This window comes from Flavobacterium piscinae (genome assembly GCF_004122145.1).
GTDB classification, from domain to species: domain Bacteria; phylum Bacteroidota; class Bacteroidia; order Flavobacteriales; family Flavobacteriaceae; genus Flavobacterium; species Flavobacterium piscinae.
This window is the reverse complement of the sequence record NZ_SBKQ01000004.1, coordinates 1-57,671: the sequence shown is the minus strand read 5'-3', so window position 1 is coordinate 57,671 and position 57,671 is coordinate 1. Positions and strand designations below refer to the sequence as shown.

Genomic DNA, 57,671 nt, shown 5'->3' with positions numbered 1-57,671 from the left:
GCAGGAATGGATAGGAGCTATGCATAACCATACCTCAGGAACCCAAGGAGGCATAAAGATGTTCTCTTCTGGGGATTTATTGTGGCTTTTTAGAAAAACTGAGATAAGAAACTCTTATCAACCGCCTAGTGTTTCATCTCAGGGTATATCTGAAATGTTTCTTGGCCTAGTAAATGAAAATGAAGTATATTGCCTTAAAATAAAAGACTGGACTAAGTTTTATACACTACATAATCCTAAGGTTTTAAAAGAATTTGACGAAAAATTAGTAAACCGCTACAGAAAAGTTGGCATCAATGTTTCTCAATCCCAACTTCAAAAGGAATTTCTAAATCTTTTAAATGAATTTGATTTAGGCGTTGGTTTGTATAAACAAGAAACGAATGGAAACTGGAGTGAAATTAATTTAGACCCAAGAAATCCAAATAACATTCCTGTACAGACTCCATGTAATTAAAAAATAAAAACTCATGAAAAAAATAATATTAGGAATAATACTTTTATTCAACTTTAGCTTAGTCGCTCAAAACCCGATTTTAGATATTCATACAGCTGATTTTGCAAATATAGAGAATGCATATTATAAAGACATTGACAATTTTTACAATCAGTTTGTCGGTACATGGATTTATACAGACTCTGTTAAAATCATACGATTTAAATTTGTTAAAAAAGAAATGTTTTACAGACAGTCTATAAAAAGTTGTTATGTAGATTATTTAGTGGGAGAAATGCAGTATGTAGAAAACGGTGTAGAAAAAATCAATTCATTAATAAATTTAAATATTAATCATTCTGAAATTTATAATTATAATTTATATAGTTATGGTAAGACCAATAAAGATTGGTATCCAAAGTGCCTTGAGTGTCCAGATACTATTGAACGTTTGCCAATGAGCTATAATGAACCAACAAATGATGATGCGGGTTTAGAAGCTGCTTTTGTCATGCATAGAGCTGATGAAAACGGGGTTGAAAAAATTAAAATACAGTATATTGAAACTATTGGAGCTTACGGTATAAAACCGGACGGCTCACCTTCTATTACAACAAATTTCACAATTCCTTATGGAGATTATATATTGATAAAGGAAAATTAGAAAAAAAATTAAGCGATTGATTAAAAACGTAATCAGTCGCTTTAATTTTCTCTTTATTAATAATCCTTTTTATCGGTTATTCTATTCACTACCGAATTTGATTTGATTTATAAATTGAACAAAAAACGAATGGCGAGTGTCACCGATCAGCCTCCTTCTTTTGGTAATGCGAATGAGGTTTTGTTGGCGTTTTTGAATAAATGAAATTATCGAAATAATAAAGGTGCAAATTCTGAGAGATAATCTCGCCAGTTTGACCAAGTGTGGCCCCCTTCCGATTCTTTGTAGGTATAGTTGAAATTCATTGAATTAAATAGATTTCTAAAATCGGTGGCTTCTTTGTATAAGAAATCTGTTTTGCCAATCGCTTTCCAATATAATTGATAATTATTCTCTTTTTGAGTTTTGAGCTTTTTTTCGATGTTTACATACATTTCACTATCCGCTTCTTTCGGTTGAAAAAGAGCCGCCGAAAACACGCCCATATAATCAAATGTTTTTGGATAATTAGCAGAAATAATGATGGTATGGAATCCGCCCATTGATAATCCTGCAATGGCTCTTGATGATTTTTCTTTTTTTACACGGTATTCCGATTCAATAAATTGAATCACATCCCCAAAAGCTTTTTCGGTGTTTCCCGAAAACATATCCGGTTGAATAAAGTCCGGCGTATAAAAACCTTCTTTGGATTCTCCTGGAGCTGCGGATTGACCTGCATTTCCGTTTGGCATGACCACAAGCATTGGTTTTGCTTTTCCTTGGGCAATTAGGTTGTCTAAGATTTGAGCAGTTCTTCCAAGGGTGATCCAAGCTTCTTCATCGCCACCTGCTCCGTGTAATAGGTAAAGAACAGGATAATTTTCTTTGCTTTTTTCATATCCTGGTGGAGTGTAAACCGTTAATCTTCGGTTCTTTTTTAAAGTAGGTGATTCATACCATCGTTTTGAAACAGTTCCGTGTGGCACATCATTCACTTTATATAATTCGGCTTTTCCACCGGGAACAATAAAAATATTGACAACAGTTGCCACATCTCTACTAAAATGAACGTTGTTTGGGTCGTTAACAGCCAAACCATCTGCTATAAATTTATAACTGTATAATTCAGGTTGTAGTGTAGAAGTCGTATAAGTCCAAATTCCTTTTTCATTTTTCTTCATTTCGGTTTTTCCTTCAATCAAACCTAGTTGACTAAGAAAATCTCCGACTAAAAATACTTTCTTTGCGTTCGGTGCTTCAAAACGAAATGTAACGGTGTTGTCGCCGTGAATTTCGGGCGAAATAATTTTTTTCTCACCCGAAAAATCTACATTTTCCTGAGCATAAATGATGGAAAAGCAAAGAGAGAGAAGAAGCGAATACGTGGACTTTTTCATTTTTATAATTTTAATCTAAAACCATCTCAGGAATTTCTCCTTCCACAATCAATGTTCCTTCGGTGGCTTTTATGATTTCTTCAACTGAAACACCTGGAGCTCGTTCAAGAAGTTTAAAACCTTTTGAAGTAACATCCATCACCGCTAACTCGGTGACAATTTTTTTTACGCATCCCACACCGGTTAGCGGAAGGGTACAATTTTTTAAGACTTTCGATTCGCCGGCTTTGTTCACGTGCATCATGGCAACGATGATATTTTCGGCCGAAGCCACTAAATCCATTGCTCCGCCCATTCCTTTGACCATTTTTCCGGGGATTTTCCAATTGGCAATATCGCCGTTTTCGGAAACTTCCATCGCTCCTAAAATGGTTAAATCTACTTTTTTGCTTCGAATCATTCCAAAACTGAAAGCGGAGTCAAAAAAGGAAGCTCCGGGCAACGTGGTAATGGTTTGTTTTCCTGCGTTGATGATATCCGCATCTTCTTCGCCTTCAAACGGAAATGGCCCCATACCCAGCACGCCGTTTTCGCTTTGAAATTCTACCGAAATATCCGTTCGAACAAAATTAGCAACCAATGTCGGGATTCCGATTCCTAAGTTTACATAGTAACCGTCTTTTACTTCTTTTGCAATGCGTTTTGCTATTTGATTTTTATCTAAAGCCATTTTTAATGTGTCAATGTGTTAATTAGTCGATGTGTCAATTAGGGAAATGTCAATGAATTGTCCCATTGCCACATTATTTCTGTCTAACTGTTCTTTGTTCGATTCTTTTTTCAAACTTTTCGCCTTGAAAAATTCGGTTCACCATAATTCCGGGAATGTGAATTTGATTGGGGTCTAATGTTCCGGCGGGGACTAATTCTTCTACTTCGGCAATGGTGATTTTTGCGGCTCCGGCCATGCAAGAATTGAAATTTCGAGCTGTTCCTTTAAAAATAAGGTTTCCGGCTTCGTCACCTTTCCAAGCTTTCACGATGGCAAAATCGGCTTTGTAAGCTTCTTCCATCACATACATTTTTCCGTTGAATTCACGGGTTTCTTTTCCTTCGGCTACTTCAGTTCCAAATCCGGCAGGGGTAAAAAAGGCGGGGATTCCATGTTGAGCGGCTCTGCATTTTTCGGCTAATGTTCCTTGCGGCGTGAGTTCAACATCTAATTCTCCCGACAACATTTGACGTTCGAATTCTGCATTTTCACCTACATAAGACGAAATCATTTTTTTGATTTGCTTTTTTTGCAATAATAAACCTAAACCGAAATCATCAACGCCGGCATTGTTAGAAATGCAGGTTAGGTTCGTTACGTTCATTTTAACTAATTCAGCAATACTGTTTTCTGGAATGCCACAAAGGCCAAAACCTCCGAGCATAATCGTCATATTATCGGTAATTCCGGTAAGAGCTTCTTGAACGGAATTTACTTTTCGTGTAATCATATTGTTTGTTTGTTTTTCGGATTTTAAAGGTATAAAAAAATGGGCTTTTTGCAAAGTCCATTCTCTTATAATTATTTTGATGTGAAATTCCTAAAAATTGAATTCATCCAAATCTTGGTCGAAGTCTAATGTGTCTTTTACCGTTTTCCAACAATCTACTTTAACGGTAATATTTTCCGGTCTTTCGAAAGGATCTTTGGAAACGTTCAGTTTATTGTCTTTGTAGCATTTGTCCATATAAATTCCCCAAATCGGTAAAGCCATTGTAGCTCCTTGTCCCATGGCTGTAGTATTGAATCTGGCAGAGCGGTCTTCACATCCTACCCAAACTCCCGTACATAAATTAGGGACAAATCCCATGAACCAACCATCCGAATTATTTTGAGTAGTTCCTGTTTTTCCGGCAATTGGGTTATCCAATTTGTAATCGTAACTTCTAAATCCGGCTCTACCGCCTCGAAGTCTTGTTCCGGTTCCGTCTTCGGTAACGCCTTCCATTAATTTTACAACCGCATAAGCAACGTCTTGACTGAGGACATCATGACTCTCCGGAATCGCTTCAAAAATCACATTCCCGTTTTTATCTTCAATTCGGGTAATCATTTGTGGTTTTATATAAATTCCTTTGTTAGCAAACGTACTAAAAGCCGCTACCATGTCTTGAACTGTAATTTCAACTGCTCCTAAACAAATGGAAACCTGCTCAGGAATTTCTGCAGAAACACCTAATTTATGAGTTAAATCTATGACTGCTTTGGGTCCGGTTCTGTCAATTAATTTGGCAGAAATGGTATTGATGGAATTAGCCAATGCTTTCTTTAAATTGATCATACCGCGGTATTTTCCATCCGAATTTCTTGGTGTCCAATCAGCACTAACGTTATGTCTTCCTCTCGGAATTGTAAAAGGAGCATCTATAATTGAATCACAGGGTGACATATTTAATTGTTCAATTGCCGTGGCATATACAAACGGTTTAAACGTAGACCCTACTTGTCTGGCACCTTGTCCGGCATGGTCGTATTGAAAATGTTTGTAGTTGATGCCGCCCACCCATGCTTTTACGTGTCCGGTTTGGGGTTCCATCGAAATCATTCCGCTTCTTAGAAAATGTTTGTAGTAGCGTATGGAATCCATTGGCGTCATGATGGTGTCGCGTTCGCCTTTCCAAGTAAAAACCCTCATTTCAGTCTTCACGTCAAACGATTTGATAATTTCCTCTTCGCTTTTATCTTGAGCTTTCATCAATCGCCAACGTTCAGAATTTTTCATGGCTCTTTTAAGCAAATTTTCTGTTTCATCATCAGTAATTCTGTAAAAAGGAGCATTCTTGTTTTTCTTCTGACTTTTAAAAAATTCAACCTGAAGGTTTTTTAAATGTTCATGCACTGCCTCTTCAGCGTGTTTTTGCATACGCGAATCAATAGTGGTGTATATTTTTAAACCATCGTTGTAAATATTGTATTCTGAGCCATCGGGTTTTTTATTCTCTTTCACCCATTTTTTCATGTAATCACGGAGGTACTCTCTAAAATAAGTAGCAATTCCCTCTAAGTGACTTTCGGGATTAAAATTTAAAACAATTGGTTTTTTTTCTAATTGTGCTTTTGCCTCCGGCTCTAAAAAGTTGTTACGAACCATTTGATTTAGCACCGTGTTTCTTCTTTTTAAAACCAATTCTTTTCTTTTTTCTCTAGTTGGATTATACAGCGAAGGGTTTTTTAGCATTCCAACTAATAGAGCACTTTCTTCGATAGTTAATTCTTTGGGTTCTTTTCCAAAGTATACTTTAGCCGCGGATTTTATGCCTACCGCAGTATTGACAAAATCAGCTCTGTTCAAGTATAAAGCAATAATTTCGTTCTTGGTATATTGCCGTTCTAACTTGGTGGCAATAATCCATTCTTTTACTTTTTGAACTAATCTGAAAAGAATAAATTTTGAACCCTCGCCATGAAATAGCAATTTCGCTAATTGTTGAGAAATAGTACTGGCACCACCATCTGCTCCAAGTTTTACAGCGGCACCGATTAATCGTCTTCCATCAATTCCGGAATGCTCATAAAATCGTTCGTCTTCTGTGGCAACCAAAGCATCAACAAGGTGTTTTGGCAATTCATCAAAGGTTACAGGCGAACGGTTTTCACGGTAAAATTTACCCAAAACCACACCATCTGAAGAAATGATTTCAGTAGCTAAATTTGAATCCGGATTTTCCAATTCGTCAAAACTAGGCATGGATCCAAACAATCCGAAATTGGCAAAAACAAAAAACAAGAAAACACCTGCTAATCCTATGAAAAATACTTTCCAGAATTTTTTTTGATAGTATGCGATGTCTTTTACGGACGAATTATTTTTCTTAGCCATATTATTCTGCTTTTTCAATTCGTAAACCTACGTCAGTGACTCCATCGAGTGCTTCAACCCCTTCAATTTTACCCGATTTTCTGACGGCTTGTTGAATATAAATTTGATATTTCCCTGATTTTGGAAACACAAAATTTTCTTTGTAATACAATTTATTTTCTTTGGTATCGGTCAAGCCTTTTCCCATTAGCGTTCCGTCTGGTTCAGCCATTTGATATTCTAACGTGTCGACTATAGTTTTTTTGTTAGGCTGTTCCATTTCAACAATCAGAAACAAATTATTGAATTCATAATTTTTGTTATTTCGTATGTTGATGTAAAGATTATGTTTAGCTACTGTATCTTTTTGTTCTACTGAAAAAGACACAATGCTGTCTTTGTGCCATGCTTTTCCAACTTTTTTATAGTCGTCAAAAAGTCTTTTTTTGTCACATGACGTTACAATTATCAATAAAAAAACTAAAAAAAGACTATTTCTTAGGGTCATTTTTAACAATTTTATTTGGTCTTCTTTTTTTGTTGTTATTCTTTTTGCGTTTGGGTTGATCAAAACGGGTTAAACTTTCTTGACCCATCGCGTTATTGAAATCTTGTTTTGGTTCAGCCACAATTTCTAAGGCAAAATCTTCCAGTGACGAAATTCTTTTCCGTTGTTTATTTTCTGCTACAATTTCTTTTACTTGATCAATGTGAATCACATGCCAATTGGCAATATTATCCGCATAAGCAAACCACATTAATCCTTTAAAAATATCTTGTTTTTGGCAATAAGCGATTCCTCTTTCCGTTTCGATTTTAGTGTCAAAATCAGGAAAATCCTTTAATGCATCCATATAAGTATCTAACTCATAGTTCAAACAACATTTGAGTTTTCCGCATTGTCCGGCTAGTTTTTGAGGATTCAACGACAACTGCTGATAACGGGCTGCGGTGGTATTCACACTTCTAAAATCAGTCAACCAAGTAGAACAGCACAATTCTCTTCCGCAGGAACCAATTCCGCCCAACCGGGCTGCTTCTTGACGAAAACCAACTTGCTTCATTTCAATTCTGGTTTTGAACGCTTGGGCATATTCTTTAATTAATTGACGAAAATCAACGCGGTCTTCTGCAGTGTAATAAAAAGTAGCTTTTGAACCATCTCCTTGGAATTCGATATCGGAAATTTTCATTTGCAATTGAAGTTGAATCGCAATTTCACGAGCCTTTACTTTCATGGGCTCTTCTTTCTTTTGTACATCAGCCCAAATATCGATATCTTTTTGTGAAGCTTTGCGGTATACTTTAGGGACATCAGCACTGGTTGGATTTACACCTTTTTTCTTCATTTGAACCCTTACGAGTTCTCCCACTAGGGTTACAATTCCCACATCGTGTCCGGGTGAAGCTTCGGTAGCTACAATATCACCAATGATTAATGTAAGTTTTTCTGTATTGCGAAAGAATTCTTTTCGTCCGTTTTTAAAACGTACTTCTACACAATCAAAAACTTCTTGACCACTGGGCAAACTCATGTTGGCTAACCAGTCAAAAACCGTCAATTTGTTGCAGCTATCGGTGCCGCAAGTCCCTTTATTTTGACATCCTTGAGGAGCACCACCGGTTTTGCTCCCTGTTGAACAATTTGTACAAGCCATAATTTTTATATATTGGTCATCTCTTAATTTATAACGAGACTACAGACATTAAACGTTAAGTTGGTAAAGATAGTATTTTTTTGATAGAAGTTGAAAGAGGATTTATCAGAAAAAAGGGTATCAAAAAAAGCCCATTTTAAAATTAAAATAGGCTTTCAAAAGTTAAATTCTTAAATCTTTATTTGATAATTTTAAACAATTTATCCGATAATCTAACTCTAAACGGAACAGCGAAAGTTAATTTATCTCCCGGCTTTGCCGTTTTGTTTTCTTTTCCGTTGACAAAAAATTTATCCAAAATCAATTCCTGATTACCTGTGGTTGGACCGGAAATTAAAATTTTATCACCCGATTTCACTTCTTGATTTTCAATCAAAAACAAACCAACACTGGCTTTGGTATAGTAGTGTTCTGCCTTTCCAATCAATACTTTTTTTTGTTTAATTCGTTCACGAATCGGTTTTGGTTTTTCAATATCATTTGCAACGGCCAATGACACATCACTCAATTCGCCGGAATGTTTGAATTTTAAAGCTTCTGATTTTCCTTTTTTGAAAATCATGTTTCCTTTTTGAATGCCTTTTCTCAACTTAATTTGTTCCGCTAAAGGCAAATGAATGATTTCCTGACATTCTGACGAACAACAATTGTCCATTTTTTCTTTGCATTCGTCACATTGGATAAATAACAGATGACAACCATCATTCACACAATTGGTGTGGTTGTCACAGGGTTTTCCACACTGGTGACATTGTGAAATAATATCTTTTGTAATTCGTTCGCCTAAACGATGATCGAAGACGAAGTTTTTACCAATAAACTTACTTTCAATACCTTCTTGTTCAATTTGACGGGCATATTCAATGATACCACCTTCTAATTGATAGACGTTTTTGAAACCTTTGTGCTTAAAATACGCACTGGCTTTTTCACATCGAATACCTCCGGTACAATACATTAAAAGATTTTTTTCTTCCTTGAGTTCTTTTAATTGTTCTTCAATAATAGGAAGCGATTCTCTAAACGTATCCACGTCCGGAGTAATGGCGCCTTTAAAATGGCCAATTTCACTTTCGTAATGATTTCTGAAATCAACCACAATGGTGTTTGGGTCTTCTAACAATTGATTGAATTCTCTCGCTTTTAAGTGGATTCCTTTGTTGGTAACATCAAATGTGGAATCGTCTAAACCATCGGCCACAATTTTATGACGTACTTTTATGGTTAATTTTAAGAAGGAATGATCATCTTGTTCGCGAGCAATATTCAATCGAATACCACGCATGAAATCATACACTTCCAACGTATCTTTGAATTGGTAAAAATAATCTGCCGGTAACGAGAGTTGGGCATTAATTCCTTCGTGAGCCACATAAATTCTTCCTAGGACATCCAACGGATTCCAAGCTAAGAACAAATCATCTCTAAATTTTTTTGGGTCTTCAATTTTGGCATAGGCGTAAAAAGACAACGTGAGTCGTTGTTTGCCGGCTTGATCAATCAGTTCGGCTCTTTCTTCTGCCCTCATCGTGTTATACAGTTGCATGCTATAAACGTTTTTGGGTTAATACAATAAGGTGAATTCTAAATGGAAGAATTCGCCACAAAAATAAACATTTTAGATTAAATATAAATAGTAGGGTTTTTATTTAATCAATTGTTTTAAAAGTAAAAACACTTTATATTTGTTGAACCTAACTAATTGAGTTTATGAACAGACGTAATTTTTTAAAGAATTCTGGAAAAGTGATCCTAGTCAGTTCGGCTTTAGTGATTACAGGAAATTTAGTTGCCTCTTGTTCGTCAGATAGTGATGATTCGTATGATGATGGTTATTATAACGATGGTTACTATGATGATGGATACTATGACGACGGTTATTACGATGATGGCTATTATGACGATGGTTATTACGACGACGGTTACTACGATGATGGTTATTATGATGATTAATCTTCTATAATTATTCATTGAAGAAAATACTTTTTTTACATGACACCGACACCTCATTAAAACGTGGTGCTGAATTAACTATAACCCAATTGGTCGCTCTTGGCAATCAATTGGGTTACTTTGTTGAGGTTGATTTACTGAAAAATTATGAATCAACAAAAAGTAAAATACAGCAATCCGATTTAATTGTTTTAAATAGCACTTCACGCTGTCGATTTGAAAAAGAATTGCTTCGGTATTTAGTTGATGAAAAAATTAACTACATCAAAATTGAATTTGACTACAATTTTTGCATTCGAAGAAATATATTATGTACAGTCGATAGAGGTATTCGAAATTGTTGCGACAACGAAAAATACCATTTATACCATCAAGTTTTTGGAAATGCTAAGTTGAATGCGTTTCAATCTCCCAAACATTTTGAAGACCACTTTGCTTTTTATGGCGAATCGGTTGCCAATAAAATTATCATGCCACCAACCGTTGAGGTTGATAAATTGCAAATTTCTAAAATTAAAAACGATAGTGTAATTCCTTTTTTTGGTGATTTGAGTTATTTAAAAGGAGGCGAAGCTTTTCTTGATTATGCCATAGAAAATCCTCAATTTACATTTCAGGTTTATGGTAAGAATGAAATAAGAAGAGAATTACCTTCCAATGTTTTTCTGAACGATTATATTTCAAATGAGGAAGTTCTAAAAATTCTTGGTCAATCAAAGTACTTTTTCTGCAAACCGCTTGCGAAGGAAGCATCCGGAAGATTGGCTGCAGAAGCCTTTTTATCTGGTTGTGAAATGATTACCAATGATCGAGTAGGCACTTGGTCGTTTGATTTTTATCCCAACGATAAAGAAAGAGCCAAACAGGAAATGAAAGAAACACCACAACTTTTTTGGGATAATGTGAACCGGATTTTAAATCAAAATGAAACCGAAAATGTTCCCGATTTGGGTCATGTTTTGGTGTATAAAAGCTATGGAGGCTTAGGCGATATTTTCTTTTGTTTGCCTAGTTTGGTCAATTTAAAAGAAGTCTCAACATCAGTTAGTTTTGCGGTTCATCCCAGGTTAGTTTCTTTCTTTACGAAGTATTTTAAAGAAATTAATATTGTGGATGAAGAAAAAATCAAAGAAAGAGAAGCTGAATTTGATATAATCATCGAATTAGGAAATTATCCTGCTTTTCGCGGTTATGATTTGCCGCACGCCATCCGATATTCAACCCATAAAAAAGTAAAACAACACGCTATTCAGCATCATATAGACGGATTGGCAAAGTTTCATAAAAATTATTCCAATCAATACAAAGGTTATCCGTATTTTGAGAGAAATACCGATTTTGAAAATCCCTATTATGTGGTTCATCCCGGGGCTGGTTTTTTACTGAAAATTTGGCCAACGGAAAATTATGCAAAATTGATAGAAGAACTCCATGATTTATTTCCAAAACTAAAATGTAAAATTATTTTAGGGAAAGAAGATCCAAATCCCGCTGATTTTTTCACCAAAGAAATGAATCATATTGAATACATAACAGGCGGTTTAGAGGATATTGGTAAAGCGATGGAACGTGCCTTTTTCCACATTGGTAATGATGCCGGAATTACTCATGTAGCCGGAGCATTCAACGTGCCAACAGTTGGAATTTACGGTCCAACCGGACCCGGTTCTTGGGGCAGTTTTGCTCAGTTTAATGAAATCATTTGGGGCAAAAAAGGCAATTGTGATTTGCGATGCAATTATGATGTTATTATTAATTGTCCGGATCGGGTTTGTTTGTCTTCCACAACCGTTCCAAAAGTGTTGAGTGCGTTGTATCAACTTTTGCAAAAAGCCTATGAAGATATTGCATTCGATTTAAAGGTGAATCCACTTTTAGAAATTGATTTTTCTGAAAAAGATTGTTTACTCAAAATCAATCAAAACGAATTGTTGATTGAATACCGCGATTTATCGATGAAAAATTCCGTAGAAGAAATTTTAAAAGGAAATTTTAAAGATGATTTTTCGGAGGAAGAGGAATCTCTTATTCATGTTTTTATTGAACAACAAGTGCTATTTTGTATTCCTGAATTGAAATAAAAAATCCTTTCAAATTTACATCTGAAAGGATTTAATTTTTATTAAACAGAGCTTAACAAAACTCGTTATAAGCATCTTTTAAATTTTCTGCAATCATTTCCGCCGGACGGCCTTCAATGTGGTGACGTTCTAACATGTGCACTAATTCACCATCTTTAAACAGAGCCATACTTGGCGACGAAGGTGGAAAAGGAAACATGTGTTGTCTCGCAGCATCAACCGCTTCTTTGTCAACACCGGCAAAAACTGTTACCAATTGGTCCGGTTTTTTAGAACCATCTAAACTCATTTTTGCTCCCGGTCTTGCATTTCGGGCAGCACATCCGCAAACAGAATTTACAACAACTAATGTAGTTCCGGGTTGTTTGATAGCATTTTCCACTGCTTCTGCACTATATAATTCTTGAAAACCTACTTCCGATAATTCGGCTCTCATGGGTTTTACCATTTCTTCTGGATACATACTAATTTAAGATTTATGATTGTTGATATTTGATTTTCAGACTGCAAAGTTACTAAGATTTCATTTTTATTCAATGATTTGAATCATAAAGATTTGTTATGATTCAATAAGTTTTTAAAGCAAATCCGATCCGATTTTTAATCCAACAAAAATGGTTCTTGGGCGAGAAGGTCCGTAAATGTAACTTGCATCACGATTCACCCCTGAATCAAAATCATTTTGGTATTGATTAAAAAGATTCTGAATACCGCCACTCAATTGAAGATGTAATTTTTCTTTTACTACAAATGTATAGGAAGATTTTATGTTTATTTCAAAAAAATCTGTTGTAGTTACCAGTCGATCTTCGGCAATAAACCCGGCAAAATGTTGAGCATACATTCTTCCGGTGTAAACTAATGAGAGATTGTTTTGAAAGGCTTTTTTGGGTGAAAAAGTGGCCATAATATTTCCATACACATTGGGTGAGCGAAAGAAATTTCGATTGGTATTGGTTATGTTTTCACTCCATTGAACTGCTTCATCATACAAGGCTTTTTGAAGGGTTGCTCCTGCTTGAAATTGCCATTTTTGTCCCGGAGCATATTTGGCTTCCAGGTTAATTCCGTAAACATTGGCACCACTTCCGTTACGTTTTTCCCAAATTGTTTCTGTCAGTTGTTCTAGTACAAACGGGTCGCTTAATCGGGTGTAAAAAGCTTCAAAGGTTAATCCGGTTTCCGAATTTGGCGAAATTTTGCTCCAATCCAACGAGGTTAAAAAAGAATGCGATGTTTCCGATTCTAATCCATCTGCCAGTTCAACTAAAGCTACTTCTCCGGCTGCAATTCGGGCATGAATATCTTCCGAAAAAACCTGTGGAGCTCTAAAACCTTTGGCATAACTGTTTCGCCATTGCAAATTTTCTTTGAAATTATAGAGAATATTTAGTCTCGGATTAAAAATCACAGCCTCATCGGCAGCGTTGTGAAAATCGGCTCGTAATCCACCCAAAACTTTCAATTTTTCATTGACTTTCCATTCTTGTTGAGCATAAATACCTAAAATGTCTAACGTTTGATTTACGAATGCATTATAACCCGGTTTTTCGTCTACCATTTTTTCTCTTTTGTATTCGGCACCCGTAGTTAAAGTAGCCGAACCTCCCAAAAAGGATTCTTGTTTTCGGTTGTATTGAGCTCCACCGATAAACGTTGTAACTTCAGTATTTCCGTAACCTCTGATGCTTTCTTCATAATCAATATTGCCCAATTCATCGGCTCGACCGCCATAAAAGTTATCGTTTTTAGATTGTTGTGTATTGATATAAACGGCATATTTATTCTTTTCATCTTCCGAATAATTTTCAAAGGTAAGTCCGCCACCAATCATTTTCGAAGTAATTTGTTCAGTGGTATGGGCTTCAAACGGTTGCAAGTCAAATCGATTTTCTCCACCACGTCTGAATTCGTTTATTGTATGAAAATCGGCAGTGATTTTGCTTCGTGCAAACGGCCGGTAGAATGTTTTGAATCCAAAAGTTTGGTTTTGCATAGTGGTAATTTCAGTAAAATTATCATTATTTGCATCAAAAGCACCACGGTCACGTAACATGGCAAAAAGTTGAATACCGTGATTTAAATCATCTGACAAGACCGTTCCATTTAAAGTTAAAGCTTTATCAGGCACTTTTCCATCAATTAAGCCCAAATGCGAATTGATTTCAAATGAATTTTCAATTGGATCTTTAGTAATGATGTTGATGGTTCCTGCAATCGCATTTGAACCATATAATGATGAACCCCCACCACGAACGACTTCAATGCGTTCTATCATATTTGTTGGAATTTGATCTAAACCATACACCCCATTTAGAGCCGAAAAAATCGGTCGGCTATCCATCAAAATCTGAGAATATGCTCCATCAAGTCCGTTCATTCTTACTTGTGTAAAACCACAATTCTGACAATTGGTTTCCATGCGTAATCCGGGTTGAAAACTCAATCCTTCGGATAAACTGATGGCTTGGGCTTTTTGTAACACTTCTGAATTGGTTACGGTTACAATCACAGGAGCTTCCGTTCTTTTTTGCAATCCGCGAGTGGCCGAAACAACAACTTGATTGAGTCCGAAAACACTTTCTTCCAAATTAAAATCCAAATGAATTTTTCCTCCGGAAGGAACATTAATATTTTTTTCTTGGTTTTTAAAACCGATGGCTTGCACGATGATGGTTTGTTTTCCTGAAGGAACTTCAATGGAAAAATTTCCATTTTCATCAGACGACGTTCCTGTAGTTGTATTTTTTAAAAGAATACTTGCAAATGGAACCGCTTGACCTTCAGATAAAATATGACCCACAACCGTTCCTTTTTCTTGAGCTTGTGAAAGTATTGTAAAAGATAAAACAAATAAGAGCAGAATTTTTTTCATACCAAAAAATAAATTTAGACAAAACTAAAAATTATTTTACTCATATCAAATTATCTTAGTATATTTGTTTTCAATTAATTGAATTTATGACCTATTCGGAAGAAAATTATATCAAAGTAATTTATCATTTATCGTTGGTTTCTCCTAAAGGAATTAATACTAATGCCATTGCAGGAATGATTGAAAGCAAAGCTTCTTCGGTGACGGATATGGTGAAGAAATTAGCCGAAAAAGAATTGGTTGATTACCAGAAATACCAAGGTGTTACGCTCACTCAAAAAGGATTACACGCCGCTAAAATGATTGTGCGGAAACATCGTTTGTGGGAAGTTTTTTTGGTAGAAAAATTAGATTTTACGTGGGATGAAGTACACGATTTAGCCGAAGAATTGGAGCACATTAAATCCGAGAAATTAATCAATCGATTGGATGAATTTTTAGGCTTCCCTAAAGAAGATCCGCACGGTGATCCGATTCCAGATCGATACGGTCAAATGATCAAAGTGGAAAAACAATTACTTTCTGAAGTGGGTTTGAACAAAAAAGTGATGTGTTTGGGTGTTAAAGATAGTTCCCCAAGTTTTTTGCAATATTTAGATAAACATCAAATTTCGTTAGGTTCTGAAATTGAAATTATCAATAAAGAAGCCTTTGATATGTCGCTAACTATTTTGATGAATGGAAAAGAGATTTTAATTTCGAATAAAATTGCCGGTAATTTATTTGTAAAAGTGATGTAATATGTTTGATAGTATTGTTGCCTATTTATCGAGTATAGATCCCATTTTAGCGGCTTTGTATGCCACGTTATTTACATGGTTCTTGACGGCTTTAGGGGCATCGGTCGTGTTCTTTTTTAAAACTATGAACCGTGCTGTTTTGGATGGAATGCTTGGTTTTACAGGAGGAGTGATGGTAGCAGCCAGTTACTGGAGTTTATTGGCTCCGGCCATCGAAATGTCGGAAGGAGAGGGTTTTATTAAAGTGATGCCGGCAGCAATCGGATTCATACTTGGAGCTTTTTTTCTTTTTGGTTTGGATAAGTTATTGCCTCATATTCACATCAATTTTAAAGAAACGGAAGGCGTAAAATCACCATGGCAAAAAACGACACTTTTAGTTTTAGCCATTACATTGCACAATATTCCGGAAGGATTGGCAGTGGGAGTTTTGTTTGGCGGTGTTGCTGCCGGAATTCCCGAAGCATCGATTGCCGGAGCAACCATTTTAGCGATTGGAATTGGAATTCAAAATTTCCCAGAGGGAATTGCTGTTTCGATGCCGTTGCGACGAATGGGCATGAGTAGAAAAAAGAGTTTTTTATACGGACAATCATCTGCGTTAGTTGAACCGATAGCCGGAGTTTTGGGAGCCGTTGCCGTGACTTTTTTTACCCCAATTTTACCTTATGCTCTTGCTTTTGCTGCCGGAGCAATGATTTTTGTGGTGGTTGAAGAAGTAATTCCGGAAACGCAACAAGACAAACATACCGATATTGCAACACTCGGATTTATTGGTGGATTTGTGGTGATGATGAGTTTAGACGTAGCCTTGGGTAGTTAATGACAACCACAATCATCGCCACCGCAATTTTTTTTCGATTTTTTCTTTATGAATAAAGGTTTAAAAAGAATAATTACGGCTACCACTACTAAAATATATACGATAATATTTTGAATCATAGTGTAAAAGTAAGAGGTTTTCAAACATCTGAAAACCTCTTATTTGTTAAATTTTTGCTCCTATTGAAATATAAAATGTTCTGCCTTCACCGGGAAGAATACCTGGTCCCGGATAACCACCTGCTCTTCTGGTAGCATATTCTTCGTTTAATAAGTTGTTAATTCCTACCCGAATATTATAATTTTTTAAGAATCTGTATTCGGTTGACAAATCAAACACACGATAATCATCTAAAAGGCCTGTAACACCGTTGGCTGAAGGAGTTGTTGTATTGTTTGCATCCGTAAAAATTTTACCGGTCATTCGATATTGTAAAGTGGAGGAGAAATTATTATTACTCCAAGAAAGCCCAAAATTGTGAATATATCTAGGGGCATTTTCCACTCGATTTCCCTCTAAATTTGTTTCTGTAATGGTAATGTCAGGTGCCGTACCGGAAGTGTTAAAAATCCTAAAATCAGTGTAGCGACTGTCGATAAAACTTACAGAGGCAAATAAATCTAAATTTCCATACGGTTTATCAATATTAAATAATTTGGTAAAGTTCAGATTGAAGAAACCTTCGATTCCTTTGTTTATTGTTTCCCCTAAATTAGTTCTGTAAATAAAAGTTCCTTGTGTTGGGTCATTATCAATAAATTGTCGAATTCCACCTATTCGGTTGTTGTAACTCAAGTAAAATAAGCTAAAATCAAAATTCAAAAAGTTTTTATACGTTCCTCTGAAACCTAAATCAGCATTAAAACCACTGGCATCTTTCAGATTTGGGTCAATTACATCGGTGACAGCAGGTGGAGTTAAATCAGAAAATAAAACGGGTCTATAAGCTTGCGTGATATTAGCATAAATGTTTGTAGAGGTGAATTTGTACTCCATTCCCAATCCAAATAAAGGTTGACTTCTTGAAATCGTTTTATCAGGAAATGCAATATCATTGCCGTTACTGATTCCAAATCTACCTTCGCCTGTGTTTTTGATGTATTCATAACGAACCCCAGGAGTAACACTAAATTTTTCTGAAACTTTAAACTGATTTTCAGCAAATACCGCTACGTTTTCTGTCGTAAAATTTAAATCGCGGGAAAACCTTCCATCAATTGACAAATCGAAATCAGTACCTGTTGTACCTTTTCCATCCTGAACACGTTGCGTATTTGCTCTATACAAACGGACACCGAAAGCAAGATTGTTGTTTATTTTTCCAAGTTTGTACTTGTAAATATTTCTGTTTTCCAAGCCGAAATTTTCATAAAAATCGCGATCTACTCTTCGGTTGGCATACTCATTTGTGGCAAGATTGATAACATCTTCAACATTTGGAGTTGCGGTGAATCCCACACTGTTTCTTTCCCCAATTAGTCCAAAAATTTTAGTATTGGAAGTAAAATTATCATTAATTTTAGTATCAAAATTTAGGGAAAACACATTCCAAGGTGTGGCAAACCAATTTCGCTCTCGTAACGATTGTCTGGGATTATCCTTAAATTGTTCATCTGTTAAACCACCCGCTTGTTGCATTTGATAATCCATGTTGGTGTATTCTGCTGATAACTTTGTGTTTTCTGTAAATCGATACTCCACAAAAGCATGTGTGTTTCTTACAGTATATTCACTGTTTTCTCGCCAACCATCAGCACTTCGGGAATGATTGTAAACGTAATAGGAAAACTTTTTGAAGTTACCCCCAATAGCGTTATAACTACTCATCATACCATAACTTCCAACAGTATTTTGTGTTTCAAATGAGAATTTCTTTTTGGTTTCTCTTTTTAAAACATAGTTCAGCATTCCGCCAAATTGTGGGCCAAATTGCAAGGAAGAACCACCGCGAACTAATTCTATTGTTTCAACAGCCTCCAAAGGTGGGTTGTAATAGGCTTCCGGATAACCAAAAACATCAGAAGAGATATCATATCCGTTTTGACGCGTATTCAACTCCCAACTTCTATTTGGACTTAAACCGCGAACACCCACATTAATTTGGATTCCCGAACCTTCGTTTTCCCAAATGGTAACTCCCGGAATTCTGGAAAAAATTTCTCTACTATTATTTGTAGTGAAATTTCCATTGATTTTGGATAAATGTAATACTTCATTTTTTTTCCCGGAAAAAAGTATATTGTTTTTGATTTCGGGCATTCTTTCCGGACTATTCTTTTTTGGTTCTAATATAACACCGTCTAATTTCAAAGTGTCGCTTACTTGTTCTTGTTGACTATAAATATTAATTATTACAAAGAAAGAGAAGAAAAATAGGATAAAATAGTTTTTCATTTTTATTTAGATTAATTCTACATTGCAAAAATAAAGCGTAAAATTTATTTAGACAAATTATAAATAATAATTTTTTCTACTATTTTTTAAGGTGCTGAAAATGAATTTATTTCAAAAATTGAAAGACAGTCAAAGCGACTAAATAAGCCAAACCACTCATAAAAAGCAATTGAATTATCGGCCATTTCCAAGAATTGGTTTCTTTTTTAACTATGGCTAAGGTACTCATACATTGCATGGCAAAGGCATAAAAAAGCAGGAGTGAAATGCCGGAGGCAAAAGTGTAAATTGGTTTTCCGGTAACGGAATTTACCTCATTTCTCATTTTTTCTTTGATGGTATTTTCTTCATCGGAATGACTACCCACACTGTAAATGGTTGCCATAGTGCCCACAAAAACTTCACGGGCGGCAAAAGAAGCAACAATTCCAATCCCTATTTTCCAATCATATCCCAGCGGTTGAATGACAGGTTCAATCGTTTTTCCGATGATTCCGATATAAGAGTTTTCCAATTTAAAAGAGGCGATTTTATCTTGTAATTCCTCTTCAGACAATGATTGATTTAGAGATTCAGTGGTAATAATCTCTTCTGCATTTGCAAAATTATCAGTTGGTCCATAGGAGGCCATAAACCATAAAATGATAGACAAAGAAACAATGATTTTACCGGCTCCAAACACAAAGGTTTTGGTTTTTTCAAGCACATTCAGCCCAACATTTTTATAATAAGGCATTTTATAATTTGGCATTTCGATGACAAAAAAACTTTTTGATTTGAGTTGAAGCATTTTATTTAATATGGTTGCTGAAACAATTGCCATCAAAAAGCCAAGTGTGTAAAGTAGCATCAATGTAAGACCTTGTAAATTTAAAAAGCCAAAAATTCGTTTGTCGGGTATGATTAAGGCAATTAAAATTGCATATACCGGAATTCTGGCGGCACAAGTAGTAAAAGGTGTTACTAAAATGGTAATTAAACGCTCTTTCCAATTTTCTATATTTCGAGTTGCCATGATAGCCGGAATGGCACAAGCGGTTCCTGAAATTAAGGGTACAACACTTTTTCCGCTAAGGCCAAATCTTCTCATTGTTTTGTCCATTAAAAACACGACTCTACTCATGTATCCACTTTCTTCCAACAAGGAAATGAAAAGGAATAAAATAGCTATTTGCGGAATAAAAATAACCACTCCACCAACACCTGGTATGATTCCTTGAGAAACCAAGTCGTTTAATTTTCCGGAGGGTAAATGTTCGTTAACCCATGTACTTAATGACGCAAACGATTCATCAATAAATTCCATAGGAATACTGGACCATTCAAAAACAGATTGAAAAATCAGAAATAGAATGGCAAAGAATATAACATAACCACCAATTTTATGAGTAAGAATGGAATCTAGTTTACTTCGTAAATCTTTTGCTTTTGCAACATCTACTTTTTTGGCTTCTTTTAGAAGATTATTTATAAATTGATATCGTTTTACAGTTTCTTTATGCTGCAATTTTTTTAATTCTTCATCTGATTTTGAAAAAGAATTATTTTGAAGCACATTTTTAGAAAGTTCTCCAAAATTAACATCTTGAGAAATAACCAACCAAAGTTTATAGTTTTGTTGATTTGGATAAATTCTTCGTAAATTATTAAAATAGTCCGAATCAATTTCTGAAGCATTCAAACAAGGCTCGGTAGATAACTGTTCATAATTAACAATTAAATCTTTTAACTCGTTTATTCCGGTAGATTTTCTCGAACTAATTAAAGCAATTTTGGTTTTTAAAGCAGTTTCCAATTTAGGAATATCTAAAGAAATTCCTTTTAATTCCATTTGGTCGGCCATATTAATGACCAAAATTGTTGGAATTTCTAAATCTTTAATTTGTGTGAAAAGAAGTAAGTTACGCTTTAAATTTTCAACTTCAGTTACCACAATTGCTACATCAGGGTAGTCTTTGTCTTTTTTATTTAACAGCAATTCGATAACCAGATTTTCGTCTAGTGAATTAGCATTTAAACTATACGTCCCCGGTAAATCAAGAATTGTTGCCTTTTTATTATGAGGTAAACTACAGGAGCCAACTTTACGCTCTACGGTTACTCCGGGATAATTTCCAACTTGTTGATTGAGTCCGGTTAATTGATTAAATAAGGAAGTTTTTCCGGTATTTGGATTTCCAATGAGTGCAACTTTTAGGGTTGTATTTTTCATTCAGTAATTTAGTTATGAATGATTTCAACTATAATTTCTTTTGCCATTTCTTTTCGAATAGCCAAATGTGTTCCGTTCATGTCAAGATATAAGGGATCTCCAAAAGGGGCGGCTTGCACTAATTCTACTAAATGACCTTCCATGCAACCCATTTCAATTAATTTTAAAGGGATGGTTTCTAAATTGAAAGCCACAATAATAGCCTTTTCTCCTTTTTTTAATAAATCAACAGTTGTTTGCAAAGTTTATTTAGAATAAATATAAATACAAAAGTAGCTTATTTTCATCAATAAAAATTGATAAAAGTCTGTTAAGAATTTAATTTTTTTCTTCTAGCAAAAAACGAATGTCTCCTATCAATCGTTTTATCTCTTCTTTTTTGGTTCCATCATAAAAACCGCGAACTCTCCTTTGTTTATCAACCAATATGAAATTTTCTGTATGAACCATGTCATACAATTCGCCCTCTGTTTCAGTTTTTACTGCCAAGTACGATTTCCGAGCAATGTAAAAAATGTCTTTTTTGTCACCGGTAACCAAATTCCATTTGGAATCCATCACACCTTTTTCAAGAGCATACTTTTTTAAAACAGGAACACTATCAATATGAGGCATAACGGTGTGCGATAAAAGCATCACCTCTGAAACATCTTTAAAGGTATTTTGAATTTCTACCATATTGTCTTGCATTATCGGACAAATTGTAGGACAAGTAGTAAAGAAAAAATCAGCTACATAAATTTTCCCTTCATAATTTTTTTGGGTTATCATTTCACCATTTTGATTAGTGAATTTAAAATCTGCAATGGTATGATATTTACTAATGTGTTGGACAGTACTGTCAACTAACTCAGGATTTACATCAGAAGGATTAAAAATGGGGAGTTTTTTCTTGGGGGTTAATAAATAAAAAGAAATGGATAAAAAAGTAGCAGAAAAAACCATAAATCCTAACAAGTGAAATTTATAGCGTTTGATAAAGGAAAGCATAACAATTATTTTTACAAAGGTAGAAAACTTATCGTCAAATCTTCTGCTTATACAACTGTTAATTAATAGTTATCAATTGAAAACGTTTTTCTATTTTTGATAAAATTTTAAAATTCATGAAAAAAGTTACGTTACTTTTATTTATTTTTCAATGTTCTTTTACTTTTGCTCAATTTAATCCAACCGCTCCATGGATGGATAATGTTCAAAAGAGTGATAGTAAAGAGGCTACCATAGATGAAATCAAATCGGCCTTTGATGCATATTGGCAAGATAAAAACCATAAAGCAAAAGGGAGTGGGTATAAACCCTTCATGCGTTGGGAGACCCACTGGCGAAATAAAGTAGATGAAAACGGTTATTTAATGACGCCTGCTCAAATGTGGGAAGCTTGGAATCAAAAAAGAGAAAGATCACTTAGCCGCAATGAAATACTAAACGACATCAGCAATTGGGAACCGCTTGGCCCTTTTAATCACATTAACACCGGTTCTTGGTCATCCGGACAAGGACGTGTAAATGTTGTAGTTGTTGACCCCAATAATCCAAATACAATATATATTGGTGCTCCGGCAGGAGGAATATGGAAATCAACAGATGCCGGACTAAATTGGACTCCTTTGTCTGATTATTTACCTCAAATTGGGGTGTCAGGAATTGCCATTGACCATACAAATTCAGATATAATTTATATTGCTACAGGTGATAAAGACGCTAGTGACACGTATTCCATTGGTGTTTTGAAATCAACAGACGGCGGATTTACTTGGAACACTACAGGATTAACTTTTAACAACACTTCAACGGTAGCGGCAGATATTTTTATGCATCCCGATGATCCTTTGACTTTATGGGTAGCAACAAGTGCAGGACTTTTTAAGACCTCAAATGGCGGAACAACTTGGACAAACAATCTTAATGGAAATGTAAAAGATTTGAAATTGAAACCCGGCAATCCAAATATTGTTTATGCCGTAACCAATAACCGATTTTACCGCTCTACCAATGGCGGGAATAGTTTTACAATGATTACTTCGGGAATGCCCACCAACTCGGGGCGTTTAATTATAGATGTAACCCCTGCCAATCCAGAATATGTATATGTGTTGAGTGCAAGAACAAATTGGAGTCATCAAGGACTTTATAAATCAACCAATTCCGGAATTAACTTTACGGTAACTGAAAATACAGTAGATATTTTTGAAGCTAATCAAGCTTGGTTCGATTTGGCTTTAGCTGTTTCTGATACAAATCCGGAGGAAGTTTATACTGGAGTTTTAAATATTTGGAAATCGTCAGATGGCGGGAATAATTTTACAAAAATAAACAACTGGTCAAACCCATTTCAAGCTACTTATACTCATGCAGATATTCATTTTTTGAGGTTTTATGACGGCGTACTTTACTGTGGTAGCGATGGAGGGGTGTATGTTTCTTCAAATAATGCTGCTTCGTTTACAGATTTAACTGCTACAGCTCAAATTGGTCAGTTTTACAGAATCTCTGTCTCAAAACAATCAAGTTCAAAAATAGCCGGTGGTCTGCAAGATAATGGAGGTTATGCTTTAAGCAACAATCAATGGAAAAACTTTTATGGAGCAGATGGAATGGAAACCGCAATCGATCCAAACAATAGCAACAAATACTATGGGTTTATTCAAAACGGAGGTGGATTGTATTTTACTAATAATGCAGGTGCATCTCTCTCAGGAAGTATAGGAGCACCTGAGGGTGAAGACGGGAATTGGATTACACCATTGGTTTTTAATTCTGTTGGGGAATTATATGCTGGATATTCCAGTTTATATAAGTTAGTTGGTAATAATTGGCAAAATGTTTCCATTAATACAAGTTTTGACGGAAATATTGAACGAATTGTAATTGATCCATCCAACGATGATATCCTATACATTGCAGATGGTCAAGATTTATACAAAAGCACAAACCGTGGAGAAACATTTGATTTTCTTTTTTCTTTTTCTTCCAATATTACTTCTATAGAGGTAAATGTGCACAATAATAATATGATATACATTACTTGTTCCGGAATTAACGGAGTAGTTTCTCGGTCAGTTAATGGTGGTTTGTCCTTTGCTAACTTTGCTCAAGGGTTACCTCCAATTGGAAGAAATGTAATTAAGCACCAATCCAATCATCCTTTAAATCCGGTTTATCTAGGAACAAGTTTGGGTGTTTATTATCGTGACGATTCCATGAACTCGTGGATTCCTTATGATACTAATTTACCGAATGTAACAGTAACTGATCTAGAAATCAACGTTTTGGACGGAAAAATTATTGCTTCAACATATGGAAGAGGTGTTTGGCAATCGCCAATTCCATCTCAATTGGCTGAAAATGAAATTGCTTTATTGAGCATAGAAAATCCGGCGGCATCAGTCATTAACTGTAACACGAATAGTTTGTCATTTTTAGTTAAAAATACGGGTTCAACCACAATTACTGATTTTACAGTAAATTATTCAATAAACGGAATAGATGCCGGTTATAATTGGAATGGAACCTTAGCTTCATTAGCTACAACGACAGTAGAAATTCCGAACATTACCTTAATTAGAGGAAATTCGATTATTCAAGCAACTATTGTAATGGAAAATGATACTTTTTCAAACAATAACGCCTTAAATATAGAAGTTTCGAATAATGATGGTGGTCAAGTTGGCGTAGTGAACACGTTCGAAACAGAAGAATCTACATTATTATCCAATCATGAAGGGTCAGAAAACAGTTGGCAACGCGGAATACCAACCGGAACATTATTAAACCAAGCCGCTTCCGGAGCAAATGTTTATGCAACGAATTTAGACGGGAATTACCTTGATTTTACTAAAGCCTACTTGTATTCACAATGTTATGATCTTACACCAATTACAAATCCAATCATGCGTTTCAAATTAGCTTTTGATATCGAAGAAAATTGGGATGTACTTTATGTAGAATATTCAACTGATTTTGGTCAAAATTGGGCTGTTTTAGGAACAGCAGATGATCCGAATTGGTATAACAGTAATCGAACTCCCGAAACTGCAAATGATTGCGAAATTTGTCCAGGTGCTCAGTGGACAGGAACAAATACTAACCTACTGGAATACAGTTATCCGTTAAATGCCTTTACAAATGAAAGTAATTTAATCTTTCGTTTTGTGTTTCATTCTGATTATACAGTTACCAATGAAGGTGCTGTTATCGATGATTTTGTAATTGACGGAACCTTATCAACACCGGATTTTGAAAATACGTCTGTAGCCGTTTATCCAAATCCTACAAAAGGTATTTTTACAGTATCGTATGGAAATAATAGCCCAAATCAGATAGATATATATGATGTTACCGGTAAGAATATTTTGTCCGTAAGGAATACTGACTTAACCGATAATCAAACAGAATTGAATTTGTCAAACGCTTCAAACGGCATTTATTTTGTCAAAATTTCAAATGAAAAGGGGCAAACCGTTAAACGAATAATAAAAAATTAAAAAAATGAATACTATAAAAAAGAATCTTTTGTTTATTGTGACCGCATCTGCTTTTACTGGCGGATTTGCTCAGGAAACTAAAAAAGAAGCCATCGGAATTAATTTGGAATACATGGATAAATCCGTAAAACCAAGTGACGATTTCTTCCGTTTTGTAAATGGCAAATGGTTAGACCAAAATGAAATACCGGCCGACAGAACCCGCTGGGGGAGCTTTGATGAATTGCGTAAAAAAACAGACGATGACATGAAAGTTATCCTCAATGAAGCATTGCAAAATCCGGCTTATACAAATGAAACTGATCAAGGAAAAGCATTAAACCTTTACCGCTCGATTATGGATACGGTTTCCCGAAATAAACTTGGCATCAAGCCATTGGAACCGTATTTGAAAAAGATAAATTCAGTTAAAAATATTTCCGATTTAAAGCAACTTTTAATCGAAATGGAAACCGAAGGCGGAATCGGATTTTTTGGTGTTGGTGTAGGCACGGATGCGAAAAATAGTAACCGAAACGTTGTGAATGTTGGGTTGGGAAGTCTTGGTCTGCCCGATAGAGATTATTATGTTTCCGATGAAAAAGACAGCAAAGAAAAAAGAGAAAAATACCATGCTCATATTGTCAAAATGATGAGTTATTTGGGAGAAAAGCCAGCTCAAGCAAAAGCCAGTGCAGATAAAATTTTAGCTCTTGAAATCGCCATGGCAACTCCTCGTTTAAATCGTGTGGAAAGAAGAGACCGAAGAAAAACATACAACCCAATGACAGTGGCTGAACTCCAAAAATTAACGCCAACGATTGATTGGACAGAATATTTAAAAGGTGTTGGTTTGCCTGTAGTGGATACTTTAATCGTGTCGCAACCGAACTACATGACAGCATTAGAAACTATTTTCAAAGAAAATAAAGTGGAAGATTGGAAAGCTTATATGCGTTGGACCTTATTAAACCGTTCAGCAGGGATGTTATCAACCGATATTGAAAATGCGAATTGGGAGTTTTTTGGAAAAACGCTTACCGGTGCAGTCAAACAAAGACCAATGGATGAGAGAGCTTTACAAACTGTAAACAGATCTTTTGGAGAAGCATTAGGGAAAATTTATGTAGAGAAAAAATTCCCACCAGAAGCCAAAGAAAAAGCAAGAAAAATGATTGACAATGTGTTTTTAGCCTTTGAAAACAGAATCAATAATTTACCTTGGATGGCACCTTCAACTAAAGCGAATGCCATTACAAAGTTGAAAAAATTTAACGTAAAAATCGGTTATCCTGATAAATGGAAGGACTATTCTAAAATAACCATTGTCAGTCCTAAAGAGGGTGGGACCTATTTTGAAAATTCAAAGCGAATTACCAAATGGCGTAACGATGAAAATTTTGCCAAATTAGGCAAACCGGTTGACAAAACCGAATGGGGAATGTCTCCTCAAACCGTAAACGCATATTATAGCCCGTCGTTTAATGAAATCGTTTTTCCGGCAGCAATCCTTCAACCGCCGTTTTATGATTACAGAGCAGATGAAGCCGTGAATTATGGCGGAATTGGAGCCGTGATTGGACATGAAATTTCGCATGGTTTCGATGATAGTGGTTCGCGTTACAATGCCGACGGAAATCTAGTCAATTGGTGGAGTGAGGAAGATTTAAAACAATTTACAGAATTGGGCGGTGCTTTGGCAGATCAATATTCGCAATTAGAGCCGTTACCCGGAATTTTTGTAGATGGAAAATTCACGTTAGGTGAAAATATTGGTGATTTAGGTGGAGTAAGTGCTGCGTTAGACGGATTGAAAATTCACTTAAAAGAAACCGGAAATCCGGGATTAATTGATGGTTTTACGCCGGAACAACGTTTCTTTATTTCATGGGCTACCATTTGGAGAAGCAAAGCCAGAGATGAAGCCATAAAAAATTTGGTTAAAACCGACACACACTCTCCGGGTCAATACCGAGCGTATGTTCCGCTTCAAAATGTAGATGCTTTTTATGAAGCGTTCAACATCAAACCGGGCGACGGAATGTATATTGCCGAAGACAAAAGAGTTCGAATTTGGTAAAAATGTAAAATAGTAATAATCAACACAATAATATTCAAAAAACAACGTTGTAACTCAACAATCATATGTCTTTAGGCATGTTAGAGTTAGTTAAATTTTGTTTTGGTGTTTTGAAAAAGGCGTTCCGGAAGTAGATTCGGGAACGCCTTTTGAATTTTTTTGAGTGGCTGAGATTAGGATTGTTTTTTTCTCAGCACCTCAGCACCTTTTTTAATAACTCATCTCCACAATTTGTCTCACTTTCTCCAACGTGATATTTTGTTTTTCGCCCATTGCTTTCCAACCGCGTTCTTCAAAACGATTCACAATAAAATCGGATGCTTTTTCATAATCAGTAGTGTAATTGGAAAGTTTAGTTTCCATTCCCATTTTATGTAAAAATTCAACCGTTTTTTCAATTGCTTGCGTGGCTTTTTCTTCTATAGAATTTCCTTCTACATTCCAAACGCGTTCCCCGTATTGAGCCAATTTTTCTTTCTTGGTTTCAAACATGGCTCGGTATAAATTCGGACCAATGATAGCCAATGTTCTGGCATGGTCAATTTCATACAATGCGGTTAATTCGTGCCCAATCATGTGGGTTGCCCAATCGCTTGGAACTCCTTTTTGAATTAATCCGTTTAACGCCATCGTAGCACACCACATAAAGTTGGAAGCCAATTTATAATCGGATGGATGTTGAACCACCTCCGGACCAATTTCAATCAAGGTTTGTAAAATACTTTCAGCAATTCGGTCTTGTAAAAGAGCATCGTGCGGATAGGTTAAGTATTGCTCCATGACGTGTGTGAAAGCATCGACTACACCATTTTCCAATTGTCTTTTTGGTAACGATGCGACCACAGTTGGGTCACAAATCGAAAATTTTGGAAATAATGCACTTCCGCCTAAGGTTAATTTTTCTTGTGAGGCTTCAATGGTTACAACCGCACCCGAGTTCATTTCGCTTCCGGTTGCCGGTAAGGTTAAAACCGTTCCAAACGGAATTACTTTGGAAATATCTTTAAATAAAACTCGTTTTTTTAAAATTTCAATTGCATCGCCTTCAAAATTAACGGCTCCTGAAATAAATTTCACCCCATCAATTACACTTCCGCCACCAACGGCTAAAATAAAATTAATTTTTTCGTTGCGAATGATTTCCACCGCTTTCATCAACGTTTCAAAACGTGGATTGGGTTCGATTCCTCCAAACTCTACCATTTCTACTGATGAAAGTGCGGCTTTCACTTGGTCGTAAACTCCATTTTTAAAAATACTTCCGCCCCCATACGCCAATAAAATTTTGCTGTTGGCAGGAATTAATTCGGATAATTTGGCTATTTGACCTTTCCCAAAAATGTAATTGGTTGGGTTGTATAATTCGAAGTTTGTCATTTTATATGGTTTAAAAGTTTATAAAGTTTAAGCGTTTAAAAGGGTTATGACCCAAACGCATGCAAAGTTACAAAACGATAAAAAGAACAAGTGGTAAAGGAGTGTTAAGAGAATTTAAATGCCGTCAAATTTAGGTTTTATGCGTTTTACTTTTTTACCATTTCTATAAAAAGTCAATCTTCTTTTTTTAATATTTAAATGAATGAAATCAATATTGTCGATAAGGTTAAATGAAATTTGAGGACCAATAAAACTTAAAATAATAGTTTGGTTTGTATTTTTCAATTCTAAGAAAGCTTCTCCTTCAAAATTGGTTGTAGTAACATTTGTAGTTTCTTTTTCATAAATAGAAGTACCGGGAAGTGGATTATTTTTAGATTCTTCAACTTTGAATTTGATTGTTTCTAATTTTTTTTCTTGTGAAAATGCTTTTATTGAAAGAAATAGAAAAAAAATAATAAAAATGGTTTCAATTATCTTTTTGATGTTTTTCATATAAAATCAATTAAAGATTTACTTCCTATAAAACAAATTATGATCTAAAAACGCCCACACATTTTCGGGTAAAAGGGCTCGTACATTTTTGCCGTGTTTAATGCTTTCGCGAATAAAAGTAGAGGATAATTCAATCACCGGAGCTCCTACACGATGAATTTTTGGATGATTAATAAATTGTTCATCCATCACACCGGAGTTCAATCTAGGATAAACATAAATGTCATGGTTTTCCAAAATTACTTCGTAGTTTTTCCATTTATGAAGCGAATTCAGATTGTCTTCGCCCATAATCAAAGCAAATTCATAGTTAGGATATTTTTCCTGAAGATGAGCTAAGGTATTGACGGTATAATTCGGCTGAGGTAATTTAAATTCAATATCCGAAGGTTTAATTTTTGGATAGTTTTTCGTGGCTAAATGAACCATTTCCAAGCGATGGTAATCGTCTAACAACGTATTTTTTTGTTTGTGTGGATTGTGCGGTGTAACCACCATCCAAATTTGATCTAAATCAGAATACTCTGCTATGTGATTGGCAATGATTAAATGCCCCACGTGAATAGGATTGAAGGTACCGAAATAGAGACCGATTTTCATTTTTAATCATTTTGATTTATAAATTGTTTCACCAATTCATACGCCTCTGCTTTCGCCACATCCAAATCATAATTTTTAATCACTTTATCAAATTGCGGTGCAGTGGCTAATTCAACCGATGCTTTTGCAATTCGCATGTTGATTTTATCATCCGATTCTGTAGAGCGTTTTTTTAAACGGATTTTCAATTCGTCAATGCTGGGTGGTTTTACAAAAACGGCTAATGTTTCTGTTTTAAATTTCGATTTTATTCGTAATCCGCCGGCCACATCAATGTCGAAAATCACATTTTTTCCTTTGGCCCAAATGCGTTCGACTTCACTTTTTAATGTGCCATAGAAATTATCGCGGTACACTTCTTCCCATTCTACAAATTCTTCGGCTTTAATGTGGTTTTTAAATTCTTTGAGCGAGATAAAATAATAATCTTTTCCGTGTACTTCTTCGCCTCTTGGTTCACGCGTAGTACAGGAAACCGAAAATTCCAAATTCAAGTCGGGTTGAGCCAATAAATGTCTGACAATGGTGGTTTTTCCAGAGCCTGAGGGAGCAGAGAAGACTAATAATTTTCCTTTATTCATATATTTTTTAGTGATTAGTGATTAGTAATTAGTGAATAGTAAGCATTAGCTATTCACTAATCACCATTCACTCTATAATACATTTAAAACCTGTTCCTTAATTTTCTCCAATTCATCTTTCATCATCACGACCAATTTTTGCATTTCAGAATGATTGGATTTGGAACCCATCGTATTAATTTCACGACCGATTTCTTGCGTAATAAAACCTAATTTTCGCCCATTCGCTTCTGTGCCGGCAATGGTTTCGATGAAATAATTGAGGTGATTTTCTAAACGAACGCGTTCTTCGGTGATGTCATATTTTTCAAGGTAGAAAATCAATTCTTGTTCAAAACGGTTTTCATCTACATTGGCTTCCAATTCATCTAAAGCGGTTCGAAGGCGATTTTTTACGGTTTCAATTCGTTCAGCGTCCATGCTCACCGCTTGATTCATGAAATTTCGAATATTTTCAATTCGCATGATGAATTCGTTTTCTAACGATTTTCCCTCATCGATGCGAAAAGAAGCGATGTTTTTCATGGCATCATCCACTACTTTCAGAATTTCATTCCATTCATTTTCATCAATTTCATCGCGTTCAGTTTTGAGAGCATCCGGCATACGAACGGCCATTTTCATCAATTCCGTTTCATCAGCATTTGGAATCACTGCTTTCATTTGATTGATATAGCCTTTTACAATCGGAACATTGATTTTAGAGGAAGTTTCTTCACCGGTAATTTCAATATATATGGAAAAATCAACTTTGCCTCGCTCTAATTTTTGGGAAATTACGTTGCGTAAACCTAATTCCATTTCACGATAAATAGAAGGCATTCGAACATTCAAATCCAATCCTTTACTGTTTAACGATTTTACTTCTACGGTTATTTTTTTGGTTGGAAGTTGCAAAGAAGCTTTTCCAAAACCGGTCATTGATTGTATCATGCTTGTATAAAAATGTGTTCAAAGATAACAAAAAGTGAACAGTCTCAGTCTCAGTTTTCAGATTTACTGCGACTGTAAAGTGCGACTGTAAACTACTTTTTTTTCTGCGTTACCAAATAAACTCCCGCGAATATCAAAATAGCCGAACCAATTTTCACCCAACTCAATTCGTCTTTTCCCAAACTGATAGCAAAAACAGTAGCAAACAATGGCTGAAGATAGATGAATACGGCCACGGTTGTTGGTTTTAATTCCCGCATGGAAACCAAATTCAATAAGTATGTTAAAAAGGTAGAAAAAACGACTACAAAACCAATTTTCCAGTAAATATCAGTAGGAACTAAATCCCAATTTACAGCATCAAATTCGCCCCAACCAAAAGGCAAAACCATTAAAAAACCAAAACTGTAAATCCATTTTACAAAGGTAAAGGCGTTGTATTTATCCATTAATTTTTTGACAATGATAAGATAAAAACCGTAAGATATTGCATTGATAAAGACTAATAAATTCCCTAACATTTCATTGGGTGCATTGATCATCGATTTGCCGTAAAGAATGAGTGAGATGGTACCGGCTAAGCCCAAAATGATACCAAATACTTTTCTTTTTAGCATTTTTTCCTTCATAATAATTGAAGAAAGAATCAGTACAATCATCGGAGTGGTAACCATCAAAACCGCTCCCATTATAGGAGAAGTATAGCTCAACCCTTTAAAAAACGTAAGCATATTCAAGGCAACACCGAAGAAGGCGGCGGCAATGATTCTAGGGAAATCATTTTTAGCAATTTTTTCTTTCGCACCAAAAAAGGAGACCATCCAAAAAAGTAATACCGAACCGCCAACACGAAGAACAATAAAGCCAAACGGTTCAATGAATTGTGGCATTACATCTTTGGCAATCGTAAAAGTAACTCCATAAATAATGGAAACCAAAGAGGCTGCCATTAATGCCCACTGTCTTTTACTCATTTGCTAAAAAATCAATGGCCGCTTGAACGGTTTTGGGACTATTCCCAACAAAAACAGCATTATCAATCACAATCACCGGACGATTTAAAAAGGTATAATGCTCTAAAATGTATCGTTTGAAATCTGATTCAGAAAGTTTTTCATCTTTCAAGCCCATTTCTTTATACAATTTAGCTCTTTTACTGAAAAGTGATTCATAATTTCCACTTAAATGATGAAGTTCTTCTAATTGTTTAACGGTTATAGGTTCTTCTTTAATATCTTGAAAGATAAAATCTTTTGTATTGGGAAGTGATTTGATGATTCTTTTGCACGTATCACACGTTTTGAGGTAGAAAATTTTACGCATCTCACATTTTTTTACAAAAGTAATTACTTTTTGAATAAGTATAAATCAATTAATTGAGATGTTGTTATGGTTTATTAAAAGGGAAGTCAACAATAATATTAATTTATATTTTGAGTAAATCAAAAATAGTAGTAATATTGCACTCTCTAAACCGGTCCTATAGCTCAGTTGGTTAGAGCACCTGACTCATAATCAGGTGGTCCTTGGTTCGAGCCCAAGTGGGACCACAAAAAGCCTTCCAATCGGAAGGTTTTTCTTTTTTGCAATGTATTAAAAAAATATTTTTTTCATTTCTTACAAACCAAAATGCAATATTTTACGTTAATATAATTTTGAAATCAAAGAAGTTATAAAAAAAAATGTACTTTTGCCGATGAATTTTGAATTTTAAAGAATAACTTTAAAAAAACAACAACTTAGTTTTTGTTTTATAGAGATTTTTACTTTATTTGTCAAAATATTTTGTTAAAGAAAAAATTTATTTACTTTTACACCCTATGAGAATTGTTCCAAATAAGTTTTTAACTGCCCTAACTGGTTGCTTCATAGGAATGGTTTCGTTAACTGCACATGCTTCAACATTGGTAGCTAATCCGAACCCTCCGCCACCTACACCACCTCCACCGGGATTACCGATAGATGGAGGAATTGTACTTTTATTGTTAATAGGTTTAGTATTTGCTTTTTATAAATTCAATTACAAACACCACATAAAAAAAACGCTGAAATAATTCAGCGTTTTTTTTTCTTCTTATTTTCTTAGCTCGTTTAACCTCGAAACATATTTCCCAATTACATCAAATTCTAAATTAACAATGCTTCCTTCTTTAATGGAGTGAAAGTTCGTGTGTTCAAATGTATAAGGTATAATTGCAACACTAAACTCATTTAAATTCGAATTAACAACTGTTAAACTAACACCATTTACAGTAATGGAGCCTTTTTCTATAGTGATATTATTCAAAGCGGCATCATATTTAAAAGTAAAATACCAACTTCCGCTTGCTTCTTTAACACTGATACAAGTACCAACCTGATCTACATGACCCTGAACTATATGACCATCAAGTCGGTCACCTAATTTCATCGCTCTTTCTAAATTAACTGTATCTCCTTCTTTCCAAGTTCCTAAGTTTGTTTTTTCAAGTGTTTCTTTTATGGCTGTAACAATATAATTGTCGTTTTCAATTGCAATAACGGTCAAGCAAACACCATTATGAGCAACACTTTGATCAATTTTTAATTCGGAAGTGATGTTAGAAGTGATTGTGAAATGAACATTCTCCTTTTCATTTTCAATCGATTTTATTCTTCCTAGAGTTTCTATGATACCGGTAAACATTTGTAGTTTTATTTTTGTAAATTTGCACTTCAAAATTAGCAATAAATTACGTTTTGTCATGGTAAAAAAAGCAGAAAATATTCTTGTGGGAATTTCAATAGGAGATTTAAACGGAATTGGAAGCGAAGTCGTTCTCAAAACATTTGAAGATTCCAGAATGTTAGAACTTTGCACACCGGTTATTTTTGCTAACGTAAAAATGTTGTCTTTTTTGAAAAAAAGTTTTGAATCGACCGCAACACTTCACGGAATTGATAAATTAGATCAAATTATTCCAGGTAAAATAAATGTTTTTAATCTTTGGAAAGAAAGTTTCAATTTAGAGTACGGGGTTGCCAATGACATTGTTGGCAGTTATGCCGTAAAGTCCTTTGTAGCAGCTACCAAAGCTTTAAAAGAAGGTCAAATAGATGTTTTAGTTACTGCACCAATTAATAAATATAACATCCAATCGGAAGATTTTAAATTTCCGGGTCATACCGATTATTTAAATCAAGAATTAGAAGGCGATGCATTAATGTTAATGGTAAATAATTCTCTCCGAATTGGATTATTAACCGATCATGTTCCCGTGACAGAAGTTTCAAAGCACCTGACGGAAAAGTTAATCAAACAAAAAATTGAGACAGTAAAGAAAACGCTAATTCAAGATTTTAAAATCGTGAAACCTAAAATAGCGGTCTTAGGATTAAATCCGCATTGTGGTGATAACGGTGTGATTGGAAAAGAAGACGATGAAATTATTCGTCCTACCATAAAAAAAATGTTTGATTCAGGTACATTTGTTTTCGGACCTTATGCGGCGGATAGCTTCTTTGGAAACAAATCACACGAAAAATTTGATGCCGTTATTGCTTGTTATCACGATCAAGGATTAATTCCATTTAAAACATTATCGTTTGGAAATGGAGTAAATTACACTGCCGGATTAAACAAAATCAGAACATCACCCGATCACGGAACTGCATTTGAAATTGCCGGAAAAAACCAAGCCGACTTTAATTCGTTTAGAGAAGCGGTTTATTTAGCAATTGACGTCTATAATTCCAGAATTGAGTACAAACAAATTACAGAAAAACCACTGAAAACAAAGGAAAAACAGTTTTAAACAAAAAAATGTTTATAACTGTCTTGCATTTGCGATAATTTTATATCTTTGCAAACCTAATTTTTGGGACAAATTGTTGTTGAGATGAAAGTATCTAATGAATATTTAATCCCGTTTATCGGATTAAAGCTTGGAAAACATCAATTTGACTATCAAATAGATAAAACGTTCTTTGATCGCTTCGAATATGATGAGTTTGAAAGTTGTAATGTAAAAGTAGATGTTGTTTTAGACAAAAAATCAACAATGCTTGAGTTACATTTTAAGCATAAAGGAACGGTTTGTGTTCCTTGTGATTTAAGCGGAGAGCTATTTGACTTACCTATTAAAGGAAAAATCAGTGTAGTTGTCCAGTTTGGGGATGCATTTAATAATGAAAATGAAGAATTGCTTATCCTTCCACATGGTGAACACCAAGTGGATGTGTCGCAATATATTTATGAAATGATTGTGCTTTCAGTTCCATTAAAAAGAGTTCATCCCGGTATAAAAGACGGAACATTGAAATCAGAAGCAATCGAAAAATTACAAGCACTGACAGTCAAAGCGAAAAAAGAAGAAATAAAAAGTGAAGAAACTGATCCTAGATGGGATCAATTAAAAAAACTATTAACGGATAAATAATATAGTAAAATGGCACATCCAAAGAGAAAAACCTCGAAAACCAGAAGAGACAAAAGAAGAACTCATTATAAAGCAACTGCAGCTCAAATTGCAACTTGCCCAATAACAGGTGAGGCACATTTATACCACAGAGCGTATTGGCATGAAGGTAAAATGTACTACCGTGGACAAGTAGTAATCGACAAGACCGAAGCTGTTGCTTAGTACTTTCTTATCGTATATAGATAAACTCTCACCTCGTGGGAGTTTTTTGTTATACCACTATTTTAACAAAATAAGCCATTTCAAAACAATCAAGTTTAGATTTTTTTTTGTAATTTCCACCTCTTTTAACCGTTACGGGAAAAGAAAAATAATCAAACCCTATGAGTAAAACAACAGCCGCCATAACCGCAGTGGGTGCTTATGTTCCTGACTTTGTCTTGTCAAATCAAGTGCTGGAAACATTAGTTGACACTAACGACGAGTGGATTACCACCCGAACGGGAATTAAAGAAAGAAGATTATTAAAAGAAGAAGGAAAAGGTACTTCTTTTTTAGCTATTCAAGCAGCACAAAATTTAATAGAAAAAAGCAAAATCAATCCGGAAGAGATAGATTTAGTTATTGTTGCAACAGCAACTCCTGATATGCCGGTAGCTTCTACTTCAGTATATGTGGCTACACAAATCGGAGCGGTTAATGCATTTGCCTACGATTTACAAGCAGCATGTTCAAGTTTTCTTTACGGAATGTCTACAGCTGCCGCATATATAGAATCCGGTAGGTATAAAAAAGTACTTTTGATTGGAGCAGATAAAATGTCCTCCATAATTGATTATACTGATAGAGCCACCTGCATTATCTTTGGAGATGGTGCAGGTGCGGTTCTTTTTGAACCAAACTATGAAGGACTTGGACTTCAAGATGAATTCTTACGCAGCGATGGTATTGGTCGTGAATACCTAAAAATTGATGCAGGAGGATCAATTCTTCCTCCATCAGAAGAAACAGTAAAAAACAGACAGCATTTTGTTTTTCAAGACGGTAAAACTGTGTTTAAATATGCCGTTTCCGGAATGGCTGATGTGAGTGAAAAAATCATGCAACGTAATCATCTTTCACATAACGATGTGGATTGGTTAGTTGCTCACCAAGCTAACAAAAGAATAATTGACGCTACTTCCAGTCGTATGGGCGTTGACGAGAGCAAAGTGTTGGTAAATATTGAAAAATATGGCAATACAACATCTGCCACATTACCTTTGCTTTTAAGCGACTTTGAGCAAAAGTTTAAAAAAGGTGACAATCTCATTTTTGCTGCATTTGGTGGCGGATTTACATGGGGATCTATCTATTTAAAATGGGCTTACGACAAAAAATAAAAAACTAAACTAAACTATCATGGACATTAGAGAAATTCAAAACCTAATTAAATTTGTAGCAAAATCTGGTGCTACGGAAGTAAAATTAGAAATGGATGATTTTAAAATCACCATCAAAACTACAGAAGCCGGAGCAGCAGAGGCATCTTATTTTCAACATTATCCGGCAGCTCAACCGATGCAACCTATGATGCAACAAGTAGCCGCACCAAGTACTCCGGCACCAGCCGCACCAAGTACTCCGGTAGCAGCACCAGCAGAAGATAATTCAAAATACATTACGATAAAATCGCCAATGATTGGAACATTATACAGAAAACCGGCTCCGGACAAAGCTCCTTTTGTAGAAGTGGGAGCTACCATTTCGAAAGGTGATCCGGTTTGTGTAATTGAGGCTATGAAGTTATTTAACGAAATTGAATCGGAAGTTTCAGGAAAAATCGTAAAAATTCTTGTTGATGATATGTCTCCGGTAGAATTTGATCAACCATTATTCTTAGTAGATCCATCTTAAAAAGTTAGAAGTTAGAAGTTGGGAGTCAGAAGTTTTTCTTTCTTCTTAATTGTCTAATTGACATCTTGTCTAATTATCTAATTTAAAAAATATGTTTAAAAAAATATTAGTTGCCAATCGTGGAGAAATTGCACTTCGTGTGATTAGAACTTGTAAAGAAATGGGCATTAAAACTGTTGCGGTATATTCTACTGCAGATGCTGAAAGTCTTCACGTAAAATTTGCCGACGAAGCAGTTTGTATCGGTCCGCCTCCCAGTAATTTGTCGTACTTAAAAATGTCTAATATTATTGCGGCGGCAGAAATTACCAATGCTGATGCCATTCATCCCGGTTACGGATTTTTGTCTGAAAATGCTAAGTTTTCTAAAATTTGCCAAGAACACGGAATTAAATTTATTGGGGCTTCGCCTGAAATGATTGATAAAATGGGAGACAAAGCAACGGCTAAAGCAACCATGAAAGCAGCTGGTGTACCATGTGTTCCCGGTTCTGACGGAATTTTAGAATCGTTTGAACAAGCCAAAAAAGTAGCAAAAGAAATTGGTTATCCTGTGATGATGAAAGCGACTGCAGGTGGTGGAGGAAAAGGAATGAGAGCCATTTGGAAAGAAAATGAATTGGAAAAAGCATGGGAAAGTGCCCGTCAGGAAGCAGCAGCAGCCTTTGGAAATGATGGCATGTACATGGAAAAACTGATTGAAGAACCTCGCCATATCGAAATTCAAGTAGTAGGGGACGCCTATGGAAAAGCTTGTCACTTGTCGGAAAGAGATTGCTCTGTGCAACGTCGTCATCAAAAATTAACAGAAGAAACACCTTCTCCATTTATGACGGATGAATTGCGTGAAAAAATGGGTGAAGCGGCCGTGAAAGCAGCCGAGTTTATCAAATATGAAGGAGCTGGTACAGTTGAGTTTTTGGTAGACAAACACCGAAACTTCTATTTCATGGAAATGAATACACGTATTCAAGTAGAACATCCTATTACTGAGCAAGTAATTGATTATGATTTAATTCGCGAACAAATTTTAGTGGCAGCCGGTGTGCCAATTTCCGGTAAAAATTATCTACCTCAATTGCATTCGATTGAATGTCGGATCAATGCGGAAGATCCTTATAATGATTTTAGACCTTCACCGGGAAAAATCACCGTGCTTCATGCACCGGGCGGACATGGTGTTCGTTTAGACACGCATGTTTATGCAGGTTATACCATTCCACCAAATTATGATTCGATGATTGCCAAGTTAATTACTACGGCCCAAACTAGAGAAGAAGCGATCAACAAAATGAAACGTGCATTGGATGAGTTTTATATCGAAGGAATTAAAACTACGATTCCGTTTCATCGTCAATTGATGGAAGAACCGGATTATGTAGCCGGAAATTATACTACAAAATTTATGGAAAGTTTTAAAATGAACGATCCGGAATAAATATAATTTATATTATAAGAAATGCCCCAAATAAAAAATTATTTGGGGCATTTTATTATTTCAAATACTAGTCACTTACGACCCACACATCTCACAATCATCCGGGCCGGCGTTTTTGGCCAATTCAATCATCGCTCGGTATTCTTCAGGAGTCATTTCAACGGGTTCGTTTAAAACGGCAATTGATTCCAGTTTTTGCACTACTGGTTTTGGTTTAACTTCAATAGGCTCTTCTTTTTTATCGTTGTTTAACGTAAATTTAATGGCATCAACCGCTGATTTTGTACGCAAATAATACATTCCTGTTTTTAGACCGGATTGCCAAGCGTAGAAATGCATGGAAGTTAATTTGGCATAGGTTGCTCCTTCCATAAATAAATTCAACGATTGCGATTGGTCAATGAAATAACCGCGTTGACGTGACATGTCGATGATGTCTTTCATGCTCATTTCCCATACAGTTTTATATAAATCTTTGATGTCTTGCGGGATAACTTCTATATTTTGAACAGAACCATTATGACGCATGATTTCCTGTTTCAAACTATCATTCCACAAGCCAAGTTTTACTAAATCTTCTAACAAATGTTTGTTTACGACGATAAACTCGCCAGAAAGCACTCTTCGTGTATAAATGTTTGATGTATACGGCTCAAAAGCCTCATTATTCCCTAAGATTTGCGAGGTAGAAGCGGTTGGCATTGGAGCAACTAACAAGGAGTTTCTCACACCGTGTTCTACTACTTCTTTTCGTAAACTTTCCCAATCCCAACGACCGGATAAATCACTGTCCTTTAATCCCCACAGGTTGTATTGGAATTCTCCTTGCGAAATAGGCGATCCTTTGAAAGAAGAGTACGGTCCTTCTTCTTTGGCCATTTCCATCGAGGCAGTTACAGCTGCAAAATATAAGGTTTCAAAAATTTCTTGGTTCAGTTGTTTGGCTTCATCACTAGTGAAAGGCAAACGCAATAAAATGAACGCATCGGCCAATCCTTGCACCCCTAAACCAATTGGACGGTGACGCATGTTAGAGTTTTCTGCTTCCGGTACCGGATAATAATTACGATCGATTACGCGGTTTAGGTTTCGGGTTACTCGCTTAGTTACTTCAAATAAACGCAGGTGATCAAACTCTCCGTTTTCCACAAACATCGGTAAAGAAATAGACGCTAAATTACACACTGCAATTTCGTCCGGTGCCGTATATTCTAATATTTCCGTACATAAATTGGAAGAACGAATGGTACCTAAATTCTTTTGGTTCGATTTTCGGTTCGCAGCATCTTTATACAACATATATGGCGTTCCGGTTTCGATTTGTGACTCTAGGATTTTTTCCCATAACTCACGGGCACGAACTGTTTTTCTACCTTTTCCGGCAGTTTCATATGAAGTATATAACGCTTCAAACTCTTCACCATATACGTCACAAAGACCCGGACATTCGTTGGGGCACATTAATGTCCAAGTTGAATCTTCCTGCACACGTTTCATGAATAAATCGGATGTCCACATGGCAAAGAATAAATCTCTGGCACGCATTTCTTCTTTTCCGGTATTCTTTTTTAAATCTAAAAATTCAAATATATCGGCATGCCATGTTTCTAAATAAATAGCAAAACTTCCTTTTCTTTTTCCACCCCCTTGGTCAACATAACGAGCCGTGTCGTTGAATACACGCAACATCGGAACGATTCCGTTTGATGTTCCGTTTGTTCCTCTGATATAAGAACCTGTTGCTCGAACATTGTGAATAGAAAGCCCGATTCCACCCGCTGATTGCGAAATTTTGGCAGTTTGTTTTAGTGTATCATAAATTCCGTCGATGCTATCATCTTTCATCGTTAATAAGAAACACGAAGACATTTGCGGTTTGGGTGTACCGGCATTAAATAAGGTTGGTGTAGCGTGTGTGAAGAATTTTTTCGACATTAATTCATAGGTTTCTTTCACAGCTTCAATGTCATTCAAATGAATTCCCACCGAAACACGCATTAACATATGTTGTGGTCGCTCTACAATTTTCCCGTTTATTTTTAACAAATAGGAACGTTCTAATGTTTTGAAACCGAAATAATCATAATTAAAATCTCTGTTGTAAATAATCATTGAATCTAACACTTCCGCATTGGCCATGATGGCTTCATACACTTCATCAGAAAGCAATGGCGATTTTTGTCCCGTACGTGGATTTACGTAGTGGTACATATCCGACATGGTTTCTGAAAACGATTTTTTGGTGTTTTTGTGTAAGTTAGAAACCGCAATACGGGCGGCTAATTGAGCATAATCCGGATGAGCAATCGTCATCGAAGCGGCCGTTTCTGCGGCTAAATTATCTAATTCTGATGTAGTTACACCGTCATACAATCCTTCAATCACTCGCATGGCGACCTTTACAGAATCAACCAAATCATTTAAACCATAACATAGTTTTTTAATTCTATCTGTGATTTTGTCAAACATTACCGGCTCTTTGTGGCCATCTCTTTTTACTACATACATACTGTTACATGTTTTTTAAAACAGAAAATCCCTTTCCTGTTTTGGGTTATTTGTTAGTTGAGTTTGGGAAGCTAATCCCGGTTTTGAATCCTTAAAGGGTTTCAAACCCTTTAAGGATTATCTTTTAAAAATCTGCGTCGAAACTAATTTTTTGTGCATCGGAATCTGTATTCATCACACCTGCTTTTTGGTATTCTGCTACACGTTTTTCAAAGAAATTGGTTTTTCCTTGTAATGAAATCATATCCATAAAGTCAAACGGATTGGAAGAATTATACACTCTTTCGCATCCTAATTCTACTAATAATCGGTCGGCTACAAATTCTAAGTATTGTGTCATCAATGTCGCATTCATCCCGATTAAGCTTACCGGAAGTGATTCCGTAATAAACTCTCTTTCGATTGTTAATGCATCGGTAATGATTTCTTTGATTCTGGCTTTTGATACTTTGTTTACCAAATGATGGTTGTGCAAGTGAACAGCAAAATCACAATGCACACCTTCGTCACGTGAAATTAATTCGTTAGAAAAGGTCAACCCCGGCATTAAACCACGTTTTTTCAACCAGAAAATAGAACAGAACGCACCGGAAAAGAAGATTCCTTCCACAGCGGCAAAAGCAATTAAACGTTCAGCAAACGAATCGGAACCAATCCATTTCAAAGCCCAATTGGCTTTCTTTTGAATAGCAGGAAACACTTCAATAGCATGAAACAATTGGTCTTTTTCTTTTTCGTCTTTCACATAGGTATCAATCAACAACGAATAGGTTTCACTATGGATATTTTCCATCATGATTTGAAAACCATAGAAAAATTTTGCTTCCGGATATTGCACTTCATTCACAAAATTTTCAGCTAAATTCTCATTTACAATTCCGTCAGAAGCGGCAAAAAAAGCTAAAATGTGCTTGATGAAGTATTTTTCGTCTGCATTTAATTTGGTATTCCAATCGGATAAATCTTGGTGTAAATCAATTTCTTCTGCGGTCCAGAAACTTGCTTCCATTTTTTTGTACCACTCCCAAATGTCGTGATGCTTAATGGGAAAAATTACAAATCTGTCTTTATTTTCTTGCAAAATCGGTTCTACTGCTGCCATCTTTTTCTTTTTTAAGTATTTTGAGGATTATTATTTGGTCATTGAGAGTTACAAAGATTGCAATTCAAATTGGTAAATGAAAGTCAAACTTATTCACAATTGGGGATAGTTTTTAACAACGGTTAGTTTTTTTCCTACTTTTAAAAACATCTTTTAACAAGCTAAAAAACAGCTACTTAAAAACCTACTTATTAGCGGTCACGAAGTAAATTTGATAATTTTAAGGAATTATTGGGAAGGAAAATTGTAGAAAAAATTACTTCTCTTTTTGATATTCTTCACCCACTTTTTCGAGTTCTTGGTACCACTCTTCGCCAAACTTTCGAACAAGAGCTTCTTTGACGAATTTGTATACTGGTACTTCCAATTCTTTCCCCAGGGTACAGGCCGGACTGCAGATGTCCCAACGGTGATAATTCACTGCAGCAAAATCAGAAAAGTCTTTTACTCTAATGGGATATAAATGACAAGAAACGGGTTTTTTCCACGAAACAATTCCTTGATTATAGGCTTGTTCAATGCCACACAAAGCGGTTTTTCCATCAAAAATAACGTAGGCACAATCTTTTCCTTCAATTAAAGGAGTTTCCAATTCACCATCTTCACCTTTGATCCAAGTCCCTTGATTTTCGATGGCTTCAATTCCTTCTTTTCGAAGAAAGGGTTTAACTTTTGGATAAATTTCATCTAAAATTTTTATTTCTTCTTCGCTTAACGGTGCACCGGCATCACCATCCACACAACACGCTCCATGACAGGCGGTTAAATTACAAACGAATTCCTTTTCGAGAATTTCTTCCGAAACGATGGTTTTACCTAATTGAAACATTTTAAAGGATGCAAAGTTTAAAGATGCAAAGGTACAAAGGTTTCCTTTAAACTAATTCATATAATTAACGGTATTTTATGGAAAAGAAGGTTTAAAAACTTTAATTTTGCCCCTAAATTGGAAAACATGGAATTAGATTTAAGAGAAATTTTCACAGCAACCATGGTGCTTTTCGCAGTAATTGATATCGTAGGAAGTATTCCTATTATCATTGATTTGAGACAAAAAGTGGGGCATATTCAGTCTGAAAAAGCTTCCTTAGTGGCTGCTATCATGATGATTGCCTTTTTGTTTGTGGGTGAAACTATTCTAAAATTAATTGGTATTGACATTAATTCCTTTGCCGTGGCAGGTTCGTTTGTACTTTTCTTTTTGGCCTTAGAAATGATTTTAGGCATCAAATTGTATCGAGACGAAGATACCGGTTCAACGTCGATTGTACCAATCGCTTTTCCACTGATTGCCGGAGCCGGAACGATGACAACAATACTTTCTATCCGAGCGGAATTTCAAACCATCAATATTATCATAGCCATTATTCTTAACATTATATTGGTGTATGGTGTGTTAAAATCATCGGCTAAAATTGAACGTTTTCTCACCAAAAATGGTTTGAGTGTGATTAGAAAAGTGTTTGGCGTTGTGCTACTTGCCATTGCTGTTAAATTATTTGCAGCGAATGTTAAAGGTCTTTTTGCTTAGGCATTTAAGATTTACCTTTGTATCATTATTTTTATAGAAATGAAGATTTTCACTTACATTATTATTGCTCTGGCTTTTGGATTAATCATCTTTAACGTGACTCAATTGGATTTTGCTAATCTATTTGAACAGGAAAGTATGATTGCTCTAATCGGAATTGTGGCTGCGTTTTGTGCGATTATTATCCTTCTTATTTTTAGAATGTCAAAAACCATTGAAGACAAACTAAAAGACCAATAATATGCTGGATGTACTCATCATTGGCGGTGGCGTTTCAGGAGTTTCTTGTGCTCTTTTACTTGGTTCAGCTCATTCAAAACCATTTGCTTCCGATAAAAAAATCGCAATAATTTCGCATCAAAAAGCATCCTCTCTGCAAGATGCTTTGTTTAATAATGCCTACGGTATTGAAGCGGGAAAACTCGGTAGCGAACTATTGGTCGAAAGTCTTGTTCATTTGTCGTCGGTTTATCCGCATATTCAACAAATTCCAAATGAAAAAGTACTGAAAATTGAGGGTGAGAACGGGAATTTTTCAGTTACCACCAACAAAAATATATATCATACAAAATTAGTTGTCATTGGCATTGGAGCAGGAAACCCTTTTACGATTGAAGGTTTGGAAGAGTTCGTCATGCCGCACCAAAAAGCAAATCCGGAGAAAAACCGTATTCAATTGAAAAACCACGATCATTTGGTGAAAGAAGGCATTTATGTTTGTGGTGTGTTAGCCGGATGGCGAAGTCAGCTGTCTATTGCTGCCGGAAGTGGTGCTGCAGTGGCTACCGATATTTTAACGTTGTGGAATGGCGGTGTACATGTTCAGGTACATGATAGTGTAAAGAAGTAGTTTTCAGATATAAAACCAAAACTTGAAAATTGAAACAAAGAATTAACGTTTCAACACCTCCTGAATCATCAAATCATTCTTCAACTTAATTTCAAAATATTTTTCTTCCTCAAACAATTGACGGGCAAATTCTGCCATCAAATAGTTTTTGACCATTGGTTCGTGGCTGTTTAAATTTAATGAAACTCCGTTTGATTTGAGGTAATTTTCAAATTTATCAACATACACATTAGTTGCTTCGAACTTCTTTTTAAAAGAATCAAAATTCAATCCTTCAAATTCTTTTCGGTTTTGGTCCAATTGTTCAAACACAAAATAGCTTACGATTCCGGATTGCATCAACATTTCGGTGGCTTCGTCTCCGTGTTTCCCGTTTAAAGGCACAAAAATATCGGGAATAATTCCGCCGCCACCATAAACAGTTCTACCTTTTAAGGTTTTAAATTTTAGACTATCGGCTACTTTGATGCTGTCTTTTTCGTATAATTCACCATTATAAAACCGTTTTTCAAATTCGTTAAAATATTCTTCATTCCCTTCTACATACGGTTTTTGGATTGAGCGTCCGGATGGGGTGTAATACCTGGCTACGGTTAATCGAACAGCAGACCCATCGCCCAAGGGCATTTCGCGTTGCACCAACCCTTTTCCGAAGGAACGACGACCAATAATTTGGCCTCGGTCATTATCTTGAATGGCTCCCGCTAAAATTTCAGAGGCGGAAGCGGAATTTTCATTAATTAGAATAATTATTTTTCCGTTTTCAAAAAGACCTCCGCTCGTTGCTTTGGTTTTATCAATTCGTCCTTTTTTATTTTTAGTGGAAACAATGGGAGCATCTTTCACTAAAAAATCATCGGCTATTTTCACGGCTTGGTCTAAATAACCACCGCCATTATCACGCACATCAATCACGATGGTTTTGGCTCCTTTTGCTTTGAGTTTCAAAAGTCCTTCTTTGTATTCTTTATAAGTTGATTCGGCAAATCGATTAATTTTTATGTATCCTATTGTGGGATCGAGCATCAAAGCGACATCCACACTTTTAATCGGAATAACATCGCGTTTTAATTTAACTTTAAGTTGTTTGTTTTCGCTTTTTCGAAAAAGTGTTAGGGTAACTTCAGAACCTACTTCCCCTCTTAGTTTAGGAAAAAGAGAGTCATTGGGTAATTTTCTTCCGAATAATTTATATTTATCGGCATACAAAATTCTATCTCCTGACTTTATTCCGGCTTTTTCAGAAGGGCCATTTTGTAGTGGTTTTATTACAGCAACGGAATCTTTGTACATATAAAAATTCACGCCAATGCCCACAAAATCACCACGCATGGATTCTGAAACTTCGTCAAATTCATTTTTTGAAATGTAAACGGAATGCGGATCTAATTTTTCTAAAATTCCGTTTACGGTTAAATCAACAATACTGTCGGTATCCACTTGATCAACATAATCTCTTTCTATAAAATCGATTAAACGGTTAAGTTTACTTTTGTTACTATTGGACGAATAGGAATTCTGAGGAGAAAAGGTGTTTAATTTTCCACCAACAATTACTCCCAAAGCAATAGCAGAAAAGAGCACAATTGGCCAATATATTTTTTTGATTTTCACTTTCTTTTTTTCTTGGTTAGAAAAAATTATTCTAATTCTTCAATTAGTTCTACTTCAACGCCTGCTTTTTCTAAAAATTGAAGTCCACTGTTATCTTTATATCCTTCCTGATAAACCACCCTTTTTATCCCGGATTGATGAATCAATTTACTGCATTCTCTGCAAGGAGATAAAGTTATGTAAAGCGTTGCACCTTCACACGATTGGGTAGATCCGGCTACTTTCAAAATAGCGTTCGCTTCTGCATGCAGAACATACCATTTGGTGAGGTTATTTTCGTCTTCACAACAATTTTCAAAACCGGAAGGTGTTCCATTATAACCATCCGAAATAATCATTCGGTCTTTTACGATGATGGCACCTACTTGTTTTCGCTTGCAATAAGACAAACGACTCCACTCTTTCGCAATACGAAGGTACGCTTTGTCGTATTTATTTAATTTCTTTTTATTCATTTTTTAACATCCTTTGAAGCTATTAACCTTTCCAAATATCGCTTTCAATAATCATTGGAAGTACTACTCCTACAACAAAAGCCGACATCACTAATGTCCAATCTCTTTTTGAAAATCGGAAAAAGGTTTGAACAATGTAGGACAAAAGTAAAACAATTAGTACTACTATGATTTGAGCCGCTTCTATGCCAAGTGCAAATTCCAAAAGCGGAACTAATTTATCCACGTTTTCTCCCGGTAATATAGATTTAAAATAGTTAGAAAATCCAAGTCCGTGAATAATTCCAAAAAATAAAGTGACAAATGCAACAAACGTAATGCTTTCTTTTTTGCCTGATTTTCCGGCTGTAAAAAGATGGAAAAGTGCTGTAATTAAGATGGTAATGGGAATTAGAAATTCAACCAAACTTGCTTTAATCATAACAACTTCAAAAACAGAAAGTAGTAATGCCAATGTATGACCTAATGTAAAAAGCGAGACCAAAATCAATACCCTTTTCCAATCTTTAAAAGCATAAGGAACCGTTAAAGCAATGAGAAAAAGCACATGATCATAGCCGTCAATATCAAGTACGTGTTGGAGGCCAATGTTAAAATACAACCAAAATTCTGACATAGATTAATAGATTTTAAACTTAGGGTGTTCAAACTTACGATTTATTTTGAAACAGTTGAACCTGAAATCACTAAAATGATGTTAAAGAATAGTAATTTTTAAAAAGAATTTTTGCGTATTTCTTAAAAAAAATTGGAAATAGAATTATATTTGCACAACTATTTAAAACAAACTTATGTCAATTTCAGATTTATTTGATAGCGGATTTAAAAACAGAAATAAAGGTCACTTTTCAGCCATTGTGCGTGTAGCTTTGAGTGATGGAGACATCACTCCTGAAGAAAAAGAATTTATCGATAGATTAGCAAAAAATTTAGAAATTTCAGCAGATGAATATGAGGAAATCATGGAAAATCCTATGAAATACCCGATTAATCCACCGTATTTGTACATTCACCGTTTAGAGCGATTATATGATTTGGCACGTATGGTTTATGCGGACCATGTTTTAGGACCAAAACAAAAAGAAATTCTAACTAAATTTGCTTTGGCTTTAGGATTTACACCAGGAAACGTGAATTATATTGTAGATAAAGCACTCTCCCTTTTAATTTTAAATGTTGATTTAGACACTTTCCTTTTTGAAATGCAAAATATGAATAAATAAAAAAAGCCCCGAGAAATCGGGGCTTTTTTGCGTTTAATACTACCTTTTAAACTATTTATATTTCGCCATAAACTCTTCTGCTTTTTCCACCATTTTTCGGCTACCACAAAAGAAAGGAACCCGTTGATGTAATTCGGTTGGCTGAATTTCCATAATGCGTTGGTAACCATCTGACGCTTTTCCTCCCGATTGTTCCGCTAAAAAGGCCATCGGATTACATTCATACAGCAAACGAAGTTTTCCGTTTGGTGCTTTTGAACTGGTTGGATAAATATAAATACCTCCCTTAATCATGTTGCGATGAAAATCGGAAACTAAACTACCGATATAGCGGGAAGTATACGGACGATCTTCTTCCTCTAACTGACAATATTTAATATAATCTTTTACACCTTGTGGAAAGTGAACATAATTTCCTTCGTTGATCGAATAAATCGTTCCGGTTTCAGCATACGTCATATTGGGATGAGATAAATAGAACGTTCCAATAGCAGGGTTTAAAGTAAATCCATTTACGCCGTGACCGGTGGTGTAGACCAACATTGTCGAAGTCCCATAAATAACATAACCCGCCGCCACTTGATTCACACCGGGTTGAAGAAAATCTTCTAAAGTAACCGGAGTTCCTACCGGAGTTTTACGTCTGAAAACCGAAAAAATGGTTCCAACAGAAACATTGACATCAATATTGGAAGACCCATCCAACGGATCCATCAACACCACATATTTATTGTTGTGTGAATTATCGCTTCCGGCAACAGTTATAAAATCGTCGTTTTCTTCCGAGCCAATGCCGCATACAATTTCACGGTTGATAAGGGTTTGAATAAACACCTCATTGGCATACACATCCAATTTTTGTTGATCTTCTCCTTGAATGTTTTGTTCACCGGCCGCTCCCACAATATCCACCAACCCGGCTTTGTTTACTTTGTAGTTCACTACTTTAGCGGCTAATCGGATAGAGTTGATAATGCGTGATAATTCTCCGGTTGAATATTGAAATTCTTCTTGCTTCTCGATGATGAATTCACCAAGGGTTTTGTTTCTTTCTTCCATTACGAAAACGTTGTAGTTGTATTAGTGGCACAAATATCGAAATTTTTGTGATACAATTCAGATTATTATTTTGTTATCTTTAAGAATTGTATTTTTGTGCAAAATTGATAGTCCTAAAAGTATCAAATGACAGAATTAAGCGTCTAAAAATGAACATTAGAAAAGGAAAAATAACCGACATGCCGGCCGTTTTAGCATTGATTCAAGAACTCGCCGTTTTTGAAAAAGAACCGGATGCGGTGGTGGTAACTGTTGCTGATTTAGAACGAGATGGCTTTGGAGAAAAGCCGCTTTTTCATACGTTCGTAGCAGAACTAAATGACGAAATCATTGGGATGGCATTGTATTATTATCGGTATTCCACTTGGAAAGGAAAGACGATTCATTTAGAAGATTTGATTGTGAAAGAAGCTCATCGCGGTACCGGAGCAGGCCTGGAATTATATACCGAAATCATCAAACAAGGCAAGAATGATGGCGTTCGACGCCTTGAATGGAATGTGCTGGATTGGAATGAACCCGCCATTCGTTTTTATGAGAAATCCGGTGCAAAAGTGTTGGAGGATTGGCGTGTAGTGCAGATGAATGAAGAAGGTATAAATAGATTTTTGATTGAAGAATAAAGATTTTTGATTTTTGAAGAAAATAATAATTGACTAATTGCCAAATTGGCTAATTGACTAATTGAACACATGAAAATATTCAAATTTGGAGGTGCATCGGTAAAAGATGCTGAAGGCGTAAAAAACGTATTGTATGTTTTACAAAAAGTGGGACACGATGATGTACTGCTTGTAATTTCTGCGATGGGAAAAACTACCAACGCATTGGAAGTGGTCATCAAACATTATTTTGAAAAATCGCCTGAGTTAAAAGCATCGATTCAAGAGGTGCGAAAATACCACAACCAAATTTTGTTGGAATTGTTTGAAGACGATAAACATCCGGTTTTTAAAGCCGTAAATATTCATTTTGAAGAACTGGATTATTTCTTAAGTCATAATAAATCGCCTAATTATAACTTTGTATATGACCAAGTGGTGAGCTACGGAGAAATAATCTCAACCACCATTGTCAGTCACTATTTTAATTATAGTGGATTGAAAAACAATTGGTTGGATGTGCGTCAATTCATCAAAAGCGATGCGACATATCGAGATGCAATCGTAGATTGGGAGCAAACGCAAAAGTTAATTTCCAAAAACGTGAAGAAAAAAGCCTTGAATATTACGCAAGGTTTTTTAGGATCGGATGAAAATAATTTTACAACTACTTTGGGAAGAGAAGGTTCTGATTATACGGCCGCTATTTTTGCGTATTGTTTGAATACTGAAAGTGTCACCATTTGGAAAGACGTTCCCGGCATTTTGAATGCCGATCCCAGGTATTTTGAAAATGCGATTTTATTGAATCAGATTTCCTATCGTGAAGCGATTGAATTAGCCTTTTACGGAGCTTCGGTAATTCACCCGAAAACATTGCAACCTTTACAAAGAAAAGAAATTCCGTTATTTGTAAAATCATTTGTGAATCCGCTTTTACCGGGAACAAGAGTCTATAAAGGTGCTGACTTAGAGCCGCAAACCTCTTGTTTTATTGTGAAAAAAAATCAATTACTGATATCCCTTTCATCGATTGATTTTTCGTTTATTATGGAGGAAAACATTAGCGAAATTTTTGCATTATTCCATCAATATAAAGTAAAAGTAAGTTTGATTCAAAATACAGCCATTAGTTTTTCGGTGTGTATTGAAGATAAATTTGGCAACTTTCCGGAACTAAAAACCATTCTTTCCAAAAAGTTTAAAGTAGCGTATAACGAAAATGTATCGCTATATACCATTCGCCACTTCACTGAAAAAGCCGCCCAAATGGTCGAAGAAAACAAAACGGTTTTAGTAAAACAAATCAGTCGAGAAACCTTGCAAATAGTAACGAAAGAGTAGTTTTTTGTTTCAGGTTTCAAGTTTCAGGTTTTATAATTTTGTCTTACCGACGAAAGAAGTTTCTCATGGAATTTGTTTAACAAAAAATAATTCAATACATAAACTTTGTTTAATCTTTTGTTAATTATATTAAACAAAATAATGAATGTGCTACCTTTACATTCTAATTTTAAAAAATTCAAAATGAAACTAATTAAATCATTAACTATTTTATCGCTTACTGCAGTGCTTATCAGTTCTTGTGGTGAAGCAAAAAAAGAGGAGGTTGTAGAGGAAGCTGTAACTGTAGAAGAACCGGTAGAAGTGGTTGAAACCCCAAACATTGTAGGAGTAGCCTCTGCCAATGCTGATTTCAGCACATTAGTAGCTGCCGTAGGAGCAGCCGAATTAGTAGAAACATTAAGCGGAGAAGGTCCGTTTACAGTTTTTGCACCAACCAATGCAGCTTTTGAGAAACTTCCTGCCGGAACAGTAGAAACCTTGCTAAAACCGGAAAGCAAAGACAAATTAACCGCAGTTTTAACCTACCATGTTGTTTCCGGTAAGTTTGAAGCTGCTCAAGTTATAGAAGCAATAAATGCAAATAACGGTAAATTCGAAGTAGCCACTGTACAAGGTGGAAAAATTACGTTGAGTTTAGAAAATGGCAATGTTGTATTAACCGATGCAAACGGTGGTAAAGCTACTGTTGCCGTTGCTGATGTTGCTGCTTCAAACGGTGTGATTCACGCCATTGATACAGTTGTAATGCCAAAATAAAAGTGTTATAGTTTTTTCAATTAAAGAGTTGTTTCTTAATGAAATAACTCTTTTTTTATTCCTTGTTAAAGTGAAAAGTAATTCATTTATTTCGATTTTTATTTAAACCACATTTTGAAGTTGAGCCAAAATTTTCTATCCGAAATTTAAATGAATTACCCACATTTTACCCCCAAAAAATACTACTTTTGAGTTTTTGGAGTTAGTATAACTATGTTGAAAAAGGGCTTTTTAGGGATGTTATTGCTTTTAGTTTCCGGGTTGTATGCTCAGGAAAGCGAAACACCTTATAAAAAGAAAAAAATCACTGTTTCAACCGATACCATTGTACTCGAAAAAGTGAGTATTAACAAGGAGTTTTTCAAAATTTTAGACGGAAAGGGAAATCCCGTAGACACTACTTTTTACCAAGTAAACTTTCAAAAAGGAACGCTTGTTTTTAAAAATAATTATCCATCCAACGACACACTTACCGTTCGCTACCTCACTTTCCCTGAATTTTTAACCAAAACCTACAGTATTTATGATGAAAGTAAAGTGGTCCCCAATGCCCGAGGAAATGGTCAATTGTATTCGCTTTCTAAGGATCGAGTCAATAATTTTAAACCGTTTGACGGACTCACTACTTCCGGGAGTATCACAAGAGGAGTAACCATTGGAAACAATCAAAATGCAGTGGTCAATTCCAATTTAGATTTGCAGATTGTCGGAAAACTATCGGACAAAGTAAATTTACGGGCATCTATTCAAGACAGTAATATTCCGCTGCAGGAAGGCGGTTATTCGCAAAGACTGGACGAATTCGATCAGATTTTTATCGAATTGTATTCTGACAAATGGAACATACGTGCAGGTGACTTATTTTTAGAAAACCGACAATCCCGCTTTCTGAATTTTAATAAAAAAGTACAAGGACTTTCCACTCAATTTCATCTGGGTGAAGAAGGAAACAAAACCACTCTTTTTGCTTCAGCAGCTTTGGTTCGGGGTCAATATGCCAAAAGTACTTTTGTGGGTCAGGAAGGAAATCAAGGCCCATATAAACTACGTGGTAATAATGGCGAATTGTTTGTATTGGTCATTTCCGGCTCTGAACGCGTTTTTGTGAATGGAATCCTTTTACAACGAGGCGAAAACAATCAATATACAATCGACTACAATGCCGGTGAAGTTACGTTTACTTCGCTTTTCCCTATCAATTCTGAAATGCGGATTAACATTGAATACCAATATTCCGACCGAAGTTTTACCCGATTTGTTACTTATGGCGGGGTAAACCACGAACGAGAAAAATGGAGCATCGGCGGATTTATTTACTCGGAAAATGATGTCAAAAATCAACCATTACAACAAGATTTATCGCAGGAGCAAGTAGAAATTTTACAAAATGCAGGCGACAACATCAACCTCATGAATGCTCCTTCGGCTTTTGTTGATTCTTTTTCGGAAAACAAAGTTTTATATCGAAAAACAATTGTTTCGGGAGTTGAAGTATTCGAATTTTCTAACAATCCGGAAGAAGTTTTATACAATGTTCGTTTCTCCTTAGTAGGCAATAATCAAGGAAATTACATCTTAGCCAACAACCAAGCGGTGGGTAGAATTTATCAATATGTAGCACCCATAAACGGCATTCCGCAAGGAAATTTTGAACCGATTATTCGATTAATTGCTCCAACCAAAATTCAAATTGCTACGGTAATGGGAAAATATAATCCATCCGACAAAACAACGATTGACTTTGAAGTAGGAATGAGCAACAATGATTTGAATTTGTTTTCCAATATAGACAATGAGGACAATCAGGGAGTCGCCGGAAGAATAAATGCTAATCAACGTCTTTTTACCAAAAAATGGACATTGGATGCGTTTGCAAATGTGCAATTTGTGCAAAAAGATTTCAGAACCATTGAACGATTATTCACCATCGAATTTGACCGCGATTGGAATTTAACTTCTCCTACCGGAAATCAAAGTCTGGTTAATTCCGGTTTGCGATGGAACCATCCTGAAAAAGGTTTTGCCACTTATCAATTGGAAAAATTAGACTTTTCCGATAATTTTTCAGGAATCCGACACGTATTAAATGGACGATTTCGGCATAAAAACTGGACCATTTCCAACAACAGTAGCTTTTTAAAAAGTGATGGGTCTGTTGCTAATTCTACTTTTGCCCGAAGCGAAACGTTAACGAAATATGATTTTAAGAAAAATTGGGTAGGTGGTTCCCTTCGCTTGGAAGACAATAGAGAGAAAATTGTTGCCACCAACACTTTTTCTCCGCTTAGCCAACGTTTTTTAGAATACGGTGGTTTTGTTGGCAGAGGTGATTCTACTAAAGTTTTTATGGAACTTGGTTATTTGCACCGCGTAAATGACAGTTTGCAAAACGGATTTGTACAACGTGTCAATCGTTCACATTCGTATTATTTGAAATCCAGACTATTACAAACCGAAAAAAGTGATTTAAGTGTTTTTATCAACTATCGAAATTTAGCATTCGAAGACAAAACGCGTCCAAATGAACCTTCGTTAAATTCCCGTGTTTTATATAACGACCGGTTTTTTAAACAATTCCTTTTGCTTACCACTGCTTATGAAACAGCTTCGGGAACGTTGCCACAACAAGAATTTACCTATTTGGAAGTAGAACCCGGGCAAGGAGTTTTTATGTGGAATGATTACAATGGCAATGGTATTCAAGAATTACAGGAATTTGAAGTGGCCCCGTTTCCCGACCAAGCCAAATATGTTCGGGTATTTTTACCCAATCAAATATTTGTAAAAACCCATCAAAATAAATTTTCCGTTTCGTTGACGTTGAATCCTTCCATTTGGCAAAATGAGAAAGGATTGAAAAAGTTTTTATCGTATTTCTACAACCAAACTTCGTTTTTAATCGACCGAAAAATTGAACGCAATTCCGATAATTTCAACCTCAATCCGTTTGATAATGACGAGTCGGAATTGTTAGGATTGAATTCAAGTTTTATGAATAGTTTCTTTTTTAATCGTGGGAAACAACATCATTCGGTTACCTATACCATTTTGAACAGCAGAACCAAAAATTTGCTTTCCATCGGTTCACAAGAAAATATCAATTTTGCTCATCAAGTGCAATATGCCCATTTATTGAAAAAGAGTTGGTTGTTTGCCTTATCGGGAAAATCATTTACCACAGAAAGCATTTCCGATAATTTTCCGGCTCGAAATTTTGATGTGTTAGGGTATCAAATTGCTCCAAAAGTAAGCTATTTGTTTTCAAACAACACGAGTTTAGATGTTTTTTATGAAATGCAAAGCAAAGAAAATCAAATAGGCAATGGAGAAACGCTAAACCAAAGTAGATTAGGTACTTCGTTTACCTATGCAGGGGAAAATAAATTCACCATGAACGGAGAATTTTCGCTTTACAACAATGATTTTACAGGTGATGCCTTGTCGGCAGTAGGATTTCAAATGTTGGAAGGACTTCAACCCGGAAGAAACCAAACCTGGCGATTGCTCATTCAAAAAAACCTGACGCAATATTTAGATGTGAATGTCAATTACCAAGGAAGAAAAAGCGAAACAAGCGATACCATCCACACGGGAAGTATCCAGTTAAGAGCTTATTTTTAAGACAATTTGTTAAAATAAAAGCCATTCCTCATTAAATTATTATATTTGAAATTGAAAAAAATAACCTTATGAAATCAAAATCAATACTGCTTTTACTTTTGGGAACTTCACTGTTCTTCATTTCCTGTAAAAAAACAGAGGAAGCACCGGCTTCAACCGAACCAAAAACAGAAACAATGGCAACCGAAAAACCGGCTGCAAATGATGTTTCCAATATAACCACTACTCCTGCCCCTGCTGCCACACAAACAGCTACACCGGCAGGTCAACCACCCAAATTAAATCCACCACACGGGCAACCTTATCACCGCTGTGAAATTGCGGTGGGAGCACCTTTAGATGGTTCTGCACCGGCACAAGGAACTACGCCTGCACCTACTCAGCAAAATGCACCGAAATCTTTTTTTAAAACTGTTCAAAGTCAGCAACAAGCTAATTCAACTCAGCCTGTAGCAACGGCTCAACAACCTACACCTCAAACAACGCAAACAGTACAACCAAAACCGACTTCCACTCCAGCACCAGTTACTGCAAAAGCAGATGGTCCCAGACCAAAAAATAATCCACCGCATGGACAACCGCATCACCGTTGTGATATTAAAGTGGGTGACCCGTTACCGGATGCATAGAAGTTTATAAAACAAAAAACCGTAACTATCTTATTTATTGATAATTACGGTTTTTAAAAGTGGAGAAGATGGGGCTCGAACCCACGACCTTTTGGCTGCCAGCCAAACGCTCTAGCCAACTGAGCTACATCCCCAAAGCGAGGGCAAATTTAAGGAATTTTATTTTATTTCATTTATTTTCTGCTTTTATTTTTCTGAGGTTCCAATTATATTTATTATTTGTAAATTTGTTTCGATTCATTTTAATTTAATCGTAAATGAAAAACTTCTTTTTGCTTGTTCAAGCTGTTGATATTGAAGACAAACTAAAAAATGCTCCTGACGATTCCTATCAAATTGGTTTGATCATTGGTTCATTTATCCCTTTTGTTGTGTTGGTGGGAATTGCCTATTGGATGTATTATGCGGCAAAAAAAAGAGAAAATAAATCCTAGCATTACCTATCTTTGTGCCGAAATAAAAACGAAATGGCAAAAATCAGAATTACCAAACAATTTAGTTTTGAAACCGGACATGCTCTTTACGGTTACGATGGAAAATGTAAAAATGTCCATGGCCACAGTTATAAACTTTCAGTAACGGTGATTGGCACGCCTATTTCCGATTCTTCAAATGTCAAATTCGGAATGGTAATAGATTTTGGCGACTTAAAAAAAATCGTAAAAGAAGAAATTGTGGATTTATTTGATCATGCCACTGTTTTTAATCAAAACACACCCCACATCGAATTGGCCAATGAATTAAAAAATCGTGGGCATCATGTGATATTAGTCAATTACCAGCCTACCAGCGAAAACATGGTGATTGATTTTGCAGAAAAAATTAAAAACCGATTACCAAGTTCAATCAAATTACATTCTTTAAAATTACAAGAAACAGAAACATCCTTTGCAGAATGGTTTGCTTTTGATAATAGTTAGAATACTAATTTACTACATACAAAAACCCCGAATTTTTTATTGAAAATTCGGGGTTTTTAGTTAATCAAGCTTAAACTTACTTCTTCACAATCAAGAACTCACTTCGTCTGTTTTGAGCGTGTTGTTCTTCGCTGCAGGTTTCTTTACAATCCACTTTTGGTTCGGTTTCACCCATTCCTTTGCCGGAGATTTGCTCTTTCGAG

The 57,671-nt window shown here is 35.6% G+C and carries 54 protein-coding genes and 2 tRNA genes (1 of these 56 running past the window's edge); 27 read left to right on the top strand and 29 right to left on the bottom strand.

The window, feature by feature from the left end:
• Both EQG68_RS04630 and EQG68_RS04625 read left to right on the top strand, forming a co-directional pair.
• A protein-coding gene (locus EQG68_RS04630; protein ID WP_129463620.1) for a hypothetical protein crosses the window boundary here: on the top strand, positions 1 to 457 show its final stretch. The gene continues 1,064 nt to the left of window position 1, outside the view; 457 of the gene's 1,521 nt are visible here — the last part of the coding sequence; its start codon lies off the left edge, out of view; it ends in the stop codon at positions 455 to 457.
• A gap of 13 nt (positions 458 to 470) precedes the next feature.
• Entirely contained in the window at positions 471 to 1,100 is a 630-nt protein-coding gene (locus EQG68_RS04625) for a DUF6705 family protein (protein WP_129463619.1), read from the top strand.
• Between the two features lie 206 nt (positions 1,101 to 1,306).
• On the opposite strand, the gene EQG68_RS04620 is transcribed toward EQG68_RS04625, so the two are convergent.
• From EQG68_RS04620 to trhO, 7 genes are all read right to left on the bottom strand, one after another.
• Entirely contained in the window at positions 1,307 to 2,479 is a 1,173-nt protein-coding gene (locus tag EQG68_RS04620) for an esterase (RefSeq protein WP_129463618.1), read from the bottom strand.
• A 10-nt stretch (positions 2,480 to 2,489) separates the two neighbouring features.
• Positions 2,490 to 3,149 (bottom strand): 3-oxoacid CoA-transferase subunit B, encoded by a 660-nt coding sequence (locus EQG68_RS04615; RefSeq protein WP_129463617.1) that lies wholly within the window; start codon positions 3,147 to 3,149, stop codon positions 2,490 to 2,492.
• 73 nt (positions 3,150 to 3,222) lie between these two features.
• Positions 3,223 to 3,921 (bottom strand): CoA transferase subunit A, encoded by a 699-nt coding sequence (locus EQG68_RS04610; RefSeq protein WP_129463616.1) that lies wholly within the window; start codon positions 3,919 to 3,921, stop codon positions 3,223 to 3,225.
• Between the two features lie 90 nt (positions 3,922 to 4,011).
• A complete protein-coding gene (locus EQG68_RS04605; RefSeq protein WP_129463615.1) occupies positions 4,012 to 6,291 on the bottom strand; it encodes a penicillin-binding protein 1A in 2,280 nt (759 codons plus the stop codon).
• 1 nt (position 6,292) lies between these two features.
• On the bottom strand, positions 6,293 to 6,778 hold the full coding sequence (locus tag EQG68_RS04600) for a gliding motility lipoprotein GldH (protein ID WP_129463614.1): 486 nt from the start codon (positions 6,776 to 6,778) through the stop codon (positions 6,293 to 6,295).
• Positions 6,762 to 7,928: a PSP1 domain-containing protein gene (locus EQG68_RS04595; protein WP_129463613.1), complete on the bottom strand. Its 1,167-nt coding sequence runs from the start codon at positions 7,926 to 7,928 to the stop codon at positions 6,762 to 6,764. Before EQG68_RS04595 ends, EQG68_RS04600 begins: the two co-directional genes overlap by 17 nt.
• A 178-nt stretch (positions 7,929 to 8,106) precedes the next feature.
• Positions 8,107 to 9,474: an oxygen-dependent tRNA uridine(34) hydroxylase TrhO gene (gene trhO / locus EQG68_RS04590; protein ID WP_129463612.1), complete on the bottom strand. Its 1,368-nt coding sequence runs from the start codon at positions 9,472 to 9,474 to the stop codon at positions 8,107 to 8,109.
• 164 nt (positions 9,475 to 9,638) lie between these two features.
• Between trhO and EQG68_RS15185 the strand changes: the two genes are divergently transcribed.
• Both EQG68_RS15185 and EQG68_RS04580 read left to right on the top strand, forming a co-directional pair.
• Positions 9,639 to 9,881, top strand: a complete 243-nt coding sequence (locus tag EQG68_RS15185; protein WP_187347459.1) for a hypothetical protein — start codon at positions 9,639 to 9,641, stop codon at positions 9,879 to 9,881.
• 17 nt (positions 9,882 to 9,898) lie between these two features.
• Positions 9,899 to 11,962, top strand: a complete 2,064-nt coding sequence (locus EQG68_RS04580; RefSeq protein WP_129463611.1) for a glycosyltransferase family 9 protein — start codon at positions 9,899 to 9,901, stop codon at positions 11,960 to 11,962.
• Between the two features lie 52 nt (positions 11,963 to 12,014).
• Here EQG68_RS04580 and EQG68_RS04575 read toward each other — a convergent pair whose 3' ends face one another.
• On the bottom strand, positions 12,015 to 12,425 hold the full coding sequence (locus tag EQG68_RS04575) for a BrxA/BrxB family bacilliredoxin (protein WP_129463610.1): 411 nt from the start codon (positions 12,423 to 12,425) through the stop codon (positions 12,015 to 12,017).
• 114 nt (positions 12,426 to 12,539) lie between these two features.
• Entirely contained in the window at positions 12,540 to 14,837 is a 2,298-nt protein-coding gene (locus EQG68_RS04570; RefSeq protein ID WP_129463609.1) for a TonB-dependent receptor, read from the bottom strand.
• 86 nt (positions 14,838 to 14,923) lie between these two features.
• Here EQG68_RS04570 and EQG68_RS04565 point away from each other — a divergent pair, with 86 nt between their 5' ends.
• Positions 14,924 to 15,577, top strand: coding sequence for a metal-dependent transcriptional regulator (locus EQG68_RS04565; RefSeq protein ID WP_129463608.1), 654 nt, complete (start codon positions 14,924 to 14,926; stop codon positions 15,575 to 15,577).
• A 1-nt stretch (position 15,578) separates the two neighbouring features.
• Positions 15,579 to 16,400: a ZIP family metal transporter gene (locus EQG68_RS04560; RefSeq protein WP_129463607.1), complete on the top strand. Its 822-nt coding sequence runs from the start codon at positions 15,579 to 15,581 to the stop codon at positions 16,398 to 16,400.
• Positions 16,401 to 16,565: 165 nt separating this feature from the next.
• Here EQG68_RS04560 and EQG68_RS04550 read toward each other — a convergent pair whose 3' ends face one another.
• The 4 genes from EQG68_RS04550 to EQG68_RS04535 all read right to left on the bottom strand — a co-directional run bounded on the left by EQG68_RS04550 (position 16,566) and on the right by EQG68_RS04535 (position 21,996).
• Positions 16,566 to 18,794 (bottom strand): TonB-dependent receptor family protein, encoded by a 2,229-nt coding sequence (locus EQG68_RS04550; RefSeq protein ID WP_129463606.1) that lies wholly within the window; start codon positions 18,792 to 18,794, stop codon positions 16,566 to 16,568.
• A 106-nt stretch (positions 18,795 to 18,900) separates the two neighbouring features.
• Complete coding sequence (gene feoB, locus EQG68_RS04545) at positions 18,901 to 21,006, bottom strand: ferrous iron transport protein B (protein ID WP_129463605.1); 2,106 nt, start codon at positions 21,004 to 21,006, stop codon at positions 18,901 to 18,903.
• Positions 21,007 to 21,014: 8 nt separating this feature from the next.
• Positions 21,015 to 21,248, bottom strand: a complete 234-nt coding sequence (locus EQG68_RS04540) for a FeoA family protein (protein WP_129463604.1) — start codon at positions 21,246 to 21,248, stop codon at positions 21,015 to 21,017.
• Positions 21,249 to 21,324: 76 nt separating this feature from the next.
• Positions 21,325 to 21,996, bottom strand: coding sequence for an SCO family protein (locus tag EQG68_RS04535; protein WP_129463603.1), 672 nt, complete (start codon positions 21,994 to 21,996; stop codon positions 21,325 to 21,327).
• Positions 21,997 to 22,112: 116 nt separating this feature from the next.
• Here EQG68_RS04535 and EQG68_RS04530 point away from each other — a divergent pair, with 116 nt between their 5' ends.
• On the top strand, positions 22,113 to 25,493 hold the full coding sequence (locus tag EQG68_RS04530; RefSeq protein ID WP_129463602.1) for a T9SS type A sorting domain-containing protein: 3,381 nt from the start codon (positions 22,113 to 22,115) through the stop codon (positions 25,491 to 25,493).
• A 4-nt stretch (positions 25,494 to 25,497) separates the two neighbouring features.
• Positions 25,498 to 27,552, top strand: a complete 2,055-nt coding sequence (locus EQG68_RS04525; RefSeq protein ID WP_129463601.1) for a M13 family metallopeptidase — start codon at positions 25,498 to 25,500, stop codon at positions 27,550 to 27,552.
• A 210-nt stretch (positions 27,553 to 27,762) separates the two neighbouring features.
• Here the strand turns inward: EQG68_RS04525 and EQG68_RS04520 are convergent, their stop codons facing one another.
• The 7 genes from EQG68_RS04520 to EQG68_RS04490 all read right to left on the bottom strand — a co-directional run bounded on the left by EQG68_RS04520 (position 27,763) and on the right by EQG68_RS04490 (position 32,861).
• Positions 27,763 to 28,929 carry an iron-containing alcohol dehydrogenase gene (locus tag EQG68_RS04520; RefSeq protein WP_129463600.1) on the bottom strand — a complete coding sequence of 389 codons (1,167 nt, stop codon included), beginning with the start codon at positions 28,927 to 28,929 and terminating at the stop codon, positions 27,763 to 27,765.
• 114 nt (positions 28,930 to 29,043) lie between these two features.
• Positions 29,044 to 29,424, bottom strand: coding sequence for a peptidase associated/transthyretin-like domain-containing protein (locus tag EQG68_RS04515; protein WP_129463599.1), 381 nt, complete (start codon positions 29,422 to 29,424; stop codon positions 29,044 to 29,046).
• An 18-nt stretch (positions 29,425 to 29,442) separates the two neighbouring features.
• A complete protein-coding gene (gene nadD / locus EQG68_RS04510) occupies positions 29,443 to 30,024 on the bottom strand; it encodes a nicotinate (nicotinamide) nucleotide adenylyltransferase (protein WP_129463598.1) in 582 nt (193 codons plus the stop codon).
• 2 nt (positions 30,025 to 30,026) lie between these two features.
• The gene (gene gmk / locus EQG68_RS04505) at positions 30,027 to 30,605 is read right to left on the bottom strand and encodes a guanylate kinase (RefSeq protein ID WP_129463597.1); all 579 of its coding nucleotides are present in this window, start codon (positions 30,603 to 30,605) and stop codon (positions 30,027 to 30,029) included.
• A 72-nt stretch (positions 30,606 to 30,677) separates the two neighbouring features.
• The gene (locus tag EQG68_RS04500; RefSeq protein WP_129463596.1) at positions 30,678 to 31,538 is read right to left on the bottom strand and encodes a YicC/YloC family endoribonuclease; all 861 of its coding nucleotides are present in this window, start codon (positions 31,536 to 31,538) and stop codon (positions 30,678 to 30,680) included.
• Between the two features lie 92 nt (positions 31,539 to 31,630).
• Positions 31,631 to 32,512, bottom strand: coding sequence for a DMT family transporter (locus EQG68_RS04495; RefSeq protein WP_129463595.1), 882 nt, complete (start codon positions 32,510 to 32,512; stop codon positions 31,631 to 31,633).
• Positions 32,505 to 32,861, bottom strand: a complete 357-nt coding sequence (locus tag EQG68_RS04490) for an arsenate reductase family protein (RefSeq protein WP_129463594.1) — start codon at positions 32,859 to 32,861, stop codon at positions 32,505 to 32,507. Before EQG68_RS04490 ends, EQG68_RS04495 begins: the two co-directional genes overlap by 8 nt.
• Positions 32,862 to 33,014: 153 nt before the next feature.
• Here EQG68_RS04490 and EQG68_RS04485 point away from each other — a divergent pair.
• A tRNA-Ile gene (locus EQG68_RS04485) sits at positions 33,015 to 33,088 on the top strand.
• Positions 33,089 to 33,358: 270 nt separating this feature from the next.
• Complete coding sequence (locus tag EQG68_RS04480; RefSeq protein ID WP_129463593.1) at positions 33,359 to 33,592, top strand: PID-CTERM protein-sorting domain-containing protein; 234 nt, start codon at positions 33,359 to 33,361, stop codon at positions 33,590 to 33,592.
• 20 nt (positions 33,593 to 33,612) lie between these two features.
• Here the strand turns inward: EQG68_RS04480 and EQG68_RS04475 are convergent, their stop codons facing one another.
• Complete coding sequence (locus EQG68_RS04475) at positions 33,613 to 34,203, bottom strand: riboflavin synthase (RefSeq protein ID WP_129463592.1); 591 nt, start codon at positions 34,201 to 34,203, stop codon at positions 33,613 to 33,615.
• A 58-nt stretch (positions 34,204 to 34,261) separates the two neighbouring features.
• Between EQG68_RS04475 and pdxA the strand changes: the two genes are divergently transcribed.
• The 6 genes from pdxA (at position 34,262) to accC (ending at position 39,251) form a co-directional block, all read left to right on the top strand.
• The gene (gene pdxA, locus EQG68_RS04470; protein WP_129463591.1) at positions 34,262 to 35,311 is read left to right on the top strand and encodes a 4-hydroxythreonine-4-phosphate dehydrogenase PdxA; all 1,050 of its coding nucleotides are present in this window, start codon (positions 34,262 to 34,264) and stop codon (positions 35,309 to 35,311) included.
• 84 nt (positions 35,312 to 35,395) lie between these two features.
• A complete protein-coding gene (locus EQG68_RS04465) occupies positions 35,396 to 35,935 on the top strand; it encodes a YceD family protein (RefSeq protein ID WP_129463590.1) in 540 nt (179 codons plus the stop codon).
• Between the two features lie 9 nt (positions 35,936 to 35,944).
• Positions 35,945 to 36,139, top strand: a complete 195-nt coding sequence (gene rpmF, locus EQG68_RS04460) for a 50S ribosomal protein L32 (RefSeq protein WP_026709628.1) — start codon at positions 35,945 to 35,947, stop codon at positions 36,137 to 36,139.
• Between the two features lie 161 nt (positions 36,140 to 36,300).
• Positions 36,301 to 37,299: a beta-ketoacyl-ACP synthase III gene (locus EQG68_RS04455; RefSeq protein WP_129463589.1), complete on the top strand. Its 999-nt coding sequence runs from the start codon at positions 36,301 to 36,303 to the stop codon at positions 37,297 to 37,299.
• Between the two features lie 19 nt (positions 37,300 to 37,318).
• Entirely contained in the window at positions 37,319 to 37,813 is a 495-nt protein-coding gene (gene accB, locus EQG68_RS04450; RefSeq protein WP_129463588.1) for an acetyl-CoA carboxylase biotin carboxyl carrier protein, read from the top strand.
• Between the two features lie 91 nt (positions 37,814 to 37,904).
• Entirely contained in the window at positions 37,905 to 39,251 is a 1,347-nt protein-coding gene (gene accC / locus EQG68_RS04445; protein WP_129463587.1) for an acetyl-CoA carboxylase biotin carboxylase subunit, read from the top strand.
• Between the two features lie 75 nt (positions 39,252 to 39,326).
• Here accC and EQG68_RS04440 read toward each other — a convergent pair whose 3' ends face one another.
• The 3 genes from EQG68_RS04440 to EQG68_RS04430 all read right to left on the bottom strand — a co-directional run bounded on the left by EQG68_RS04440 (position 39,327) and on the right by EQG68_RS04430 (position 43,690).
• On the bottom strand, positions 39,327 to 41,759 hold the full coding sequence (locus EQG68_RS04440) for a ribonucleoside-diphosphate reductase subunit alpha (protein ID WP_129463586.1): 2,433 nt from the start codon (positions 41,757 to 41,759) through the stop codon (positions 39,327 to 39,329).
• A gap of 124 nt (positions 41,760 to 41,883) precedes the next feature.
• The gene (locus tag EQG68_RS04435; protein WP_129463585.1) at positions 41,884 to 42,861 is read right to left on the bottom strand and encodes a ribonucleotide-diphosphate reductase subunit beta; all 978 of its coding nucleotides are present in this window, start codon (positions 42,859 to 42,861) and stop codon (positions 41,884 to 41,886) included.
• A 256-nt stretch (positions 42,862 to 43,117) separates the two neighbouring features.
• Positions 43,118 to 43,690, bottom strand: coding sequence for a DUF3109 family protein (locus tag EQG68_RS04430; RefSeq protein WP_129463584.1), 573 nt, complete (start codon positions 43,688 to 43,690; stop codon positions 43,118 to 43,120).
• A 126-nt stretch (positions 43,691 to 43,816) separates the two neighbouring features.
• On the opposite strand from EQG68_RS04430, the gene EQG68_RS04425 reads away from it, so the two are divergent.
• Genes EQG68_RS04425 through EQG68_RS04415 form a run of 3 tightly spaced genes read left to right on the top strand, consistent with a single transcriptional unit; the run spans position 43,817 to position 45,242 of the window.
• On the top strand, positions 43,817 to 44,392 hold the full coding sequence (locus tag EQG68_RS04425) for a MarC family protein (RefSeq protein WP_129463583.1): 576 nt from the start codon (positions 43,817 to 43,819) through the stop codon (positions 44,390 to 44,392).
• Positions 44,393 to 44,431: 39 nt separating this feature from the next.
• Entirely contained in the window at positions 44,432 to 44,632 is a 201-nt protein-coding gene (locus EQG68_RS04420; protein WP_129463582.1) for a hypothetical protein, read from the top strand.
• 1 nt (position 44,633) lies between these two features.
• Positions 44,634 to 45,242 (top strand): FAD-dependent oxidoreductase, encoded by a 609-nt coding sequence (locus EQG68_RS04415; RefSeq protein ID WP_129463581.1) that lies wholly within the window; start codon positions 44,634 to 44,636, stop codon positions 45,240 to 45,242.
• Between the two features lie 42 nt (positions 45,243 to 45,284).
• Here EQG68_RS04415 and EQG68_RS04410 read toward each other — a convergent pair whose 3' ends face one another.
• Genes EQG68_RS04410 through EQG68_RS04400 form a run of 3 tightly spaced genes read right to left on the bottom strand, consistent with a single transcriptional unit; the run spans position 45,285 to position 47,927 of the window.
• On the bottom strand, positions 45,285 to 46,856 hold the full coding sequence (locus tag EQG68_RS04410) for a S41 family peptidase (protein ID WP_129463580.1): 1,572 nt from the start codon (positions 46,854 to 46,856) through the stop codon (positions 45,285 to 45,287).
• A gap of 26 nt (positions 46,857 to 46,882) precedes the next feature.
• Positions 46,883 to 47,311 (bottom strand): deoxycytidylate deaminase, encoded by a 429-nt coding sequence (locus EQG68_RS04405; RefSeq protein ID WP_129463579.1) that lies wholly within the window; start codon positions 47,309 to 47,311, stop codon positions 46,883 to 46,885.
• 22 nt (positions 47,312 to 47,333) lie between these two features.
• The gene (locus EQG68_RS04400; RefSeq protein ID WP_129463578.1) at positions 47,334 to 47,927 is read right to left on the bottom strand and encodes a HupE/UreJ family protein; all 594 of its coding nucleotides are present in this window, start codon (positions 47,925 to 47,927) and stop codon (positions 47,334 to 47,336) included.
• 175 nt (positions 47,928 to 48,102) lie between these two features.
• Between EQG68_RS04400 and EQG68_RS04395 the strand changes: the two genes are divergently transcribed.
• Positions 48,103 to 48,534, top strand: coding sequence for a tellurite resistance TerB family protein (locus EQG68_RS04395; RefSeq protein ID WP_129463577.1), 432 nt, complete (start codon positions 48,103 to 48,105; stop codon positions 48,532 to 48,534).
• Between the two features lie 51 nt (positions 48,535 to 48,585).
• Here the strand turns inward: EQG68_RS04395 and fbp are convergent, their stop codons facing one another.
• Complete coding sequence (fbp, locus tag EQG68_RS04390) at positions 48,586 to 49,593, bottom strand: class 1 fructose-bisphosphatase (protein ID WP_129463576.1); 1,008 nt, start codon at positions 49,591 to 49,593, stop codon at positions 48,586 to 48,588.
• Between the two features lie 149 nt (positions 49,594 to 49,742).
• Here fbp and EQG68_RS04385 point away from each other — a divergent pair, with 149 nt between their 5' ends.
• The 5 genes from EQG68_RS04385 (at position 49,743) to EQG68_RS04365 (ending at position 56,548) form a co-directional block, all read left to right on the top strand.
• A complete protein-coding gene (locus EQG68_RS04385; protein WP_129463575.1) occupies positions 49,743 to 50,216 on the top strand; it encodes a GNAT family N-acetyltransferase in 474 nt (157 codons plus the stop codon).
• A 69-nt stretch (positions 50,217 to 50,285) separates the two neighbouring features.
• The gene (locus EQG68_RS04380; protein ID WP_129463574.1) at positions 50,286 to 51,539 is read left to right on the top strand and encodes an aspartate kinase; all 1,254 of its coding nucleotides are present in this window, start codon (positions 50,286 to 50,288) and stop codon (positions 51,537 to 51,539) included.
• A 183-nt stretch (positions 51,540 to 51,722) separates the two neighbouring features.
• On the top strand, positions 51,723 to 52,298 hold the full coding sequence (locus EQG68_RS04375; protein ID WP_129463573.1) for a fasciclin domain-containing protein: 576 nt from the start codon (positions 51,723 to 51,725) through the stop codon (positions 52,296 to 52,298).
• A gap of 213 nt (positions 52,299 to 52,511) precedes the next feature.
• On the top strand, positions 52,512 to 55,919 hold the full coding sequence (locus EQG68_RS04370) for a hypothetical protein (RefSeq protein ID WP_129463572.1): 3,408 nt from the start codon (positions 52,512 to 52,514) through the stop codon (positions 55,917 to 55,919).
• A 68-nt stretch (positions 55,920 to 55,987) separates the two neighbouring features.
• Positions 55,988 to 56,548, top strand: a complete 561-nt coding sequence (locus EQG68_RS04365) for a hypothetical protein (protein ID WP_129463571.1) — start codon at positions 55,988 to 55,990, stop codon at positions 56,546 to 56,548.
• Positions 56,549 to 56,608: 60 nt separating this feature from the next.
• Here the strand turns inward: EQG68_RS04365 and EQG68_RS04360 are convergent.
• A tRNA-Ala gene (locus EQG68_RS04360) sits at positions 56,609 to 56,682 on the bottom strand.
• Positions 56,683 to 56,805: 123 nt separating this feature from the next.
• Here EQG68_RS04360 and EQG68_RS15010 point away from each other — a divergent pair.
• Entirely contained in the window at positions 56,806 to 56,982 is a 177-nt protein-coding gene (locus EQG68_RS15010; RefSeq protein WP_164975386.1) for a hypothetical protein, read from the top strand.
• Between the two features lie 33 nt (positions 56,983 to 57,015).
• Positions 57,016 to 57,468, top strand: coding sequence for a 6-pyruvoyl trahydropterin synthase family protein (locus EQG68_RS04355; protein ID WP_129463570.1), 453 nt, complete (start codon positions 57,016 to 57,018; stop codon positions 57,466 to 57,468).
• Positions 57,469 to 57,671 lie beyond the last annotated feature (203 nt).

Coding starts and splice junctions, on each gene's coding strand:
- EQG68_RS04490 (WP_129463594.1), bottom strand. CDS start 32,861: ATGCGTAAAATTTTCTACCTCAAAACGTGTGATACGTGCAAAAGAATC.
- EQG68_RS04575 (WP_129463610.1), bottom strand. CDS start 12,425: ATGTATCCAGAAGAAATGGTAAAACCCATGAGAGCCGAATTATCGGAA.
- EQG68_RS04520 (WP_129463600.1), bottom strand. CDS start 28,929: ATGACAAACTTCGAATTATACAACCCAACCAATTACATTTTTGGGAAA.
- EQG68_RS04380 (WP_129463574.1), top strand. CDS start 50,286: ATGAAAATATTCAAATTTGGAGGTGCATCGGTAAAAGATGCTGAAGGC.
- EQG68_RS04415 (WP_129463581.1), top strand. CDS start 44,634: ATGCTGGATGTACTCATCATTGGCGGTGGCGTTTCAGGAGTTTCTTGT.
- EQG68_RS04595 (WP_129463613.1), bottom strand. CDS start 7,928: ATGGCTTGTACAAATTGTTCAACAGGGAGCAAAACCGGTGGTGCTCCT.
- EQG68_RS04420 (WP_129463582.1), top strand. CDS start 44,432: ATGAAGATTTTCACTTACATTATTATTGCTCTGGCTTTTGGATTAATC.
- EQG68_RS04400 (WP_129463578.1), bottom strand. CDS start 47,927: ATGTCAGAATTTTGGTTGTATTTTAACATTGGCCTCCAACACGTACTT.
- EQG68_RS04465 (WP_129463590.1), top strand. CDS start 35,396: ATGAAAGTATCTAATGAATATTTAATCCCGTTTATCGGATTAAAGCTT.
- EQG68_RS04385 (WP_129463575.1), top strand. CDS start 49,743: ATGAACATTAGAAAAGGAAAAATAACCGACATGCCGGCCGTTTTAGCA.
- EQG68_RS04480 (WP_129463593.1), top strand. CDS start 33,359: ATGAGAATTGTTCCAAATAAGTTTTTAACTGCCCTAACTGGTTGCTTC.
- EQG68_RS04430 (WP_129463584.1), bottom strand. CDS start 43,690: ATGTTTCAATTAGGTAAAACCATCGTTTCGGAAGAAATTCTCGAAAAG.
- EQG68_RS04375 (WP_129463573.1), top strand. CDS start 51,723: ATGAAACTAATTAAATCATTAACTATTTTATCGCTTACTGCAGTGCTT.
- EQG68_RS04600 (WP_129463614.1), bottom strand. CDS start 6,778: ATGACCCTAAGAAATAGTCTTTTTTTAGTTTTTTTATTGATAATTGTA.
- EQG68_RS04475 (WP_129463592.1), bottom strand. CDS start 34,203: ATGTTTACCGGTATCATAGAAACTCTAGGAAGAATAAAATCGATTGAA.
- EQG68_RS04395 (WP_129463577.1), top strand. CDS start 48,103: ATGTCAATTTCAGATTTATTTGATAGCGGATTTAAAAACAGAAATAAA.
- rpmF (WP_026709628.1), top strand. CDS start 35,945: ATGGCACATCCAAAGAGAAAAACCTCGAAAACCAGAAGAGACAAAAGA.
- EQG68_RS04530 (WP_129463602.1), top strand. CDS start 22,113: ATGAAAAAAGTTACGTTACTTTTATTTATTTTTCAATGTTCTTTTACT.
- nadD (WP_129463598.1), bottom strand. CDS start 30,024: ATGAAAATCGGTCTCTATTTCGGTACCTTCAATCCTATTCACGTGGGG.
- EQG68_RS04515 (WP_129463599.1), bottom strand. CDS start 29,424: ATGAAAAACATCAAAAAGATAATTGAAACCATTTTTATTATTTTTTTT.
- fbp (WP_129463576.1), bottom strand. CDS start 49,593: ATGGAAGAAAGAAACAAAACCCTTGGTGAATTCATCATCGAGAAGCAA.
- feoB (WP_129463605.1), bottom strand. CDS start 21,006: ATGAAAAATACAACCCTAAAAGTTGCACTCATTGGAAATCCAAATACC.
- EQG68_RS04455 (WP_129463589.1), top strand. CDS start 36,301: ATGAGTAAAACAACAGCCGCCATAACCGCAGTGGGTGCTTATGTTCCT.
- pdxA (WP_129463591.1), top strand. CDS start 34,262: ATGGTAAAAAAAGCAGAAAATATTCTTGTGGGAATTTCAATAGGAGAT.
- EQG68_RS04405 (WP_129463579.1), bottom strand. CDS start 47,311: ATGAATAAAAAGAAATTAAATAAATACGACAAAGCGTACCTTCGTATT.
- EQG68_RS04605 (WP_129463615.1), bottom strand. CDS start 6,291: ATGGCTAAGAAAAATAATTCGTCCGTAAAAGACATCGCATACTATCAA.
- EQG68_RS04355 (WP_129463570.1), top strand. CDS start 57,016: ATGGCAAAAATCAGAATTACCAAACAATTTAGTTTTGAAACCGGACAT.
- EQG68_RS04525 (WP_129463601.1), top strand. CDS start 25,498: ATGAATACTATAAAAAAGAATCTTTTGTTTATTGTGACCGCATCTGCT.
- EQG68_RS04495 (WP_129463595.1), bottom strand. CDS start 32,512: ATGAGTAAAAGACAGTGGGCATTAATGGCAGCCTCTTTGGTTTCCATT.
- EQG68_RS04500 (WP_129463596.1), bottom strand. CDS start 31,538: ATGATACAATCAATGACCGGTTTTGGAAAAGCTTCTTTGCAACTTCCA.
- accB (WP_129463588.1), top strand. CDS start 37,319: ATGGACATTAGAGAAATTCAAAACCTAATTAAATTTGTAGCAAAATCT.
- accC (WP_129463587.1), top strand. CDS start 37,905: ATGTTTAAAAAAATATTAGTTGCCAATCGTGGAGAAATTGCACTTCGT.
- EQG68_RS04615 (WP_129463617.1), bottom strand. CDS start 3,149: ATGGCTTTAGATAAAAATCAAATAGCAAAACGCATTGCAAAAGAAGTA.
- EQG68_RS04610 (WP_129463616.1), bottom strand. CDS start 3,921: ATGATTACACGAAAAGTAAATTCCGTTCAAGAAGCTCTTACCGGAATT.
- trhO (WP_129463612.1), bottom strand. CDS start 9,474: ATGCAACTGTATAACACGATGAGGGCAGAAGAAAGAGCCGAACTGATT.
- EQG68_RS04620 (WP_129463618.1), bottom strand. CDS start 2,479: ATGAAAAAGTCCACGTATTCGCTTCTTCTCTCTCTTTGCTTTTCCATC.
- EQG68_RS04565 (WP_129463608.1), top strand. CDS start 14,924: ATGACCTATTCGGAAGAAAATTATATCAAAGTAATTTATCATTTATCG.
- EQG68_RS15010 (WP_164975386.1), top strand. CDS start 56,806: ATGAAAAACTTCTTTTTGCTTGTTCAAGCTGTTGATATTGAAGACAAA.
- EQG68_RS04560 (WP_129463607.1), top strand. CDS start 15,579: ATGTTTGATAGTATTGTTGCCTATTTATCGAGTATAGATCCCATTTTA.
- EQG68_RS04550 (WP_129463606.1), bottom strand. CDS start 18,794: ATGAAAAACTATTTTATCCTATTTTTCTTCTCTTTCTTTGTAATAATT.
- EQG68_RS04570 (WP_129463609.1), bottom strand. CDS start 14,837: ATGAAAAAAATTCTGCTCTTATTTGTTTTATCTTTTACAATACTTTCA.
- EQG68_RS04535 (WP_129463603.1), bottom strand. CDS start 21,996: ATGCTTTCCTTTATCAAACGCTATAAATTTCACTTGTTAGGATTTATG.
- EQG68_RS04440 (WP_129463586.1), bottom strand. CDS start 41,759: ATGTATGTAGTAAAAAGAGATGGCCACAAAGAGCCGGTAATGTTTGAC.
- EQG68_RS04365 (WP_129463571.1), top strand. CDS start 55,988: ATGAAATCAAAATCAATACTGCTTTTACTTTTGGGAACTTCACTGTTC.
- EQG68_RS15185 (WP_187347459.1), top strand. CDS start 9,639: ATGAACAGACGTAATTTTTTAAAGAATTCTGGAAAAGTGATCCTAGTC.
- EQG68_RS04425 (WP_129463583.1), top strand. CDS start 43,817: ATGGAATTAGATTTAAGAGAAATTTTCACAGCAACCATGGTGCTTTTC.
- gmk (WP_129463597.1), bottom strand. CDS start 30,605: ATGAATAAAGGAAAATTATTAGTCTTCTCTGCTCCCTCAGGCTCTGGA.
- EQG68_RS04625 (WP_129463619.1), top strand. CDS start 471: ATGAAAAAAATAATATTAGGAATAATACTTTTATTCAACTTTAGCTTA.
- EQG68_RS04370 (WP_129463572.1), top strand. CDS start 52,512: ATGTTGAAAAAGGGCTTTTTAGGGATGTTATTGCTTTTAGTTTCCGGG.
- EQG68_RS04435 (WP_129463585.1), bottom strand. CDS start 42,861: ATGGCAGCAGTAGAACCGATTTTGCAAGAAAATAAAGACAGATTTGTA.